This is a genomic window from Winogradskyella sp. ECml5-4 (assembly GCF_036903175.1).
Lineage (GTDB): Bacteria > Bacteroidota > Bacteroidia > Flavobacteriales > Flavobacteriaceae > Winogradskyella > Winogradskyella damuponensis.
This window is the reverse complement of the sequence record NZ_JAYJLF010000010.1, coordinates 115343-173013: the sequence shown is the minus strand read 5'-3', so window position 1 is coordinate 173013 and position 57671 is coordinate 115343. Positions and strand designations below refer to the sequence as shown.

The window sequence follows — 57671 nt, the reverse complement described above, 5'->3', positions numbered from 1 at the left end:
ATTAGCTGTAATCCAAAATCATCCATTCTTACTATTAATGCTACAATACCATAAACACCAACGGTAGCTATTAATGCTACAATAGATACAACTATGATTTGAGTTGTTATTGGTTCTCCTACTACAGATCCTAAGGCTATAATAACAATTTCAACAGATAGGATAAAATCAGTTACAATTGCAGATTTTATCTTCGTTTTTTCTAAATCTAACAATTCTTGTTCTGTAAAGTTTCCTTTAAATTCTTTAGTCACTTCCTTAGGGTGAGGTACAAAAAATTCATAGATTTTTTCAGCCCCTTCATAAGACAAGTATAACCCTCCTAGCACTAAAATAACAATAACAGACCAAGGTAAAAACGCACTTAATAGAAACGCTAAAGGTAAAATTATTAATTTATTTAAAAATGAGCCTTTTGTAATTGCCCATAGTACTGGAATTTCACGAGAAGATACAAACCCTGATGCTTTTTCTGCATTTACGGCTAAATCATCCCCCAAAATACCTGCTGTTTTCTTCGTTGTTATCTTGGTCATCGCAGCGACATCATCCATCAAAGTCGCTATATCATCTAGTAATGCAAAAAATCCTGAAGCCATTAATTATAAATTCTATTTAGAAAATGTGTTGAGTTAAACTATACTAGATTTTGTTAATAATGAAAGTATTATATATAATGCAATTATAAGTGGTATTGCTGCAAAATGAAGTAAAATTAATAACACCACACTTAAAATTAGAAAAATATAACGAATAGCATTGTCTTTAAATCCCCAATTTTTAAATTTTAAAGCAAATAACTTTATGTTAGAATTTAATAGATAACAACTAAGCAGAGTTAATGCTATTAAAAACCATTTATTAATAATTATTGAATTTATTAAATCGCTATTCTGGTATTCTAAAATTAAGGGTAATGACAATATTACTAACGTATTGGCTGGCACAGGCAAGCCTTTAAAATAACTTTGTTGATCCTCGTCTAAATTAAATTTTGCTAAACGATAAGCAGAAGCTAAAGCAATAAACAAACCTATTAATGGCAAAACAGACATTTTAAATCCTTGCCAATGAAACACTGAATTCCAGCTATCGCTATGAGTTGAAAAATTTGGAGCATCTATGGCTAATGAAATAAGTTTAAACATGATAACTCCTGGTACAACTCCACTCGTTACCAAATCGGCAAGCGAATCTAACTGAATACCTAGTGGACTTTGTACATTTAGCTTTCTTGCTAAAAGTCCGTCAAAGAAATCAAAAAATATACCTAAAAACACAAAGAATGCTGCGGCAACAAAGTTACCATTCACTGCAAATATTAAAGCAATACATCCTGAAAACAAATTCAGAAGTGTTACTATATTGGGAATATGTTGTTTTAATCTCATAAACTTAATTTTTGTAAAAATATAAAAGTATTTGAGTCTATTTCAAATTGCAATATAAAGAATGCAATAAAAACGACGTTTAACAGTTAAATAGGAAGAAGTGATTTAAACTTTTTATTTTACCTATAAAATTTATCATTTTTGTTCTCTGTATCGTAGGATATCTAACTAAAAATGACTTTGTGAGATAAAAAAAACCTTCATTACAAACAAAAAGTTTAAACTACTTCAGAAAAATAATGTGCATCTTTGTAAAAAATTATTGCTGTTGAAAAATTACTATGTAATTCTCTTAACACTTACTACGCTTATAGCCTCGGCACAAACTACAAGAAAATATTCTAATGAATTTATGAATATTGGTGTTGATGCTGCTGCTTTAGGTATGAGTAATGCTGTTGTATCACAAACTGCTGATGTTAATTCTGGATATTGGAATCCTGCAGGATTGGTACATCTTGAAGACAGTCAACTTTCCTTAATGCATTCTAGCTATTTTGCAAACATTGCCAATTATAATTATATCGCTTATGCGATGCCTTTAGATAACGAAAGTGCATTAGGTATTTCATTAATTAGATTTGGAGTTGATGACATTTTAGACACCACGCAATTAATAGACGATCAAGGCAATATTAATTACGATAGAATAAGTACCTTCTCTACGGCAGATTATGGTTTAACCTTTTCATATGCTAGAAAATTACCTTTAGATGGTTTAAACTTTGGAGTTAATGCTAAAATAATCCGACGAATTATTGGTGACTTTGCGTCTTCTTGGGGATTTGGATTAGATGCAGGCATTCAATTTGAAGGTAACAATAATTGGAAGTTTGGTTTTATGGCAAGAGATATTACAACCACTTATAATGCTTGGTCAATTGACGAAGATAAGTTTGAACAAATAAGCGGTGCTATTGAAGGAGAAAATCAAGAACTTCCTGAAACCACTGAAATAACAATACCTAAGTTACAGTTAGGAATGTCTAAAAAATGGATTTTTCATTATGATTATTCTTTATTAGCAGCTGTAAACCTAAACATGCGTTTTGCCCAAAACAACGATATTATTTCAACATCTTTTGCGAGTATAAATCCTGCTTTGGGATTTGAGTTTGGTTATACAGATTTAGTCTTTTTAAGGGCTGGAGTTGGTAATTTTCAGAATGAAATTCAGATTGATAATTCTGAACAAATTTCATTTCAACCTAACTTTGGTGTTGGTTTTAAACATAGAGGCATTCAAATCGATTATGCTTTTACTGATATTGGTGACCAAAGTGCAGCTTTATACTCTAATGTATTTTCTTTAAAAATAGACTTTAGCATCTTTAGATAATCATTATTATGAAATTGAAACTGTTCGTTTTTGCTTTCCTATTTACATTTTTCTCAAACTTTGCACAGCAACGGCAATTATCACCTGATGCTCAGATAACGGTATTAACTATTGGTCCTGGCAACTCTTTAAATGATGCTTTTGGTCACAATGGCTTTAGAGTAAAAGATCGAAATTTAGGTATTGATGTAGTTTATGGCTATGGTGCTTACGACTTTGAAGCTCCTAACTTTTATTTGAAATTCGCTCAAGGAAAACTCAATTACCTGATAAGCAAACATTACTTTAAAGATTTTTATTTTGCCTATAAAGAAGATAATCGCACCATAGACGAACAAATCTTAAACCTATCTACTGAAGAAAAACAAAAACTATTTAATTATTTAGAAAACAATTATAAACCTGAAAACAGACGTTATTTATACGATTTCTTTTATGACAATTGTGCGACACGAATTAGAGATATCACTCTAAAAGTTTCTGAACGTAAAATTGATTTTAAGCTACCTGAAAATTTTAAACCAAAAACCTTTAGAACCCTTATTCACGATCATGTAGGTTTAAATACTTGGGGAAGTTTTGGGATAGACATTGCTTTGGGTTCCGTTATTGACAGAACAGCCACTGTTAACGAGCATATGTTTTTACCACAATATATTCATACCTTTTTTGAAACTGCAACACTAAACAACACTGAAAATTTAGTAAAAAGCTCTTCTACTCTGTATGAAAAAAAGGAAACAGATTCATCTTTAAATATTCTGTTTAGCCCTTTAATTATAATAGGATTAATTAGCCTTTGTATTTTATTTTTCACCTATAAAGATTATAAAAATAATACTCGAAGCAATTGGTTAGATATTACCATATTTGGGACTACAGGTGCCATAGGTGTTATTATACTATTTTTATGGTTCTTAACAGACCACTCTGCAACAGCTCAAAACTATAATTTGCTATGGGCTTTTCCACTTAATATTATTGTAATAGGACAATTATTAAAACCTAAAATTAAAAATTGGGTTAAGCGCTACCTTAAGTTTTTAATTATCATGTTAGCACTTATGACTTTTCATTGGTTGGGTGGCGTTCAAGTATTTGCTATTGGTTTAATTCCGTTACTTGTGGCGTTATTAGTAAGGTATGTCTTTTTAATACAATTCTTTAATAAGAATTAATTCCCACTAAAACTACTGTCCTCTGTAGTACAAAATAGTACTTAGCGTTTTTATAGTAATACTAAAATCTAAAAAAACACTTCTGTGTTTAATATAATATAAGTCGTATTGAAGCTTGGTAAGACTATCGTCTACTGAAGAGCCATACCTTGTACTAACCTGTGCCCAACCAGTTAACCCTGGTTTTATCATATGACGTGTTTCGTAAAATGGTATTATACGAGACAACTCGCTAACAAAAAAAGGACGTTCTGGCCTAGGTCCAATAATACTCATATCTCCTTTTAGTACATTATAAAATTGAGGCACCTCATCTAAACGAGAGCGTCTTAAAAACATCCCAAAGGATGTAATTCTTTTATCGTTTTTTTGAGCCCACTTTACTCCATCTTTCTCGGCATTAACAACCATGGTTCTAAGCTTAACAATATTAAACGGTTTTCCGTTTATACCAACACGCTCTTGAACATAAAATAAAGGTCCTTTATTCCCCATTAAATTACCTATTAAAATAATAGGTAACAATAGTACGCCTACTATAAGGCCTATTAATGAAAACGTAACATCAAAGGCACGATGAAAAAAGATATAGAGCTTATTTTCATTACTTCGACTAAAAGGAAAATACTTATAGAAATCCTTACCAACAAACTGAATAGGTACTTTTTGAAGTAGCTCTTCATAAACTTGAGAATAATCTCTTATTTTAAAACCACGTTCTAGTAATAGCATTAAATCATGATAAACCTCAGCCATTATAGCTTCGGTATTAAAGCTTGCTACAAGAATTTCGGATATTCGTTCTTTATCAATTGTTTCTAAAAATTCTGTGGCTGCAAACTCTTTTAACCCTGTAAACTTCACTGAATCAGCACTGGAAGCTTCACTATTTATAAAACCAACTATTCTATAATTTGGATCTGATGTATCTAATGCTTTAATTAGGCCATCTATATTAGATACTTCTCCAACAAGAAGGACTCGTTTATAAAAACGAGGAGATTCAATTAAATTTATATAAACGAGTCGCCATAAAAGTATAGATACAACAATAGTTAAATAGAGATAAACAATTTGCATACGCTCTATCGGCAAGAATGGTGACAAAACAGGTGTTAACAAATAAAATAAGACTACCGTTGAGGCCGTTATTACAATATTTTTAAAGGTGGTATCTAGTCTACTTGCCTTTTGTAAATCGTATAACTCAAAGATGGTAGCAAAAATAGAGACATAAACACCTAATAGAATTAACGCTACACTATTCTCTGCACTTACAACAATATATTCAAAGTCAAAGTAAAGACTCAAGCAATATACACCTAAGTATACCATAACCAAATCCAAAATTCTCAGTAGAATTTTACGCTCAGAAACTTCGAAATGAATACCTTTTTTTTTAGACATTGTTGGGAAAAACTGTGGTGTAAATATAATAAGTACAAATGATTTTTAACATAATTTTAGGACAAAAGGGCTTCCCATTTGGGTTTAATTACACTCCAATCAAAATTTTCTACTTTAAGGCGCGCATTATTAACTAGTTCGCTTCTATTCTTTTCGTCTAATTTTATAATAGCATCAACCATAGCATCAACATTGTTAGGCTCTACAAGCAACCCATCAACATTATTTGTAATTAAAAAAGGTAAGCCACCAACATTTGTAGAAACTATTGGCAAACCTAAAGCCATAGCCTCAATGACACTTACAGGAGTATTATCAAAATTAGTTGTATTAATAAAAATATTAGAATCTTTAGAAAGCGCTAACCATTCTACTTTAGACAATTTTCCCGTAAAATTTACTTGTAGTTGTTTTGATTCTGCTAAATCCTTTACTTTTTTTAATGAGCCATCTACCTCTGGTCCAACCATAGTTAATTGGGCATTATAATTCTTTTCTAATAATTTTTCTAAAACTAAAATAGCGAGTTCTGGATTGTATATTGAAGAAAAAGATCTTACCCATAATAATTTTATACAATCAATACTTCTACTATAAAAATCATAATTATCTATTTCTATATTGTTTGGAATATATAATACATCTTTGTAGTTATAGGATTCAAAAACTGATTTTAAAAAGTGAGAAGGTGCTACTAACTTATAAGCATTGTCAAAAATAAGGTGACTTAATTTTGAACTGTGTTTTAATCTATTTTCTAGATTTCCTCCATGAAGAATAGTTACATATTTAATCTTATAAAACCGACATAACTGACTAATCACAAGTGCATAATAAAAATTAACTGTACTATAAGTATCAATTAGCACAAAATCAGTAGTCCTTCTATTAGATATGACTAGTCTAATCATATCTAATAAACGTAAAATCTTATTAGATTTATTTGATGCAACTTTTATCGAAAAAGTATCCTTTAGATGCTCACTTAGCGTATCAATAGTCGTTGCTGTACTACTATTGTTGGATAGTGCGTTTCCTATATAAAGAAGGTTTTTCATTAGTTACATTTAAAAGTGCTAAGGCATATATGAAAGCTGGAGCTGCTATACGCATTGATGAATGATTTACTGTGGCAAACCAAAAACATAAGAATGCATAAAAATAATAGTTCTGTTTATGTTTAGACCTAAAATCTAGTGGTTTTATAATTAAAATCAACAAAATAATTACACCCAACATTCCATGTTCCGCCAAGATCCTACTTACCTCATTATGAGAGGTAACTCCTTGTCCCTCTTCTTCAATTCGTTGATCTTTTGCTCTACTCGATCCTATTCCAAAAAATGGATTTGAAATAAAACCTTCTATCTCTTTTTTAAACAATGCTCCACGACCTGTTGAAATATCAGCTTTTTCTCTTCCTCGATGATCTTTATTAGCATATCTTAAATCAATAAATCCATCTGTTTGGTTTGAACTAATAACCCAAGTAATTGCTAAAGTTGAACAAAACACAAAAAATATAGCTATGATATTATTTCTTTTTTTTCTCGACACCACAGAATAATAAATAACTAAAAATGCTAAAATAGTAATCACCCCCGTTATTACACCTCCTCTACTAAATGTAACAAAGGCACGAAAACCAATTGCAGAAAAAAGAACTATATTCAATAATTTTAATCTATTCGTAGGAGACTTGGTAAACAATCGAGCAGCAAAAACAAACATCCCAATTCCTAAAATTGTTGCTACTTGATTAGCGCCCCAACCACCAGATGTAGCTCTATTAGACCCTGTATTTGATAACACTTCTTTTACGCTAGGATTATAAAAAAAGATATAAATTGTATGTGATACAATTGGCAAAGCCATGTATAGAAGGAGTTTATGAACCTCCTTAATACTTACTTTTTTATCATAACAATATAAGGCTGCTATACCCAAACACACTGGTCCACTAAGAACAAAAGCAATATTAGTTCTAAAATTTGCATCAAAGCTTAAAGTCGTAGAAGCAACAAAAATTGAAGGAACAAGAAGCAGTAAATAAAAAAAATAAGGATAACTGTTTCCTGATACCCCATTATAAAACATTCCTACTAAAGAAAATAAAATTATGATATATTTAACTCCCTCATAAGAAATGGTCCCCCCCGTCATTCTTAAAAGCACCTCAGCCCCCACAAAGTAAGAACATGCACATAAAACCTCTATAGTTTTCTTACTAATTGGAGCAACAATTATTCGATATAGAAAGTAGCTAAATGCAGCTAAAAAATATAATTTAGAAAGACTCTCATTAAAATAAATAAGCATTCCAATAATAGCGTGTATAATTAAAACACTTGTATATGTAATATTAGTTTTCAACTATATAAAAAATCTGATTATATTTAATGCTTAAAATTCCAACTTTTGTTAATTCTAAATAAGCTAACACAACTTAAGAAAATATCTTTTTATAATCGTCTAAAGGAAACTTATAATTATAGCTTTTAGCAATTAAGAATACTACAAAGTGAATAATAAAAACAGGAAAGATAGGGCGTAAAATTTTTAATGAAGAATCATAGACTTTGTTTGAGTAATTGTTAATAAGAAAAGGCACATTATCAGGGTTTAAATAATTTTTATTAATACTTTTAACGTAAATATCTTTAGAACCATTATAAAAATTATAGCTTACTTTACCTCCACTTCTTTGTAATTTATAAAATTCTGTTACCGACAAAGGCTTTTCCCCTTCACAGTAAAACAAAGAACAATAAGAGACGTCAATCATAACCCATTTATTTAATTCTTTGATAAAAACTTCATTAAACGAATGTCCTCCATAATCTCTATTAAATGGAGCACGAGTTACCCCCCATTCTCTAACTTTAATATCGTTAATAACACAAAAATTATTAAATATTTGCACCATATCACTACACACTCCTCCATTTCCGGCTAACATAATTTTTAAAGCTTCTTCTGAAGGAACACTCAATCCTCTTCCTCCTTTAATATTGTTAACTAACCAACAACTTATTTTTTTTACTAATTCTATATCTGAATTTGGTTTATTACTTTCTAATATTATGTTATTTACATCACTAAAATACTTTGGAATATCATCTTTACTATTTATAAAATTATAAGAACAACTACTTATTTCATTTTCATTAGAGTTTTCAGACAACAGTCTAAATCTAACTAAATACAAGAAGGGATGACGCTTTAGCGTCCAAAGTATTTTTTTTAAAATCATAAAAGATTAACAAGAATCATAAATAAAAGTTAAAAATAGTATTTTTTTTATTTACTCCTAATAAATCAAGGTATTACAAAAGAAAAAACTATTTTGAATAAAAAAAACATACCCAAAAAAACGAATTAAATTATCAATTCATTTTTTACCCTAGAATTGTAATAATCAAATGTAAACTTTTCGATAATTTCTCGTTCAAAATTTAACATATCTTGGTAATCTTTTTCATTTAAATGCATAATACTTAGCAGTTTTATTATTATTTCTTCAACTGAAACAATATCTAATAAAAATCCATTTTTTCCATCACTAATATAATTTGAAATCCCTGAAACATTAGATACAATTGGCAGGCATCCAAAATTTAGAGCTTCAGCAATTACTTTTGGAAACCCCTCTGATGCAGAAGGCAAAACAATAACATGAGATTTTATATAGACATCATGCACACGTTCCCTTGACAAAAATCCATGAAAATAGAAATTCAATTTTGATTCATTTGCTTTGTCTTTATAAATAGCCATATCTTTTCCGTGACCTACAACATGAATATCACCTATTTTAAATTTATCCTTTTCTTTTAAATTTTTAAAGGCATCTATTAGTAACCCGATTCCTTTCGCTTCTTCTAATCTTCCAACAAAACAAAAATTGACAGCTTCATTCGTAAATACTTTATCTTTTACTACACTTTTTCCTTTTTCTATATCAATATTACTTAAACATGGGTTTTCAAACGTTAGGCATTGGTTAGGTTGATTAGGCCATGTACCATTAATTGTAACTCGCCTTTTTTGATTCTCTAATAACCATTTTTGAAACCTATAAGCTAGAGGTGCATTTTTTTGATTCCAATTCCCAGCATATTTAAACCAACCTTTTTTAAAACTACAAAACATCAAATACGGAATAACATAAACTCCAATACCGGTTGGTGCTCTAAACTGAAAATAATCGCTTTGCTTTAATGTTTTAGTTATGACGCTTAAAATTTTAGGGGCTTGCCATAGTACTAAAAATTTATCCATAATACTTTGACCACCTACTGCTTTAATTGGAATCAATTTAATCAAATCTGAAGTATAAGGTAATGCACTTGGTGGAGCTTTAGTAGGATGTAACATTGCGATATGAAAAATCTCATCAAACTCACTTAAAAGGTGATTTAACTCTGTAACCGTAGAGCCTAGACCAACAATAGTTCCGTCTGGTAGCTTGTAGTGTTCTGTATGTGAAATTATGGTTAATGTGCTCATTAATTAGTTACTAATCTTTTATATAACATCAAAATAGGTTTTTAATTTCAGAAGCCAACTTTTTAGTAAAAAGTTCTGATCCTATTCTATTCATGTGCCTTGCATTATAAAAATAGTCTTTATTATAGCATATATCATCTTTTGTAAAATCAAAAAATTTTAAATTATAAATTTCTGCAAATCTTATGTAAGTATTCTTTATATCATCTAAATTAACAATAAATTCTTGCCCCTCAATATATATTGGAGCATACACTAATATAACGTCAATATCATTTTCTTTACACTCTTTAAGATAATTATTAAATCTTTGTTTGAGATTCTTATCAATTGTAATTCTATAGCTCTTCATTCCCTTTTTCGCTTTTTTGAAATCAGCATTCCAAGTTCTGTCTTGACCTTGATACCCCCTTACTCTTTGTTCTTTATTATTTTGAGTTTGAAAGCTCATTTTAAATGCTGTTGCAATAGCGTCAGTTTTACCATAATATCTTAACATTGGTAATTTATAATCTAAATAAGTATATGATGTATAACTAGACGTAAACTCCTCAAAATAATCATTACCAAGCATATAAGGCAAAATTTGCTCTGAATTATAAAAATCTCCTTTTTGTAATGTTGTGGCATCAACAGAGTGAATAATCATTTTAGGCTTCTTATTATTTTTTAGAGCTAATTGGTGTCTCAGTAGTTGCATATTAATTGTATGGCCATCAACACCAAGATTGTAAACAGATACTTGTAATGTGTCTTCTAAAATTTTAGGATCAAAATGCACCCATGCACGAGAACTTCCATAAATTAATATATCTGCGTTTAAATTGCCTTCTATAATAGCATTCCAAATGGGGAATTCTGAATGAGCAAATATATTTGATTTTCTAAGATTGTTAGACAAATAACTATCAATACCATAAGCCAATACTATAATTGGAATCGTAAAAACAACTATTTTCAAAATAAACTTCTTCATCAAAATTGAAAATATATAAATTCTTGACTAGACTCCGCAAAAACGAAAATTAAAATCACAATTAAATAATAAAAGCATATTTTAAATGATTTATGATTTGTGAATAGCGACTCGATAGCATACTTATCTAACCTTCCAAACCATTCAACAACTATAAAAAATAAAATCAATATCAGTGTTGGTATAGCTCGTGAGCCATTTTTAAAATAAGGTATTGAAAAAAAAGAGCTTGAAAAAATCTCTGATATATAACTAAATGCATGACCCATCGTTTCTGCTCTAAAGAATATCCATGCAAAAACGGTCAATCCAAACGTTATTAACATGAAAATAAACTCTTTAAAACTCGGTATTTTTTTACCTTCCGCTATTGTATTCAAGTGGTTCCTATTCTTTTTTATGAGCAATATTGGTAAAAAGTAAAGTGCATTTAAGGTTCCCCAAACTACAAAGGTCCAGTTTGCACCATGCCAAAAACCACTTACTATAAAAATAATAAATACATTTTTAATGGTATGAATTAATTTACCTCTACTTCCACCTAAAGGGATGTATACATAATCTCTAAACCATGTAGACAAAGATATATGCCATCTCCTCCAAAACTCAGCTATATCTCTTGAAAAGTAAGGAAAAGCGAAGTTTTGTTTTAAATTAAAACCAAATAAACGTGAAACACCAATAGCAATATCTGAATAGCCTGAAAAATCACCATAAATTTGAAATGAAAAAAACACAGCTCCTAAAACTAAAGTACTTCCACTTAAATCTGTAGAATTATCAAAAATATAATTGGCATATTTAGCACAATTATCTGCAATAACTACTTTTTTAAACAAACCCCAAAGTATCTGTTTTAAACCGTTTACGGCACTAGCATACTCAAATTTTCTGCTTTTATAAAACTGAGGCAACAAACTAGTAGCTCTCTCTATTGGACCAGCAACTAACTGTGGAAAAAAACTTACAAAAGCTGAAAACGCAATAAAATCTTTCGTTGGTTCTAATTTATTTTTATAAACATCTATAGTGTAACTTAGAGTTTGAAACGTATAAAAGCTAATACCAACAGGTAAAATGATATTCAATGAATGAGCTTTAATTTCTTTCCCAAAAAGTGTAAAAGCAGAAACAAAATTATCTAAAAAAAAATTATAATATTTAAAAAAACCAAGAAACCCTATATTAACTAATATACTTGTCCAAAGTAAAAATCGTCTTTTCGTTATGACGCTTTCTTTTTTCAAGGCTCTACCTATACTATAATCCACTAACGTACTAAAAAGAATAAGTGATAAGAAACGCCAATCCCACCATCCGTAAAAAACATAACTTGAAACAACAAGTAGTACATTCTGAAGTTTCAAGTTTTTATTCGTCACAAACCAATATAGTATAAATACTATAGGCAAAAAAATAGCGAAGTCTAGTGAGTTAAAAAACATTATTTAAATTCCTTAATTTTTTTTAAGTTGAAATATATTACATAAGAGACTCATATCGTTTAATGATATGTGACCAGTCATGTTTATTTGCCCACATTATAGATTCTGTTTTAAATATAGCCGAATCTTGAAGAATTCGAGAAATTCCATCAATAAATGCACTTGTATCATTAACATCTATTAAGATTCCGGAACTACCATTTTTGATAGCATCTTCAATACCACAACCTCTAGCTCCTATCGCAGGAATTCCCATAGCATTGGCTTCTAAAATAGCTATTCCAAAGCCTTCAACGTCTCCTGTAACACTTTCTGAACTCAACATCACAAAAATATCAGTAGCCTCTAGTGATTGTTTTAATTTATCATCATCAACACTTCCATGAAAAGTAACATAAGATTTCACACCTAAAGATTTGGCAATTTTGATAAAGTTATTTGCTTCAGTTGGAATTCCTACACAATGGTAGTGCAATTTTGGAAACTTTTTAATGAGCTCTGGTAATTGTTTAATGACATTTAATTGGCCTTTTCTCGAACTTACACGGCCAACCGTTGTTAAAGCTGGCTCACCTTTTAATTCAATTTTTTCTTTTGAATTTTCCCATTCTGAAATTGTAATTCCATTAGGTATCACAACATTCGAAGCATTCAAATGTGTAATCAAACTATTAGTATAATTTGAAACTGCTACAATTTTATCAAAACGTTTTAGTGAAAAATCGATTGATTTCTTTAAAATACTTGATTTAAAATTAACTTCAGTTCCATGAACCACAGCAATTGTTTTTATTTTAATAAAGAATCTACAAAAGGCAACATTCCACAGTGAAAATTTTCCCGTTGCTATACAATGTGTAGCGTTTCTCATACATTTAAAAGTAAGCAATACTCGCTTTAAATACATCACAAATCGAAGATTATACAACGTTATACGTTCCACAGAAAAAGGTAGAGTTGTATCAAAACTAGCTTCCTCTGCTCCTGTTTTGGAGCGTTGGTCTGCAATAACAATAACGTTATGACCACTGTTATTTAAATGCAATGCTAAATTATAAGCATGATTTCCTATACCGCCTGGCTGCGGTGGGAACTCAGACGTAACAATTAATATATTTGACTTTAAAGCTCTCATGTTAATGACTCAATTAAAGCTCCCTCTTTTAATTTTTTACTAGATAAATGCCACGATGTCCATACTTGAAATAATACAATAGGTAAAATTAAAATTGTCACCAGCAATCCAACGAGTATTAAAGGTTTGTTTTTTTTGAATTGATATGGGAATATCGAAATTGGGACAGTTCTTAATAATGCCAATCTAGCCGAATTATTACCATAATATTTTCTAAAATAGTATAATACACTTGGTATTGGTCTTGGTGATAAAAATTTAGATGGTCTAAAGGCATCCCAACTTCCCATTTCTCTTAAACCACCTGTACCTGCTTTTATATCTACACAGGACGCTAATGGATTGGATACGCTTTTTAATCCTTCAAGATAAAGTCGCATTCCAAATTCACCATCTCCCATGCGTTGTTTTTCAAACTGACGATCAAATAAACCAACATGCTTAAAAACCTTTTTATGAAGCATCGCATTACCTGTTGCAAATTGTGATGCTATTGCAAAAAACGAACGAGATTTTGGTATTTGCTGTCCTTCAGGATAAAAAACACCTGCTGAAATTTTAGCGTTAAAAAAATCGATACATTTAAGGTGCATCCTAATCCAATTTGGTTGAATACGTACATCATCCTCGGATAACGCTATCCATTCACCTTGACTTTGCTTAACCGCTATATTTCTTGCTAGCCATAATGCTTTTTTCTTTTGATTGATAATTTTAAGATTAAGATTAAAATCGTTGTAAAACGCTTTATTAAAATTATCAGATTGATCTATCACAATAACTTCAAAATTAGAATAATCTTGCCCTTCCAAGTCTTTCAAAACAGCTTTTAAATAATCATACCTATTTAGTGTTGGAATAACAACACTAACCTTTGGTTTTGCTTCAATTAACTGAGACCGAAATGTTTCCCAATCTTTATAAGCAATAGATTTAATGGGTCGTTTTAGCTGATTTACATTTCTAGTATTAAACCATGCTTTACATTCTTTAAATGGATTATGAAATAAAAAAATTCGTAATAAAAACACATAAAACACCCAAGCTGAGTGAAAATTTTTTCTAATAAAACGATACTCATCTTTGAGTGGTAATTTAGTGAAATGCGTATAAGTTTCAGCATTCCCTATATATCCAAATTGAATGGCCTGCCATGATAAATCGTATGCTTTTGCTTCTTCAGATTGGTATTGATTATCTAACTCTAACTGATTAGTAATAACCGTTGGTAATTTCTCTGCTTTAGGGAATACGGACTGACCTGCTTTTGTTAAGCGTTGAAAATAATGTGTTGGTTGTAAGTATTTTAAAAAACGAAATAGCATTAAAAAGATTTTGGAATGCAATATATATTAGGCGGCAACGGTTTATTTCTATTATACGATTTCAAATTTCCATCTAATACTTGGTAATTATTTTCAATAAAAAAGTCTACTATTTTTATATCATCATTTATTTCTACGATAAAGATAGGTTGAAATTCTCTTAACAGATCTATGCTCCCTTTTAAAATATCTAATTCAATCCCATCGACATCAATTTTTACTAAATCACATTTTTTTAGTTTCTGATTTTTAATATAATCATCAAGTTTAATCATTCTTATAGTTCCTAATGATTGTGAGATATTTGATTCTATAACATTTGAAGTTGTTGAATTTTCAAAAAATAAATTTACAGACTTGTTTTCGTTACCAACGGCAAAATTTTCTAGCAGAATAATTTTATTTAAATTATTTATTTCAATTGATTTTAATAACGAATTATAAACATTTTTATTGGGTTCAAAGGAAATAACCTTTCCCGTTTTACAAATAGACTTTGCCCACACTAGACTTAAGTAGCCAAAATTAGCTCCAATATCTAAAATTAAAATATTGTTTAAATCGTTATATTTCTTTTCTAAAAGCTCTATCGAGTTTCTAAGTAAAGTGTTTTCGACACCTTTAGAATAGGCTTTGGAAGCATCTTTTATAGAAGCTACAAATTTAAAATTCACCTCATAATCTAAATAAGCTCTACTTATATTAACTGTACTTTCTCTAAAAACTCCGTTTCGCCTAAAAAGTAAATCTCTAAACAATTTTAATGCCTTGGTTTTTCCGACCTTATGTCTTACCGATTTAGGTATCTTATTATATAAATATACAAGCATTCTTTAATGTTTCATAAACTTTTATAAAAACGGTATTAAATAGATTGTGGAAGCGGACTACTTTGTGCAATACCCTTTAAATAATCAGGATAAAAAGTATCTTCTGGTAGTAACAGCAAGTGACATTTTCCTCTTGATGCAATTGCTTTTCCTGAGGCAATAACTTTTTCCGTTTTAAGGTACCAAGCTTTATAATTATTTTCAATGCACCATTTTATCATTAAGTCCCCTGCAGCTTCCATTCCTAAGCCATCGACTTTATGCATTTCAATAAAAAAAGTACATTTAGATTCCTTTGCTAACTTAGTAGCTGCTTTCATTACTAATGTCTCTGCACCTTCTACGTCAATTTTCACTAAATCAGGTTTTAATTCATAAAAGTCATACATATAATCTAAAGTGATTGTATTAACCTCCATAAATGAATTCATTGCAGAAGCTGTTTCTGCATGTGAAGCATACATACTTCCTGCTGCTCCAGAACCTACTGTATAGAACTTTACAGTATCGTCTAATTTATCTCCAACAAAAGCAGCCATATATTGCGCTCTACTTCCTAAACGATTATTGATAACATTCATTGCCGCATGCTGCAATGCAACAGGATTTGGATCTACAAGTATAATCTGTTTATTGGGATCTTGAATTAAAGCTAATAAAGCTGTATAGCCTATATTACAACCAATATCATAAATATTGTTATGATGTTTAGCCAGATGAAACCACCATGCATCATCTTGATCAACTTTGGTTCTAACTGTACCTGGTAAAACGCTTAAAGGTACGCTACATAAGTTAGTTTTAACAAAATTTGACTGTTTCGGTTTTATAAAATGATAAAGCCCTTTAATTGCTTTCTTGAAATTCATTAATGGATTGATTTTAATATAAAATAGATATGCAAGTTAAATATAAAGATTAGAATTGAATAAATTTTTCTTATGAACTTATCTTATGTTTATTAATCTTTAAAATAAACACTTATGTCATTGCTAAAATATTTACTTATGACTTTTCGACCTAGACTATTGACATGAAAATTATCAAAAAAATACTTCGTATTATTCAGTTTAGCACTATGATTAATTACTTCATAACCCGATTCAGTAGTTACAACTAATTCATTTTTAATTGGAGAAATATAACAAACCAGTTTTATACCTTCTTTATTACATAATTTCTTTATCTTTTTAAGTGCCAAATTTTCAAATTTCAACTTTATACATTTTCGATTTTCAATTATTTTAGATGTAATATTTTCAATTGGATATGTATAATTACCCTTCTCATCAAATCGGTTATGTTTATTAGGCTGAAATACACTTAATAACGAAGGGTAAAAAACTTCTGCATTATAGTAAGAAACACCAACCATTGGAATATATTGGCTAATGGCAAGGATACGAGCATCTGTACTAGAAAAACTTTGAAAATAATTTAGAACATAAGGCTTGTTAACATAGGGTAAAAATCTATAATCATTAGCACTAATACTCTGTGTTTGTTCATCTATTGACGTAGCACTTGGAGCAATGACACAAATTTTTGTTTTTTTTCCAATTTCTAAAAAATGTTTAAGCATTAAATATTGGTTCGATATCGATGTATCATCTATAGAAAGGTTAATACCTTTAGTTCCCGCAAGTGAATCAATAACTTTAGTATCTAAGGTTGTTAAACCTGTGCTAGCACCAATTACGATATAATCGAAATTAGTTTCAGTAACTTCATTAACCAAAAACGATGGTTTATAAAAACTACTTTGTCTTAATGACCAAAGACTAAAATAAGACATTAAATTTGCTATAACAACAAGACTAACAACCAATACTCCAAGTTTTTTAATAAAAACATACATAGTTAAAACTGAAAATAAATAAAGTCAGATGGATTTTTAAACACTCCCATAAATACAATTAACAAGGCTATAAAAATTACAGAAAAATGATTCAAGCGGACTTCATGTTGATTTCTCTGTAAAGTTATAAATTCAAAAATAAGCATAACCAATACTGAAATTAGTATTATGGTACTAAATAAAATCATCTTAGAGCTTTTATAAAACAATTCTAACCCCCAACCATTAAACTCTATGATATTTAATATATAATTATAAGCTAAAGCAACACTATCTGCTCTAAAAAACACCCAAGCAAAGGTCACCATTATAAAAGTTAACATTATATTGGGCAATTGTCTCCATATAACCTGAGTTTCTGACACATAAGTTCTGTTTCTTTTTGCAAGTAACAAAGGCATAAATAAAAATCCGTGAATTAGTCCCCAAACTATAAAAGTCCAATTAGCACCATGCCAAAATCCGCTAATCAAAAAAACAATTATCACATTTTGTATTTGTTGATATCGCGAACCTCTTGATCCTCCCAAAGGGATATATAAATAGTCTCGAAACCAAGTAGAAAGTGACATATGCCAACGTCTCCAAAATTCTGCAATATCTCTTGAAAAATATGGGAATAAAAAGTTGGTTTTTAGCGAAAACCCAAACACACGCGCTACACCAATAGCAATATCCGAATAGCCTGAAAAATCACCATAAATCTGAAATCCAAATAAAATAGCTCCTAGCAATAATTCTAAAGATGAATAATTTGCAGATGAATCAAATATCTGGTTCACAAAAAAAGCGCAATTATCTGCAACTACAACTTTTTTAAATAATCCCCAAATGATAAGGTATATTCCACTCATGGCAAAATCACTATTAAATATACGTGCTTTTTGAAATTGAGGTAATAAGTTTTTTGCACGCTCTATAGGACCAGCTACTAACTGAGGAAAAAATGCAACATATGCCATAAACTGAATTAAATTAGAGGTAGGATCCATTTTTTTACGATAGACATCAATCGTGTAGCTTAAGGTCTGAAAGGTGTAGAAGGAAATCCCAACAGGTAAAATAATATCAATTGAATTAGCTTGCATAGTTACTCCTAAACTTTTCCAAACTGTAATCCAACTATCTACAAAAAAATTATAATACTTAAAGCCTCCTAAGAGCCCTAAATTTAAAATGACACTTATAGACAACAACAACTTTCTTTTAAAATCTTGTTGATTTTGTTTTAAGAGGTTAGCTACAATATAATCTACCAAGCTACTTAAAGCTATTAAACTTAGAAAGCGCCAATCCCACCAAGCATAAAAGATATAACTAGCAATTAAAATTAATAGATTTTGGAGCTGTAATGATTTCTTAAACAGAAACCAATACAGTATAAATACTATAATTAAGAACAAAGCAAAATCTAACGAATTGAATAACATATAGTTTCTTAAATTTAAATAGCAGTAGATTTCAATTGTTATAGTTCATAATATCTATACGTTATAATTCTAATAGATTTTATTTGAAGTTAACGAATGTTACTTTAGGAAATGTTAAATAGATTTTAATTCCTAAAGACCTATATAATTGAGTATACTTTTTTTCATTACCCCAAATCCCTTCCTTTTCCTTTTCTCTAATGTACTTTGTTGCATTAACGTTTTTTAAATCATTTAACAACTCTAAAAGTTTCTCACAAAATTTACTATTCTCATCAAAAGTCTCATCGTATCTTATATAAACACATAGAAATTGCTTCTGTTTTAAAAAGGATTGGAATTGAATAACGGAATTGAAAAACTCCTTTACAGTTTCATCAGAAATTAATGAATCACTTGTAATATTATATAAAAAATAAACATCTTTTTTTATTAATTTTAAAAACTTAGAGATACGTCTAATAAATTTAGTTTTATCTTTTTCACTACTTATCAAATTTTTCTCATGCATAAACTCCGCATAAGGAAACTTTTCAGAAACGATATATCCTCTTTCGTTTTTATATAATTTAGTTAAAAAACCACTAAAATTATTTCCTATATTATCACACACAAATTTTACCCCTTTAATAGAATCTGTATTTAACCAGTCAAAAGGTAAACTTCTTTTTCTAATATTTAATTTTTGTAATGTGTAAGCTGGATGGCAATCACACCCTATTGGAATAATTTCTTTACTACAAAAATATTTCTTTTCAAAAAGTATAGATTTCTTGAAACGTGTTTTTGGAATGTATAGTATTGGAATTTTCATACAGCATTGTTAATATATTTCATTTAGATAGAAACTAGTAAATTGTTTTTGTTGTTTTTCTACGTTAAAATTATTTACAACACGATCAATTGCATTTTTTGAGATTATTTCTTTTTCATCGTCTGACAACTTAATGACTTCAAGTATTCTCTTTGCAAGTAATTTACTGTCTCTTTTTGGAACTATCCATCCTGTTTTTTTGTGTTTTATATTTTCGTTAAGAGCACCTGCATCAGTAACAACACACAATAGTCCTAAAGCTTGCGCTTCCAAAACAGCATTACAAAATCCTTCTTGAATACTAGGCTGCACATAAATATCGGCTGAATTTAATTTTAATAATGTTGCTTCATGAGATAATTTACCTTGAAGAAAAACTCTTTTTTGAAGATTATTTTGATGTATTTGAAACGTATAACGCTCAATCTCTATTGGAGTTCCAGAACCAATTATATGGTATTCGAAATCAACACCTTCTTCCTCTAGTGTTACCATTGCATTTAACGCATGATCTAATCCCTTTACCCAATTCAATCTTGCAACAGTAACTATTTTAAGTTTGCTTATATCCTTTTTAAGTTTTTCGTCCTTAATTATTTTAGTCAAATTAACAGCAGGAGTAATAATCGAATAATCCACACTTCTATTAAGCCCTAACCTATAAGCCTTTTGTAATAAATCATTGGAAATACTATGCACTTTATCTACGTGTTTCCAAACCAAATTATAACAATTTTGATGTTTAACTGGATAGACATTTATATCAAACCCTCTAAAACTAACAGCCATTTTAGCTTGTATAGCTTTGGCTATAAGCTCACGTTCTAATGCTTGGGTTGTAAAACCAAAATGTAACCAATCTAATTTTTGCCTTAACAAATGCGAATTAAAGTATATCTTTTTAACAATACGTGCAGCATTTGTTTGTTCTTGGCATTCTAATTTGATATAATTTATTACTGGCTTTAAATGAAATAGTAATTTAAAAAACACAAAAATCATTGATATGGCTTGAAGAATTCCATTTTTATAAATTTTTGGTGCTTTTACAACAGGACATAAATTAAAATCTATTCCAACGGTTTGTGAAAATAATACAACATGAAATCCATTATCTTGAAGTCCTTTTATTTTTGAAGTAAAAAAAGTCTCAGAATATCCTGGAGTTGAAGAAAGGACTAGTCCTATTTTCATTGTGTCATTCTTATTATAAGTATTACTTAGCATTTATAAAAATCATTAAAACGCTGTTTAAACATTTTCCTATTGTGCTGTTCTATTACTTTTTGTAATGCATTTGCTGCCATTGATTCTACTTCTTTTACAGACATAACACTAAAATCCTTTATTTTTTCTGCTAGATCATTTACATTCCTATTTTTATACAATAATCCTGTTTTGTTATGAATAACCAATTCTGGCATACCAACAGCATTTGTGCTAATTACAGGTAATCCAAGTGCCATTGCTTCAATAACCACATTGGCAAGACCTTCGGAAACACTAGGTAAAACTAAAACATCTGCTTTTTGCATTTCCTTCAATACCTCTTTATATTCCATTTTAGATGTTAGAGTCACATTATCCTTTATATTTAAATCATAAACGTTATAAATAATCTCCTCTGAATCTGAAGCTCCTATAATTGTATAAGACGCTTTTATATTGTTATCAAGTACTATCTTTAAGGCTTCTAAAGCGTAATTATAACCTTTTTTCCAATGTTGCCTACCAACTGAAAGTATCTTTAAATTTTGTTTTTTTATATAGTTCGTTTTTTTAAATTGCTCAAAAGTATGTATATCAACACCAGAATAAATGACTTTAATTTTTTCTTCGGCTGCTCCATAAATCATTGCTTGCTTTTTTATATGGTGAGTAACTGCATGAAACTGATTTACTTTTGGAAAGGTTTTTTGATATAATGCTTTAAGGTCAAGGTCAGCAAGCGGTGTAATATTTATTAATCGCCCTCTTAAACTCACCATAGTTTTAAAATAGGAGGTATCTAATATTTCTTCAAACAAATAGATATGAGAAGCCCATTGAATATGCACTACATCAACTCTATTAGAAATAAACTTTGACCAAATTAAAAATTGCTTAAGTTTAGTTTTTATTGGTTTATTTGAATGTCGTATTAATGCTATAAAGTGTAAACATTTTTTAGGGTGTACGAAAAAAAAAGTTAACAACTTTAAAGCAAACTGAACCAAAAATAATAGCTTATTACTTGCATCTGTTGGCAAATAATAAATGCCGTTTTTTTTAAGCATAAATAGCATTGAGGATGTTCCAGAGACTAAAACGTTATGTTCTTCACTAACGACCTCTGCCAATCTTAAAACAAAAGTTGTTGGTTGTAAATTACCATTGTAGATTGCTATATTCATTAAATTGTTAAATCATATTTTTTTTGCAAATACACATTGATGTAAACCGTAACCTAATTTACCCAAGATTTTTTCTCTTGTGTTTTTTAAACCAATTTTATTAAAAAAACCTGTAAGAAATCTATTATTTATAAGTTTAAAGTAACCTAATTTTCCAAAATTAAGGATTATACTATCATAGTCTATGACACTAAATTTCTTGCTCACCAATCCTTTTAAATCACTAGGAGTCAAGACTTTTTCAATGGGTTGTCGAGACCAATTACCGCCCTCCATGTGATCAAACACCTTTTTATTAGGAGTTGTTAAAATAAGATATCCGCCTGGTTTTAGTATATTGTAGCAAACTTCTAAATATGCATCCTGCTCTTCAATATGCTCAATAACTTCTTGCGAAATTACCACGTCGTAAGCAGTGTATTCTAAAGGATACTCTAAGGCATTACCATGCATATAATTTACATGAGGATATAATTCATTAGCATGTGAGACAGCCTCTTTTGAAAGCTCAATAGCATCAGCGTTACCAAACTCTCCAATAAAGGCTGTAAATCTTCCATCCCCACTTCCAAGCTCTATAATTCTAGGTTCTTTTATTTCACGCTTAACTGTAACAAAGTAATCTAAAATTTTAACTGCTCGTCTTAATTTTAAATTGTTAAGCACCTTTCTCTCTGACCAATACTTGTCATAAAACTCTATTTGATTTTTAATATTCATAATCAAAATTACTATTCAAAATTTCGCATAAAGTTATTAAACTTATCAACCATAATATCATTTGTATGATGTTGTTTTATATAATTTATAGCATTTACTGACATTGTATTTAATTGCTGTTTATTATTAATAATAGTTTCAAGTTTTTGTATAAGATTTTTCTTTACATCCTCTATTTCTATTAGAAATCCATTTTCCCCATCTGTAATCATCTCAAGATTACCACCAATTCTTGTTACTATCATTGGTGTCCCCATCGAGAGCGATTCTAATAAAAACATAGAGTTACCTTCACTATATTTTGATAATAACACCCCAATATCTAAAGCATTATAAAACTCATACAGTTTTTCATTTGGCAACCAACCTAAAAAATGAACTTGTGAAGCAAGTTTCTCTTTTGCATAATTAATCATTTCATCATAATAATGATGATTTGGTGTCGTTTCAATTTTTAAACTTCCTGCAATTAACAAATGAACATTTAATCCTTTATTTTTTAAATAATGGATAGCTTCAAACAATTCTAAAAGAGACTTTTCTTCACTTAATCGTCCTGCATAACCTATAACAAAATCGTTTGGCAATAAATTAAATTGCTTACGATATTGCCTTGAGAGGTCCTCACTTATTCTGTCTGAGAAATCACTTAAATTGACTGAATTATAAATCGTTTCAGCAGGAAATTTTAATTTAGGGGTAAGTGATTTAAGCTCATTTATTGGTGATTTTGTATTCGCTAGAAATCCGCTAGAATTTTTTAATAAAAAATCGATATTTTCCTTTCCTAACCGCAACTTTAAATCTGTACTTCTAAAAAAATAAATATGTTTAGCCTTAGGGTAAACTTTACATAACTTTTTAAATAATTCAAAATGCATAAATGTTATAACAACATCAGGTTTTTCTTTTCTTATAAGTCGCTTTATACCTTCATAATAAACAATACGATCTTCTAAGCTATAACCAAAAATACGTTTCTTAAATTTAAGTGGTACATAATGCAAAAGCTTTTCAAAAAAACGATTCCAGAATGTTGGATTTATATGAAGGTACTTATTATGGTTATAATCTTTTTGTCTTAAACTTTCGTCATATTTACTAATTACCTTGTATCTTATGGAACTTGTATCATTGATCGATAGCGTTTCGATAATTCTTGGTACACCAGGACTATTTTTATTTGGTGGAACAGTGTGCCTTGATCCTGACACTAAATAGACTACTTTAGTTTTATTCATCAATAAAATTAATTGCTTTTAATGCTTTTATAAAAACTTCGTTATAAGATTTATAAGAGTGATTTTCAATATACGATGTATAAGCTTCCTTTGAAAATTTAACATGACGTTCCTGGTCCAAACTTAAACTCAACATCGCTTCTGCAAGTTCATCAACATAAGGGTTTGTTTTTATTAGAATGCCGTTTTCATCTTCTTTAACCACTTCTGAATTACCTCCCGAATCTGTAGCAATTATTGGCTTCCCTAATGACAATGCTTCTATCAAACACAAAGGCATTCCTTCTTCAGAAAGTTTATTGTCTGTAGGCAAAACTAATACATCAACTTGAGATAAACGTTTAATTAAATCCTCATTTTTAAAAAAACCTGCAAACTTTATTGGAATACTGTTAGACTTAGCAAAATCATGGCACTTTAAGAGATAATCTGTTTTAACATCATGTATCCCTCTTGTACCTGCCGCACCAAATACAATAAGCTCTACATTGTTATTTTTATTATAAACCTTTTGAAATGCATATAATAAATTAAGCACCCCTTTTTCTACACATATTCTCCCTGAAAATGCAAAAACAAAACTATTCGCACTGAATGATCTGTTTTTATAATATTCTTTTGCTTCCTCTATGGTTAATTTAGGAATAATAGCATTAGGAATACCAAAGTACCTCGTTGATTCTAATTGATTTTTAAATGAGCTATTAGCCTTTCCTAGAGCCACTTTATTAACTGCAAATATCGCTTTACTATTTGTTATAAGTTGTTTCCATTGCTGTTCATCATATTTGGTATGCAATGACGTGCCATGATGATAAAAAACAACCTCTCGTTTTGGAAAAAACAGCTTAATCATACTGACCAAACCAACACTAACATGCACTATTATTTTATCATATTTATTAAAAAACAAAAAACGACATACCGAAACAAAGTATTGTAACTGTTCATCTGAACTTGTAATAAATTTATGTTTTCTCTTTTTATATGGGTACAATAACTTTATCATTAGTAAGACAAAAGTGTCAACTACATTTGGTTTTGTATGCAAAAAAACATCTTTATTATAAACAACCGAATTAAGCTTAGGGTTGTAATTTGAAAGCACCTTAAACTTACTATATTTTAATGATTCAACTGTTTCATAGATCACCTTAGCTGGAGCCGCCCCTTCTGGAGACGGGACAGAATTGAGGGAACCATAAATTATTAAAACATCATTTTTCATTATCCAAAAATAAAGATTTTAATGCTAGATAATAAACTCCTATTGATCTTTTTTGGCATTAATATTTTCAAAAAAACATCAAATAATTTATTAAAATATCACTTTCTAATTACGCAAAACAGACCTTTTTATGTTGGATAATAATTTCCTGTAATATTTTTTTGGATTCAAGTTTTTCTGATTACCATTTTTAATTATAACAAAAAAAGCTTTCACATATCTTCGCTGACGGATTAGTTGAAACTCATTATAACCTTTCCATGATCTTTCCCACAAATGCACTGCGTAAGATGATTCAGTAACATATTTAAGATAGTCGTTATCCTGCTTTCTTTGATTTGGGTTTGGGTTTGGGTATGCATAAAAATATTTCACATCTAACACTAGAAGATCCTGATACTGCTTAGCAATAAGGGCTTCGGATTTATATATTGTTTTAAATACTGATGTAAATATTTTTGGTATAATTAATTTCTTGTAGTTAATTGGCTTTGAAACATCAACTTCATTATAATGTTTTAGGCAATTAAAAATATATGGATGATTTTTTTGCGCACCAATAACACCACAACTTATATATCGCACCGATTCTAAACCAACAAAACATTTATAATTTAATAGTTCTGAAAAATCTTTAAGCACAAGCATATCTGTATCCAAATACACGCCTCCATACTCTAAAATCACTTTTAGTCTTACATAATCTGATACAAAGGCCCATTTTTTATCTTTTAATGCTTGTTGTACAAAAGGGTGATTTAAGTCTGAGTTTGATTCATTCCATAAAATAATTTCATAATTAGGTAAATTAACCTTCCATGACTCTATACACTTCTTAATTGTTTCTGACATGGGCTGAGTACCAAACCAGCAATAATGTATTTTTCTTGGAATCATTTCTACTATATTGAAATCTTATGGTTACGCAAATGCTTTTTTAAAATATTCCCTTTTTTTAATAAGAGGTAAATACGACTAAACAACATCAATTTAAGTTTTAGAAATAAATTTTTATTATTTAACCTTTTAATCAAAAATTTAATAATTTTTTGAGCATTACTATTATGTGTATTATCAACACTTCTAAAAAACTGCTTAATTAAGAGCTTATAATAAAAATAGATAAGATCTAAATCCTCTAATTCTAAAGCCCGATCAAAATTAGACTTACTAATAAAAAATAAATTTTCTTTATAAACCTTATTATACTTTTGACTTGTTTCCGTTTTAGACTTAGTATGACTTCTATAATAAAACAAAGGTGTATTTATAACGATATAATCTTTTGGGTTTAATAAAAAGAAAAAACGCGTAAAAAGTTCTGTTTCTTGTCCTCTTATTATAGTTTCATTAAATGGTTTATTTTCTAAAAAAACTCTTCTAAACAAAATAGAAGGAGTATAAATTTCAAATTTCCATAAAGCATACTCTTTATATAAATTAACATCTGTTTTTAATATAATTTCATTTATTATATTTAAATTTTCATCTGTCGAGTACCCACTACAAATAACTATTTTTTTTTCTTTTGTAAATACAGCTAAACGTTCTGAAAGATAATTCTCTTCCATTATATCATCATCATCAAACCATTGAACAAACTCACCTTTACTATGCTCAAACCCAAAATTTCGAGCTGCATTACCTCCTTGGGGCCTATCTTTTGGCCTTTTAATATATTTAAATCGGCTATCTTTTTTACAATAACTGGTTAGCAATGCCTCTGTATGATCAACACTACCATCATCCACCACAATACATTCCCAATTAGTGTAGTCTTGAGCTAAGACGCTATCTAATGTTTCAGATATTAAATTAGCACGATTGAAAGTTGGAATAACTATTGAAACTAAATAATCTATATTCATCTTAAGGGGCGATTATAATTTTATATATCGTACAATTTTATTGCTTCATCAATTTCAGAAATTAAGCTATTAATATTCATCTCTTTTGCCCTTAGCCTATCCTTCTTTCTAATAATATTGCTTTTAAAAATCTCTAAGTCCATTTTCTTAAGGTTTAAAAACTCTAAAACTTTATCAAAGTCATCATTTAAGTCTTCAAGTTTAATACTTAGTCTACGAGAACTATTTAACTTGTTTAAATCATTAGCTATTCTAGTATTAATATGATAATAATACCAAGCACATTTTTTTACATTAGACATTTTAGCCCATTCTTCTACTGAAAAAGCATTAACTAAATCACCCCTCAATCTATATTTTGCCCAATCCCAAATGCTATAATTTGGATATTCATTATCTTGATACCAATTACGCAAAACCATAGATTTTATACATGATTTAGGTTCTCTAACTAAATGAATAAATTTTGAATTAGGAAAATAATTAGATAAGAATGGTATAAAGTTCCATAACCTTTGATCTGAATGCACAATGACCTGACTTTCGGCAGCATTCCATATCTTAGTATTTAAAATCGCTTTGAGCTCTTTGTAAATTACGTCTTTATTTTTGTTATATTCTAGATGTGTACTTAGTCTAATTAACTGATAAACATCTTCATGAAAAGCTTTACAATTAGGATGTTGATTAAATATTTTTGTTATTGAAACGGTCCCACTTCTCCCTGTTCCTAAAACAAACACAATAGGTTTTAACCGGTTTTGATTGTAAGACGGAAGAAAACTTTCTATCTGACTTTTATTTAATAAACTTCCATTAACTCCAGAAAAAGCTTTATTACTATTTAAATTACTATAATGATTTAAATTACGCTTATCTATAGTTATTGCCTTTGCTGGACCTACTATTTCCAAAGGCGCAACATCCCTATTAACAACAGTACCAATTTCAATTATTGCCCCATCACCTATGGTTACCCCAAAACTTATGGAAGCATTCATACCTATAAAGACATTTTCACCAATTATAACTGGCTTATAAACTGGAATATTATCATGAGGTAAAGATTTACCTTCATAATTATTATTAACAGTGAAAATTGTTACATTTTTAGAGATATGAGTGTTATTACCTATAATTAAACCGCCTTCTGTTTTAAAATAAGCATTATCCTCAATATGAACATTATTACCAATAATAATTTTATCTGGACTAGAAAAAAAATGATTAACTCCATTCAAATGAAAATGTGCACCAATACTTTGAAACTTTTGAATAGTTATTTCTTTGTTTTTATTTTGAATTATTTCCTCTCTCTCTTTGTAATAACCATAAATTTTATTGAATATTGGCAATACAATTCTTGCTATATATTTTTTCATATCAATCCCATCTATAATCAATATAAAATGACCTTTTCTTCCCTGGTAACTTTCCTGTACCATAAAAATCACCTTTCTCTACGTTAATTATTCCTGCCTCTTTTTCAAATTGCAGAGCAGACATACCGTCTATAGTTAGTATATTATAATAATAAGCCCCTTGACTAACGGGCCATTTATGAATTGTTAAAAGCGCTTCTGCTTTACTAGAGGAATAATTAACATTAACAACATCACTTCTACATGAAAACAAAAAATTATTAAACATATCTGTAAAACCTAATGACAAAGTTAAATTACGTTCGTCTGGATTTAGTAGTTCAACTTTTATAAGAACTTTTTGTCCTACTAAAACGGTTTGTATTTCATTTCCTTCGCTATTACAGAATGTGATTTTTTTTATACCTACCTTAATACTATCATTAAAATAATTAATTTGACCAATACTAATATTTGATAGATATCTTGCAACACCATCTTCCACATTACCCGTAAAATCTACTGTACCATCTTTAAGAACAATTAATCGGCTACAGAGACTTTGGATAGCCCCCATATCATGACTAACGAATATTACAGTTCTACCTTCTCCTCTCGAAATATCCTGCATTTTCCCTATAGCTTTTTTTTGGAATTCGGCATCTCCAACAGCTAAAACCTCGTCAATAACCAAAATGTCTGGTTCTAAAAATGCAGCTACAGCAAATGCTAACCTTACTCGCATTCCACTACTATAACGTTTAACAGGAGTATCTATGTACATTTGGCAACCTGAAAATTCTATTATATCTAGCTCTTTCTTTTTGATTTCAGACTTAGTCATACCTAAAATAGCACCGTTTAGATAAATATTTTCACGTCCAGTTAATTCAGGGTGAAACCCTGTACCAACCTCCAATAAACTAGCGATGCGACCTTTGGTCTTTATTTCTCCTGTTGTTGGACTTGTAACTCGAGAAAGAATTTTTAATAAAGTAGATTTACCTGCACCATTTTTACCAATAACTCCTAATACCTCTCCTCGTTCTACTTCAAAATTAATCGCTTCTAAAGCCCAAACATAATCACTTTTTTTAGTTGCACTTCTATCATTTACGGATCCAACTTTTAAAAACGGATCCTCTTTACCCCTAATTATATGCCACCAACGGTTTAAATCATGACTTATCGTCCCTGTACCAACAACTCCTAAACGATATTGCTTGCTTATATTCTCAGCTTTTAAAATAATATCAGACATGTTTATACGGTATCAATGAAAGATTTTTCTGTTTTGTTAAAGATAATTAAACCTATTAAAAACAACATAATGCTAATTATTAAAGTATAAAAGAAACCAAACCAACTAAAAGACCCCGTGTCTAATAATATATATCTAAACCCTTCAATAATTTGGGTAAGCGGATTATACTCTACTAACAATGTTACTTTTTCTGGAAATTTTGCTTTAGCTTCAGAAACCGGATATGGAACAGCTGACAAATACATTAGCAACTGTACTGCAAAGCCAACTAAAATGGTTAAATCTTTATATTTTGTAGTCATGGAAGAAATAATCATCCCTAACCCCAAGCCTAATAAAGCCATCATTAAGACATATATAGGAAATAAAACTAATTTAGAATTTAATCCTAGATCAACACCATTAAATGCATAATAACAATAAAAAGCTATAAATATTAATAATTGAATCCCAAATTTTAAGAGGTTAGAAATAGTAACAGACAAAGGCACAATAACTCTAGGGAAATAAACTTTACCAAAAATAGCCTGATTACTATTAAAGGTTTCTGAAGTTTTTGTAAGACACTCTTTGAAATAATTCCAAGCTGTTATTCCTGCTAAATTAAATAGAAATGGAGGCATTCCTCCTGTACTAATATTTCCTAAATTATTAAATATTAAAGTAAAAATAACGGATGTAAACAAAGGTTGAATTAGATACCAAAGCGGACCTAAAATAGTTTGCTTATAAACTGTTACAATATCCCGTTTAACAAACAGTAGTAATAAATCTTTATAGCGCCAAATTTCTTTAAAATTAAGATCTATAAGTTTATGCTTAGAAGATATAGTATAAAGCCAAGGACTATCTTTCATTTATTCTTTCATTTATTCTTTCATTTTTAAAATCCCCCAAAATGCACCTTGCTGCTTAAACTGATTTTTATACTTCGCCTGCAATTTAGTCATGATATTAGTGTAAGTAGAATAAACCACAACTTTATTAGACTTTTGTTTAGATAAATACAAATTCATTAATTGCCTATTAAAAAGTGCTTTTTTATTTTTAAAAACAGTTATATCAACATTAGATGTATCTTTATAAAAAAACCTACTAACCCCAAATTCTCCCAACGCATCAAACTTACTATCAGTATCGTAACCTAATTCAGTAAGTTTTGAGGTTATGAATGAGTGATTAACATCCTGCAAAATATTACAATTATTTTCAATAGCATAATTAACTGAAGATTCTCTTTCTATATTATTAGTAGCTACAAAACGATACCAATCTACTAACAACACCTTTCCAAAGCCAAATAATGGTCGAGGACCTTCTGATGTTGGCATTGCCATACCAGAACCTAAAACAATGCTAACATTATTAATTGAAGTCGACTTATCGGGATTAAAATTAGCTTCTGTAATCGTGTTATTGGTTATTGACCCCACTTCAAATCCTGGTCCCCAAGCCGTATTACTTTCAATTTGAAGACCAACAAACCAAGGCGCAATAATTATGGCATATAAAATGTATTTATACTTTAAATCCTTAAGGAATAAAAAACCATAAGCACACACAATCAATAATGGAATAACGGTTGTAATCATATACTTATACATAGGCACAACCCCTAATACAAAATAAGGTAAAATAGACATTATCAACAATGCTAAAGGAAATAGCAATCGTTCTTTAACACAATGTATAACGCCAAACATAAATAACATTATTAAAGCTGGCGTTATAAAAGTAATCGCCGTTGCCCCAATAGATAATAAAGAAGTTTCTTTTCCCTCTAGATATTTAGAACCATCAACAAACACGTTATAAATATCTACAATTGAATATCCCGAAATCAGTATCCACAATAATACTGAAGTTATAAAAAACGGAAAAATAATTAAACTTTTTTTTAATTTATTAATTAAAATTAAAGTCTTGAAATTTGAAGAATTTGAAAAAACAAAATGTCCCAATAACACAAATATATAAAAACCACTAATCCATCTAAAACTAACTCCAAAACCAAATAATAAAATGGAAATTATTAAGCTAAATTTATTGTTTGTTTTCAGGTATTTAATAAAAAATATATGAGAACACAAAACAAAAGCAAAGGATATATTAGTTGGATTAATAATTAAACTACTAAATAACATTTCTGGAATTAGAAAAGGTAATATCAATAAAAACCAAGCTATTTTGGTCTTTTTAAAATCAAAAAATTCATTAATAATTTTTACAACAAAAAGAAACACTAATAAACCTGAAACAAAGGTAAAAAGAAGACCACATTTTCTTAAAGTTGTTTCGTCTTGTGTTAACATTAACGACAATACAGTATCAAACATTGAATGATACGGTGAATATGGTGGTTGAAACGACGCGTCTCGTCCAAATACATGATATAAAACAGTTTGAGCATCATCACCTTCAATGTAATTAAAATTTAATGCTGTAACCCCTAAAACAAAAAATAGCAAACAGTAAAATACATATACGTTTTTAATGCTCATAAAATGCAGATATTTGCTGTGATATATATATTATTTCTTCAGAAGTTAATTTATAATACAATGGCAATCTCAATAATCGATTAGAGTATTCTTCTGTCATATAAAGTTTTCTACCATCATGTTTCAACTTAAAATACTCACTTTTGTGTAGACTTAAATAATGAAACACAGCATGAACACCTTTTTCTTTAAGAAAACTGATCAACTTCGTGCGTTCTTCGTTTGTGTTACATAAGATATAGAACATATGAGCATTATTTGTACTGTATTTGGGAGTTATAGGTAACCTAAACTGTTTTTTTTCTGCTAAGGTTTTCAATTCCGATTCATATTGAGACCAAATTGAAATACGTTGCTCTTGTATTTCTGTAATATTTTCAAGTTGAGCCCATAAAAAAGCGGCAATGATTTCAGAAGGCAAAAAAGAAGATCCAATATCTACCCATCCATATTTATTAATTTCACCTCTAAAGAAAGCCGACCTATTAGTTCCTTTTTCCCAAATTATTTCTGAGCGTTCTATAAATTGTTCATCATTAATAGCAAGTAAACCGCCTTCCCCAGAAATGATGTTTTTTGTTTCGTGAAAAGAAAACGTTGCTAAATGTCCTATACTCCCTAAAGCTCTATCTTTATAATATGAATCTATAGCTTGTGCTGCATCTTCAATAACAAAAATATTATGTTTATTAGCAATACTTAAAATAGCATCCATATCGCAAGCACATCCTGCATAATGCACAACAACAATTGCTTTTGTTTTAAAAGTAATCAGAGATTCTATTTTAGTTTCATCTATGTTAGGATGATCTAATTTAGAATCTGCAAAAACAATTTTAGCACCTCTCAAGACAAATGCATTAGCCGTTGACACAAATGTGTAAGACGGCATAATAACCTCATCGCCTTCTTTAATATTTAATAGCAATGCGCACATTTCTAGTGCGTCAGTACAAGACGTGGTAAGTAATGCTTTTTTTATCCCATACGTTTCCTCAAAAAAATTCTGACATTTTTGAGTAAAAATTCCATTCCCAGAAATTTTACCAGAAGCCACCGCTTCCTCTATATAAGTTGTTTCTTTTCCTGTTAAAAATGGTTTGTTAAATGGTATCATTAGCGTATAAATCTTGAAGGATTACCAACGTATAATCCGTTTTTATCTATGTTTTTTATTACCACTGTCCCCCCCCCAGTTTGGACATCATTAGTAACCTTAATATTATCTATAACTGTAGTATTTACACCTATATTACAACGTTTACCAACAGATACAAAACCAGCGATTACAACTCTAGGCGACAAAAATGTGTGTGCACCTATTTTAGAATCATGTGCAATAGCACATGACAAATTAACTACCACATTATCTTCAATAGTAACATTATAATCTAAAAATGTACCTGGCAGCATAAATACACCTTTACCAATGTCACATGAGACGTCTACATAGCATGATGAATGTATAAGGTTTGCAAATTCTATTTTATTATGCAATTCAACATATAACTTTTCTCTAAAAGCCATATGTTTATAACCTATACCACATATAATAACATCAAAAACCTTCTCTTTATATTTAATTTCAATATCTGAAATACGTCCAATAACTTTAATTGTACCTACAAAGCTATTAAGTACAGTAAAATCATCAAAAAAACCGACAACTTCAAATTGTTTGTCATTTCTTGCGTGATATGCTATTAACTGTCCTAAATCACCAGAACCAATGATGGCAAGTTTTTTCATTAATTAATCAAAATTAGTTAATTCTCTAATTGAGAATAACGGTCTTCCTTTGGACTCTTTATAAATTTTACCAATATACAATGCTGCTATTCCCATAAAAAACAATTGAACTCCAGTAGCTATAATTAATGCTCCAATTATTGAAGGCCATCCAGATTGAAAGTCGACTAAGTAAATTTTTAAAAATACAATACTTAGTAATGTTAATATCCCTATGATAATAAAAACAGCACCTAATTTAACTGCTAACTTAAGTGGTAATTCAGAAAAATCAAAAATAGCATTAAAAGCCAATTCCATCTTTTTTCCAAAATTGAACTTGCTAGTACCTGCATAGCGTTCACGTTGTTCAATTGTAATCGTAGATTGCTTCATTCCAACATGAACAAATATTCCTTCGATAAATCTATTTTGTTCTTGATACTCTAAAAATTTATCAGCAAATTTCCTGTTAAATATTCTCATAACAGCCAAACCTTTTGGCAAATTAAGTCCTGTAAATTGTATTAAAACACCCCAAAATATTTTCGAAAACATTCTATTTAAAAATGTATCTTTTTTTTCTTTCCGAACTCCAAAAACTAAGTCATAACCTTTTTCTATCTCAGTAATAAATCGACCTATTTCTTTAGGTGGGTCTTGCAAATCTGGGTCCATATATATTAAATAATCTCCAGTAGCATGAGTTATTCCTGCTGTTAACGCGGCTTGCTTACCATGATTGTAAGAGAGCTCAATAAGCTTTAGATTTGTATTCTTTGTAGCGTAATCTTTAATAATCTGAATAGTTTCATCTTCGCTACCATCATCGATAAAAACAATTTCGTAATTTATGTTAAGTAACTTTAATTCTTCTGTCATTTCAAATATAAATCTTGAAATAACGTCTTCTTCAAAATAAACGGGAACTACAAACGATATTTTTTTATTCACAGGTATTGTTTTGGATGCAATGTTCTAATGTTTCAATACGGTATTTAGACATTAGATATGTACCATCTCTATCTATAAGTTTAACTTTAAACCCTAATTGTAATGCTGGTATAATATCTAACTTTAATGAATCTCCAATATATAAAATTTCATTTGGTTTTAGCCCTATTTTTTGCACTGCACGCTCAAAAAACTCAATGTTTGGTTTTGAAACTCCCTCTTCCTCTGAAATTATAATATGCTTAAAATTAATTTCAGGCAATTTTTCTTTTAATAAACACCTCAAACTAGCATTAAAGTTAGAAAGCACACCTAAATCAAAATTCTTGAAATTTGTAAGCTGCATTACATCATCAAAAACCTCCCAAGGTAAATATTTACAAGCATTAAAAATGTGATCTAGCAATTCAGGTGTCTCTACAATCCCTAATGCGCGTAATAATTCTTTATTAAATTCTGAATAAAACTCCTGTGAAGTTACATCTGGAAACTTAATAAATTCACTTAAAATCTTATGCTTATTTTTTAATTCTTGAATAGGAAAATTATAACCTTCTTTTTTAAGCACATTGGAGTAATTATGCCACAAAGATGGTTTGTGTATCAATGTATTTGCAGCATCAAATAATATGTATTTGACTGTACTCATTAATAAATATAATATGTTGCAGATTTATCTTTAGCTTCAATAAAATCATTGGTGTTTTTATAAATAACATCCATTAAAACTCTAGTCGCTATACCATATTCTATTTTGGGCTGTGATGGTATTTGTTTATACAGCCATTCTTGAAGTGTATAAGTGACATCCTTAAACCCAAAATTAGAACGTATGGAGTTAGTTCCAGAAATTCTACAATTAATTTCAAAAGGTACAATCTTACCACTTTTGGTTACTATAGCTTGTAAGTTAGCAGAGCCTTTAATATTAGATACACTTATAATATCTGATAGTATTTTTTTTAACTCTAAATCATACGTTGAAACAACTTTACAACGTGTTGTTGTACCATTTTCTAAGATACGTTCAAACGTAATAAACCCATGTAATTCTTGTGATTTATTGACATAAAATGCTGTAGTGATTTCTACTCCTTTATGAAGTTCCTGAATCATGTACTCATTATCTAAGAACATTTTATATTCTTTAGGGTTAATTTGAATCCCCCTAGAGCCTCTCCCTTGTCTTGGTTTTAAAATAAAATTGGAATATTCATTATTATACTGACTTGGTAAAAAAGAACTAGCGAAAGGAATATTATACTTTTTCAAATATAAAAACGTCTTGTATTTATCTAAATAATTCTCAGCAGTATTAATTTCAGAAACAGCTATTTCACAAGAAATCTCATCTTGATACTTAGATAAATAATACACTTCAAAATCTGTTGATGGTATTATTAAGTCAATCTGTTCTTTGTCAACAATAGCTTTAATCTCCTCAATATAATCTTCTTCATTATATGCGAAAGGCACTTTGTAAAACACATCACATAAATGATTGCCAGCTGAAAAATTTTCAATATTAGTCCCTATAATTTTAATATTGTAGTTAGTCGCATTAATATTTCTTATAATACCTTGACCAACGTTTCCTCCAATTCCAGTAACTATAATTCTTTTTTCATCCATTCAATTACATTTTTCACTTCAATCTTAAACTCTTTTTTAGGTTTAAGCTTTAATTTACTATTGGTTTGAGTATTATCATAAAAGTAAGATTTTGAATTATCTTCACCTTGAAATTTAATATTTATATTTTCCAAAAAATCTTTAACCGTATTAGCAACTACAATATTAGAAATTGACATTGAATTTACTGCTAAAAAAACATCATTTTTAGGATAATAAGATGCAGCTATTAAGTAATCTGCAACATCATTTACATGGATGTAATTTTGTTGTCTTTTACCATTCCCATACAACTTGATTTGATTATTTTTTAATGCAGATTTAATTATTAACGGCAAAAATGTGGTAGGCTTCATGTTAACGCCATACATAGATGAAATTCGAACAATGGCATAATCTTTATGTTTTTTTACTATATCCTCTCCCAACCGTTTTGATTCTCCATACAATGTTTTTGGCGACAAAATACTTTCCTCATTAACTTTTTTTTCTGATGATTTATAAACAGAAACACTAGAGCAATATACTATTTTAGAATTTTTGAATTGTTTACAAATATCTGCGACCAATTGTTGATTTACTTCAAATAGTTTTTGCTTGATAACTTTCTCAGTAGGTTTTGGTACAAAAGCACTTACAATGTAAACAACATCAATGTCCGTTTTCAAATTTTTCAATTTTGAAATTGGGATATGATTTATACCTTCGTACAAATTATTTGTGTTTTTATGAAACACACCTAAAGTTTCTAAATTTTTATCTGCTATTTTTTTAGACAAAATATTACCTAAAAAACTATTAGAACCTATGACAATGTGTTTTGAAGCTTTCATTAATATTGTTAAAGTTATCACTTACCTTTTATTGGTAAATTTTAAATGTAGCTATTTTATTTTCCCAAATCATTTCACCTATAATTTCCCATGGTGAATTTATATTATCAGTTAAGGAGTTAATAATCCATTTTTTAGGTAAACTAATTTCCTTTTTAAGTAGTTTAAAATTAATATTATCTAATTCAATCCCATTTTTATGTGCCCAAAAAATAATATAGCGCTCAAGACCTTTTTGTAATTCTATATTATTTATAGTCCTTCCTCCTTTATTTACTCTAAAGTTAAAATTCACCCAAGCGCCTCCTCTCACATAGCAGTCTGGCATACCATTCTCATCATAAAACGGAAGCAATTTATTTTTGTACGAAACCGTATATATCTTATTGTACCGTTCATAATGTCCATCCATAAAAACACCATGTTGCGTAACACCTAATAACTTTGAAGATGCTTTTTTAATATTACCATGAATAGTATTAGCAAAATCATTAGAAAAAGGTTGTTTAAAATTCACTAACATTTGTAGTACTATAATAGTAAAAACAAATATGCTAATTGTCACAATTTTAAAATCTCTTACCTTAAAATTACGAGTCAGCCTAATTTTGTCTTTTTCATTTTTTTGTGGCGCAGGTAAAAACCCGCAATTTTCAGCAGTACAACGCTCTACATTTCTATTAACAGCAATATAATTATATATTTTTCTTGCTATGAAAGAAATACCTGGGATATACATTATCACCCCCAAAGGAAAACTAATTGGCATCAATAAAAATGCTCTTTTGTATGTATCTAATCCTACAAATACATTTCCTTTTTTATCTATAGAACACATATTATTAAGCAACTCATCCTCTGAAAAATTTTTCAACTGTTCATTAGAGTTTATACTTTGTTGTACAGAAATAAAATGCAGTTTTTTAAACACATCACAATAAGACAATATGATGCGAGTTTTCATACATAATGGACATTCTGCATCGTAAAATAAAGTTAACTGCCTTTTTTGTGATTGCATTTTTAATTCCAAAAACTTCCAAAACCCAACAGGAACCATAAGGATATAAATAGCAATCACGCCTAATGCAAAAAACGGAATAGGAAACTCTATTAAAATTCCTAAATGAAGCCCTACTCCAATAATTAAAAATGGAATTCTTAATTTTTTTATCCAAAATAAAAAAGGAAATGCAATTTCAAATGCAAATGTGAGATAGCCTAATGTTTTAATTATAAACTCTTGGTTTAACAACCATTGATTATTACTAATAACCATCTGAGGTAACGATGCAGGGTACCACATACCTAATCCTCCCGTCCATATTTTTGATCCTATTTTAAAAAAAACAGAATCTAGATACACTAAACCTACTCCAACAAATAATATAATCCAATAATTTAATACAGAAGTTGTTTCCTTTGGACTATGTATATGGTTTAAATTAGAATATTTTAATTTTTGAAATAAACGATCTAAAGAATATGATTTAGAAACCGAGAGAAATAGAAGCATAAAACCAACTCCTGTGTAAGTATAGTCCATGTGGTACTCAAAAGCACTAATAGAGGAAATATAAATTAGTATAAAAATATAATTCAAAAGCGACATTACTCTAGTAAATGCGCCAACCATGAGCATGAACAACACTATCATCCAAATTACAAATGGAATTTCCGCACTTAAAGCACTAGGCTGTATAAATGGAATAGGGTCAAAATAAAGCTGCCTATATCTAAAAATACGTACAACCTCTAATAATAAAACGAATGAAAAAAAAACTCTAAAGACACCAAGACCTTTAGAGGATATTTTTTTGTCATATAATTTACGCATAAAGCTCATGAAGCAATATTAATAAATTTATAACAATTTCTTATAAATGTTTGACATTAAACATTAATGTTCATCGAACCATTTATATGTAATTTTTAAACCTTCTCTTACAGTATATTTTGGTTTATAACCTAATAAATTTTGAGCCTTTGAAATATCAGCTAAAGAATCTCTTACATCTCCCTGTCTATTAGGCCCATAAACAGCCTTTAACTCAGAATTTGCTGCAATACGCAATGATTCCCATAAATAATTTATAGTAATACGCTCACCACAAGCTACATTAAAGACCTCATTCTTCGCTTCTTTAGAGGCAAAAAATCCTTTTACATTAGCCTGAACCACATTATCTATAAAAGTAAAATCTCTTGTTTGCTCACCATCTCCATTAATTTTTGAAGGCTCATTATCTTTAAGCGCCTGCATGAATAATGGAATTACAGCAGCATAAGCACCACTAGGACTTTGCTTAGGGCCAAATACATTAAAATATCTTAAGCCAATTACATCAGTATCGTAAGTTGTTCCAAACACATCAGCATACAATTCATTTACGTATTTTGTAACAGCATAAGGAGACAAAGGTTTACCTATAGTATCTTCTACTTTAGGCAATGCTTTACTATCTCCATAAGTTGAACTAGACGCTGCATAGACCATACGTTTTACGGTAGGACTATCCTTTAATGCAATCATCATATTTAAAAATCCAGAAATATTAACTTCATTCGTTGTTGCTGGATCATTAATAGAGCGAGGCACAGAACCTAAAGCTGCTTGATGAGAGACATAATCAATCCCATCCATTGCTTTTTTACAGGTTTCTAAATCTCTGATATCTCCTTCTATAAGTTCAAAGGCAGGATTATCCATAAACTCAGTTAAATTTTCACGATGCCCATTAGAAAAGTTATCTAAAACTCTTACTTTTTTAGCATTATACTTTAATAAGTATTCTGTTAGGTTAGAGCCAATAAAGCCTCCACCTCCCGTGATTAAAAAACTTAATTCGGATAGGTCTACTGTGTGATGTGGGTTTGAATACATTATAATCTTGCGTCTACGGCGTCTAAAGGAAGTAATGATTTTACATCGAAAACAACACCTGTTTGTGACTTTAATTTAGTAATATCTAATTCTAAGAACTCATTATGCGAAACCGCTAAAATAACAGCATCGTAATCTGAACTTAAATCTCCAAAATCAGTAATTAGGTCGAAACCATACTCATGTTTCACTTCTTCTTTAGAAGCCCAAGGATCATAAACATCTACATTTACGTGGTATGTTTCTAACTCTTCTATAATATCAATAACTCTAGAGTTTCTGATATCTGGACAATTTTCTTTGAAAGTTGTTCCTAAAACAAGGGCTTTAGATCCTTTAATCGTAGCTCCTTTTTTAATCATCATCTTAACAGTTTCGGTTGCAACGTAGCTTCCCATACTGTCATTCATCTTACGACCAGCTAAAATAATTTCTGGATTATAACCAGACTCAATAGCTTTTTGTGCCAAATAATAAGGATCTACTCCAATACAGTGACCCCCCACTAAACCTGGTGAGAATTTTAAGAAATTCCATTTCGTACCAGCAGCTTCTAACACCGCTTTAGTATCAATGTCTAATAATCTAAATATTTTAGACAATTCATTTACAAAAGCAATATTGATATCTCGTTGAGAGTTTTCAATAACTTTAGCCGCTTCAGCTACTTTTATCGAAGGAGCTAAATGCGTACCTGCTGTAATTACTTTTAAGTATAAATCGTTAACTTTCTTTGCTATTTCTGGTGTAGAACCAGAAGTCACTTTTAAAATTTTAGTTACTGTATGTTGTTTATCTCCTGGGTTTATACGTTCTGGCGAATAACCAGCAAAAAAATCTTTGTTATAAGTTAAACCTGAAACCTCAGCTAAAATAGGGACACAAATATCTTCTGTTGCACCAGGATAAACTGTTGATTCGTATATAACAATATCATTTTTAGACATCGCACGACCTACAGTTTCACTAGCCTTTATTAAAGGTGTAAATACAGGCTTATTTAATGCATCTGTTGGAGTTGGCACTGTAATAATATATACATTTGTAGCAGCTAATGCCTCAACGTTATCTGTAATATATAAACCTTTACTAGAGTTTAAGTCTGTAGTTAAAACCGATTTTAAATTCTCGTTGTCAACTTCTAATGTTTTATCTAAACCAGTATTTAATTCACTGATGCGTTGTTTATTAATATCGAAACCAACTACAAAGAATTTCTTTGCAAACTCTACGGCAAGAGGCAAACCAACATAACCTAATCCTATAATTGCAATCTTATCTTCTGAATGTGTCATTTGTTTAAAGTAGATTTTAAAATGAATGCCAAATCTAAGTAAAAACTATAATTAAGAACATACTTTTTATTGATTTTCACTTTATCTACCCAAATAATCGTTCTATTGTAGTTATCTGGGTCTTTTTGACGCTCTAATACACGTTCTTCATTCTTATATTTTAAAGTGGCTGGACCAGTAATTCCCGGTTTTACCATTAAAATAATTCGATCTTCACCTTTTAACTCATCGGCAAAACCCTGCAAATCAGGTCTTGGACCAACAAAACTCATATCACCTATTAGTACATTAAATAATTGAGGCAACTCGTTTAATTTAGTACGTCTTAGGTATTTTCCAATAGCACTAGCACTCTGATCTAAATGACCTAATTGATGCTTACCTTCTTTTAGGGTTCTAATTTTATAAATTTTAAATAATTTACCGTGTTGCCCCACACGTTTCTGTGAAAACACACCAAATTCCTTAGTATCTATAGTAGCGATAATAAAAAGTACAAGAATAGGAATGATTAATAAAGGCAAAAACAATAGCACTAAAACTAAATCAAAAATACGTTTGACTAGAAGTTGAGTTTTAGTGATCAAAATACTTAATAATTAAAACGATTTATATTTTCTTCAAGAAATTCTTAATCTTTTTTAGAAGTGAAGAATCGTCTTTTTCATGATATGTATTTCCATAAACACCGTAGCCATAACCATAACCGTAGCCATAACCATAGCCGTAATTATGATTGTTTTTATGTCTATAAAAATTAAGCACAAAACTTACATTTTTAAGTTCGCCTGATCGATGTTTTGCATTTACCAGTTGCAGCATTCCTTTTTTAGTATAATCCAATCTCACCATAAAAATAGTGGCATCAGCATATTGGGTTAATTCTAATGCATCTGTAACTAAGCCTAATGGTGGAGTATCTAAAATAATCATATCATATTCTTCTTTAAGCACCGTAATCATTTCTTTCATTCTATCACTCATCAGTAATTCCGACGGATTAGGAGGAATTGGACCTGAAGGACATATACTTAAATTTTCAATATGCGTCTCGGTTATAACCTCATCTAGAGAACTATCACCAATAAGGTAATTAACAACACCTTTGTCATTTGTCACACTAAAATCATCAAATATTTTTGGCTTACGTAAATCTAATCCTAACAGAATGGTCTTTTTTCCTGAAAGGGCATAAACCGTTGCTATATTAATTGATGTAAATGTTTTCCCTTCACCACTAACTGAAGATGTTATCATTAAGGTATTAGCCTTTGTTTCAGAAACAGAATCTTTAAAAATAAACTGCAAACTCGACCTAATCGCCCTAAACGACTCAGCTACAGCAGACTTAGGCTTCTCATAAGCCACTAAGTTATTCTTGTATCGGTACTTTCCTATTAATCCTAAAATCGGAATTTTGGAAATCCTTGATACTTCATCAGAACCATGAATCGTATTATCTAAAAGATATACTACAAAAATTAAAAACATAGGAATAAAAAACCCCATCATTAAAGCCATCATGTAATTTAGTGACTTATTTGGCCCTATTAATCCTCCACCTATATCTTTAGCCTCATCAATAATTGTAAGATCAGAAATATTAGCAGCTTTCACTATGGCTGCTTCACTTCTTTTCGTCATATAAATATCATAGGCTTCCTGGCTAATATCTAATTTTCTTTGAATTCTTAAAAATTGTTGTTCATCTTCAGGTAAATCACTTAATTTAGCTTCTAAATTTGCAATATTTCTATTAATTGTGGATAATTGAATAGATATTGTCTTCTTAGTAGCGTCTATAGTTTCAAGTAATACATTTTTTTCCGAATCTATACGTCGGTCTATTTCTTTAAAAAGTCCTGAACCTTCTTTTGTTGTATATTCAAGATTTTGTCGTTCAGCAGCTAATTGTACAATTTTAGAAACACTATTAAGAATATTACCTTCATCTACACCTGCACTTGTTGGTGCTGCAATTTTAGTATAATCCGTCTTTGTATTTAAATATATCTCAAGATTATTTAGGTAATTGAGCTTAGATTGTTCCTCTTGTTTTTCTACATCAAACCGTCTCAACTGTTCAGAAATTTGGGAAATTTCGCTAGTTACATCAAAAACCTTGTTTTCCTTCCTAAATTTGTTCATCTCATTGGTAACATCTTTTAGGTCAGAGTTCACAGATGCAAGACTACTATCTATAAATTTAATGGTATTGGTTGCATACAAGTTTTTTCTTTCCAACTCTGTTCTACTTAGAATAGCAGACGTTGCATTAATATAGTCTACAATCTTAGCTTTATTATTTCCCGACAGTTGCAATTTCAATATTGAAGATGATGTTTGTGAAAAAGGCTCAATTATAATTTTAGATTTATAACTGTTAACTATGGCATCAAAATTAAGAAACTTAAGAAAAAACTCTGATCCTGGCTTAATGTTTTGAGATGGCTTAATAACAACTTGGCCGTTAAGAAATGGCAATTCAATCGTGTCCCCATTATCATAGGTTTTAGAAAACGTGCCCTCTGGAATATTAATTCTAGATATAGATTTATCACTATACTTTTGAGCAGATGCGCTCGTGCCTTCAAATTCGGTAAACACCTCAAATTGAGTCGCATTTACAAACCGAATTCCTACAGGATAATCTACTATTTGATTTTTCGATTTATCTATTATAAATTCAAATGGGGATTTTTTATAAATATCCTCCTTTCTATACTTCCCTTCAACCAAATACTCCATATAATATTGGAGGGAATCTACTACTTTCTCATTGTGACTTCTTGTTTTTATTGCGGTAAGTATCTTTCCTACTTTACCAGAAACCCCTCCCCAATTAAAGGAGATACTCGTGTTTGCTGTAAAGAATGGATTTTGATCATTATCTACAGAAATCAAAGAATCCAACTTATATACGTTTTGCTTTCTTACGTTTATAAAATATGCTACAAGTAAAGCTGTACCAACACAGAGCAGTAAAAATTTCCAAAGATTTAAAACTTTAAAAAGATACCCTCTAAAGTCAAAACTTATACTTTGTGATTCAATATCATCTAACTCTTCGTAATCTCTCATAGTAATTTATAATCTTGAATAAAGTAAGATTCCAGTTGTTAGTAGCGAAAGAATTGAAGCTATTGTAGTAATACTAGAAACCGCCGTTTCACCTGTACCAATTGACTTTTGTTTCAATGGCTGAACATATATAATATCATTAGGTTGAATGTAGTAATATGGAGATTTCATTACATTGACATCTGTTAAATCTAAACTATGTATTTTTTGACCTTGGGGATATTGCCTAATTATTTTGACATCTTTTTTATTCCCTGTTATCGGTATTTCACCAACATTTGCGATAGCTTCAAAAATATTAACGCGTTCAGTAAACAAAACGTTGCTACCCGGTCTTCCAACTTCACCATTTGCTGTATATCTTAATCCGGCTAATTTAACAGTTACAAATATATTTGCTGTTTCTTTAAACTGCTCATCGAGCAACTTTTTCTCAATTATTTTTTCAATCTCTTCAGTTGTAAACCCTAATACATTCAAATACCCTAGAGTTGGTATCCTTATATTACCATGTACATCTACTGTAAAACCATCAAAAAAAGCACGTTCTGCACTACTAGCATTCAAATTTCCTTCACCTGTAGGATTTAAAATCGTCACAGTTTCTTGATCTAGAGCCTTAACCCTTATATTTAAAATGTCATTAACTTGAACTCTATAAGGCTTCTGAACTTCACTCAAGTTATTTGGAATAGTATCATTAATTGAACTCCCTTTGTCTTGTAAATAAATAGTGTCCTTATGAGGAATACAGGACGAAACAATAACACAACTCAACACAATAATTAAAAGCTTAATACGCTTCATATGTACAATAAATCTTTAAAGACAAATATAATGTATCAATAGTAATATCAAAACTATTAGTATTCTTTTTGGTTTATTTCCGTTCTTTGTAAAAAAAACAGTTTGAATTACCTCAACGTCGAAAACATTTCTAAGTCTTTTGGAGAGCTTGTACTTTTCAAGGATTTATCATTTAGTATTCATAAAGATCAGAAAATTGCTTTTGTAGCTAAAAACGGAAGTGGAAAAACTTCTATTCTCAATATTTTAGCTGGAAAAGATTCTCCAGACGATGGTCAAATCGTCATTAGAAAAGGATTACGATTAGCATTTTTAGATCAAGAACCCGATTTAGATCCTAAGCTTACACTTGAAGAAACCATTTTCGCTTCAGACATCCCCATTTTAAAAATCATTGAAGCCTATGAGCACGCCCTAAAAAATCCTGAAGATGCTGATGCTTACCAAAAAGCTTTTGAAGCTATGGATAGATTTAATGCTTGGGAATTTGAAACCCAATACCAACAAACGTTATCGCAATTAAAGCTAGACGATTTATCTATGAAAGTAAGCACACTTTCTGGTGGTCAAAAAAAACGTTTAGCACTAGCTCAAGCGCTATTAAGCAAACCGGATATTTTAATTCTTGATGAGCCAACCAACCATCTCGATTTAGAAATGATTGAATGGTTAGAAGACTATTTCGCAAAAACACAACAAACCTTGTTCATGGTTACGCACGACCGTTATTTTCTAGAACGTGTCTGTAATGAAATTATAGAATTAGACCATGGCGAATTACATACTTATAAAGGAAATTACTCTTACTATTTAGAGAAAAAAGAAGCCCGAATAGAAAACCAAGCCACCGAAGTTGGCAAAGCCAAACAGCTCTTCAAAAAAGAATTAGATTGGATGCGTCGTCAACCCAAAGCACGTACCACAAAATCAAAAAGTAGAATTGACGATTTCCATGAAATAAAATCTAAAGCACACCAACGTCGTAATGACCACCAAGTGCAATTAGAAATTCACATGGAACGCCTTGGAAGTAAAATTATAGAATTTCATAAAGTATCTAAAGCGTTTAAAAATAAGACTATATTAAAAGATTTTGAATACACTTTCAAAAAAGGGGAACGCATAGGCATTATTGGAAAAAACGGAACAGGAAAATCGACATTCCTAAACCTTTTAACACAGAGTTTACAACCAGATGCCGGTAAAGTAGTTATTGGAGAAACTGTTAAAATTGGCTATTATACTCAAGGAGGAATAAAAGCAAAACCTAATCAAAAAGTCATTGATGTCATTAAAGAATTTGGGGAATACATCCCACTATCTAAAGGCAGACAGATTAGTGCTCAACAATTATTAGAACGTTTTTTATTCGACAGAAAAAAACAATGGGATTTTGTAGAGAAACTTAGTGGTGGCGAACAAAAACGACTGTACTTATGTACTGTTTTAATTCAGAACCCAAATGTGTTAATTTTAGATGAGCCTACCAACGACCTAGATATTGTAACTCTCAATGTCCTTGAAGATTTCCTAATGGATTTTCCGGGTGTATTATTAGTGGTGTCTCACGACCGTTACTTTATGGACAAAATTGTAGATCATATGTTTGTGTTTAGAGGTGAAGGTGTTGTTGATGATTTCCCTGGTAATTATTCCGATTTTAGAGCTTATGACAGCAGCCAACCAAAGCAAATTGAAACGGTAGAAAAAGTTGATAATACAAAAGCTGAAAAGCAAAATGAAGCAAACAAACTAGACTACAACGAACAAAAAGAATACAAAAATTTAACGTCTAAAATTAGAGCATTAGAATTAGATAAAACAGAATTAGAAGCCCAATTCCTTAACCCTGAATTAACCCAAGATCAAATCAGTAAACTTTCCGAAAAATTACAAGTAATTATTGATACCATTGAAGAAAAAGAAATGCGTTGGTTTGAATTAGCCGAAAAATTGGAAGGTTAATAACAAATCTACAAGTGGTAAAGAAATTCTAAAACTCGGAAATCTAAAACGTGTACCAAATAAAAGCATATATACAATTCCTTTCAAAAGCTACCAATCAACATGGAGTCCACTCCCCTTTTGTCTATAGCTTTGTAACCAAATGCCTTTATGACAAAACTAGTTATGAAGCCTATACAAAACTCAAACATTATAAAAAGGATTTAAAGAACTCTAATACAACTCTTAATATCACAGACTTAGGTGCAGGTTCAAAAACCTTAGATGCCAAGCAACGAAAAGTTAGTGATATGGCAAAAACCTCTAGTAGTTCTAAAAAAGATGCTCGGTTATTATTTAGACTTTCTAAGTATTTCGGTTTTAAAAAAGTTTTAGAATTAGGAACGTCTTTAGGCATGGGAACTTATGCTATAGCATTAGCAAATAATACTTCGCAAATAATTACAATTGAAGGCTGCTCAAATACATCTAATTTCGCTCAATCTATGCTAAAAAAACAGGGCGTTAATAATGTTGAATATAAAATTGGAAATTTCATTGACAAAATTCCTGTTTTAAACGATAACAACTTCGATTTTATCTTCTTCGATGGGCATCATAATAAAGAAGCTACCATTCAATATTTTGAAGCTTTAATACCAAAAACTCATAATGATTCTGTTTTTGTTTTTGATGATATTTATTGGTCTAAAGGCATGACTGAAGCCTGGGATTACATAAAAAACCACAACGCTGTAACGGTCACTGTAGATTGCTTCCATATGGGGTTTGTTTTCTTTAGAAAAGAACAAGCAGAAGAACATTTTAAAATTAGATTGTAACAAGTCTACAACTTTAACGTCTTATGTAATGAACCGATTTTTAAATTCCTTTATCTTGCAGAAGATTTAAGTAATAATATCTTTTATATATGAGTGGCAACGTCATCGAAATTAGAAACATCATTAGAGATTTTAAATTAGGACAAGAAGTTGTTCATGTACTAAAAGGTATTGATTTAGACATAAAGCGTGGCGAATATGTAGCCATAATGGGACCTTCTGGATCCGGTAAATCTACACTAATGAATTTATTAGGTTGTCTAGATACACCAACTGCTGGTTCATACAACTTAAACGGGAATGATGTGAGTCAAATGTCAGATGACGAACTTGCTGATATTAGAAACACCGAAATAGGCTTTGTATTTCAAACCTTTAACTTACTACCAAGAACAACAGCTTTAGATAATGTAGCTTTACCTATGGTATACGCAGGAGCTTCAAAAAAGGAACGTATAAAACGCGCTACAGAAGTACTTACAGATGTTGGTTTAGCAGACCGAATGGACCACAAACCTAACCAGCTTTCCGGAGGACAACGACAGCGTGTCGCTGTTGGCAGAGCTTTAGTCAACAAACCTTCTATTATCTTAGCAGATGAGCCAACGGGTAACCTAGATTCTAAAACAGGTACTGAAATCATGGCACTTTTCGATGAAATTCACGCTGCTGGTAATACAGTAATCATGGTAACTCACGAAGAAGACATTGCAGCACATGCTAAACGTGTTATTCGTTTACGAGATGGTGTTATTGAGAGTGATACGTTTAATCAGTAGGCAGTGTTCAGTAAGCAGTGCTCAGTAGGCAGTGCTCAGTTAGCAGTGTTCAGTAAGCAGTTACTCTTAGCCTTTAGCCCAAATTCGTCATGTCTAACCAAAAACTCTATTCTCTATAATCTATAATCTTGACTCTTGCATCCTGTCTCTTTCCTATCGACCAATCACCAACAACCAACAACTCACAACTCTCGGATCTATCCTCTTTATTCTATTTCCTTCACTCTTCATCCTCAAATCTCAAAACTTTACACTTCACACTTTACAAATAAAGCATATAATTTTTAACTCATAATTCTCAACATTTAACACATAACTCTTAACTTTGTTTACATGAAAGTATATACAAAAACAGGAGACAAAGGAACAACCGCACTTTTCGGTGGCACACGCGTTCCTAAACATCATATAAGAATAGAAAGTTACGGCACCATTGATGAGCTCAATTCGCACATTGGTTTAATCAGAGACCAAGACATTGACCAATTGTATAAAAACACATTAATGCATATTCAAGATCGGTTATTTACAGTTGGGGCTATTTTAGCCACAGATCCAGAAAAAGCAACTCTAAAAAACGGTAAGGCTCGCTTAAATATTCCAAAAATAGCAACCGAAGACATTGAGAAATTAGAAAAAGAAATGGACCTTATGGAAGACAGCCTTCCTCCAATGACGCATTTTGTTTTACCAGGCGGACATCAAACCGTGTCATTCTGTCACATAGCACGCACAGTGTGCCGTAGAGCTGAGCGTTTGGCCTCACACCTCAATGATTTAGAACCGTTTCAACCTGAAACATTGATGTATATTAATAGACTATCTGACTACCTTTTTGTGTTGGCACGGAAGTTGTCACATGACTTACAAGCTGAAGAGATAAAATGGATTCCTAATAAAGAATCATAACTTATTTATCAAAATCAGAATAGGATTACAAATCACAATAGCTAATCCGAAACCAAAAGTTGAAGATTATACGTTCTTTTATTACTGATGAAACATTTATAAGTGCCATTTGAATTATTCAAACCACATAAATATAAATGTTCAGCGAGACCGATAAATTAATTTATATAAGCTAAGAGCTAATTAATGCAATTTTTTCTTGGATTGTTCAACTAAAAAATTATTTTTGCAAAAAATAAAATCACAACGCAATTATGTATTGGACATTAGAATTAGCATCTTATTTAAGTGATGCACCTTGGCCAGCGACCAAAGACGAGCTTATTGACTACGCAATTAGAACAGGAGCACCTTTAGAAGTTGTTGAAAATTTACAAGCGATAGAAGACGAAGGCGATTCTTACGACTCTATTGAAGAAATTTGGCCAGATTATCCTACTGACGAAGATTACCTCTGGAATGAGGATGAATATTAACATATAAAATTATCACAAAAAAGTCTCTTGCGTTATTATAACTGAGAGACTTTTTTTATTTTCGGTTGGTTTTTTTAATTCCTAAAAATTAAAACTAAACCGGAAATTGTAAAACTCACAACTAACCACTGTCTCCAATAGGAGACTATAGGCGTGTTTAAAACAAACGAACTGAAATTAACAAAAAAAGATTGACACCAATCAATCCGTTACAAATATTATAATATGACATTTTTAGATAAAGTACTTAAAGTTTTTGTTGGAGACAAATCCAAACAAGACGTAAGTTCAATTAAACCTATTGTTGAAAAAATAAAAACTTTCGAAAAAGCTTTAGAGGCTTTATCACACGATGAACTGAGGGCAAAAACAGCTGAATTTAAAGCCATAATTGCTGAAGCTAGAAAACCTCTTCAAACAAAAAAAGACGAACTTTTAGAAAAAGCGCAAGTCACTGAAGATATTGACGAGCGCGAAGACATCTATTTGGAAGTCGATAAAATAGACGACCAAATATACGATGTAACAGAAGAAGTCTTAAACGATATTCTTCCTGAAGCATTTGCTGTCGTTAAAGAAACAGCTAAACGTTTTGTTCATAATACACAGATTCCAGTGACGGCAAATGCTTTTGACCGTGAAATTTCTGGTAGTCACGATTATGTAACTTTAGAAGGCGATCAAGCCATTTGGGCGAATTCTTGGGATGCTGCAGGTAAGCCAATTACTTGGGACATGATTCACTATGATGTTCAGCTTATTGGTGGTATTGCTATGCACCAAGGTAAAATTGCCGAGATGCAAACTGGTGAAGGTAAAACGCTTGTAGCTACGCTTCCGGTATATTTAAATGCTTTAGCAGGTAAAGGAGTACACTTAGTAACGGTTAACGATTACTTAGCAAAACGTGATAGCGCGTGGATGGCACCAATATTCCAGTTTCATGGAATGAGTATTGATTGTATTGATTACCACCAACCCAACTCTGATGCACGTCGTAAAGCATACAACGCAGATATTACTTACGGAACTAATAATGAATTTGGTTTTGATTACTTACGTGATAACATGGCACATTCGCCAGACGATTTAGTACAACGTCCGCATCATTATGCTATTGTCGATGAGGTCGATTCAGTATTAGTCGATGATGCACGTACACCATTAATTATTTCAGGCCCTGTACCTCGAGGAGAAGAACACGAATTTGATGCTCTAAAACCTAAAGTACAACAAATAGAAGAAGTTCAACGTAAATACTTAGTTGGTGTTTTAGCCGAAGCAAAGAAATTAATTGCAGCAGGAGATACTAAAGAAGGTGGTTTCTTATTATTAAGAGCTTATAGAGGTATTCCTAAAAACAAAGCCTTAATTAAATACTTAAGTGAAGAAGGAATTAAGCAATTACTTCAAAAAACGGAAAACTTCTACATGCAAGATAATAATAGAGAAATGCCTAAAGTAGATGCAGAACTCTATTATGTGATTGATGAAAAAAATAATCAAGTTGAGTTATCAGATAAAGGAGTCGAGTTCTTATCTGGTAAAGATGATCCTGATTTCTTTGTAATGCCAGAAATGGGTACAGAAATTGCTAAGATCGAAGCCATGGGCTTATCTTCTGAAGAAGAAGCAAGCCTTAAAGAAGATTTATTTAGAGACTTCGGTATCAAATCAGAACGTATCCATACCTTAAACCAACTTTTAAAAGCTTACGCTTTATTTGAAAAAGACAATCAATATGTTGTTATGGACAACAAAGTTATGATTGTCGATGAGCAAACAGGTCGTATTATGGATGGTCGTCGTTATTCAGACGGACTGCACCAAGCGATTGAAGCTAAAGAAAATGTAAAGATTGAGGCTGCTACGCAAACTTTTGCAACAGTAACGCTTCAAAATTACTTTAGAATGTATCGTAAACTGTCTGGTATGACAGGTACTGCAGTTACAGAAGCAGGCGAACTTTGGGAAATTTACAAATTAGATGTTGTAGAAATTCCAACAAACAGACCAATCGCTAGAGATGATAGAGACGATTTAGTATACAAAACGAAACGTGAAAAATACAATGCCGTTATTGATGAAGTTGTAAAACTAGCAAATGCAGGTCGTCCTGTTCTTATTGGTACAACTAACGTTGAAATTTCTGAGCTTTTAGGTAAAATGTTAAGTATTCGTAAAATTGAGCATAACGTCTTAAACGCGAAACAACATAAAAAAGAAGCTGAAATTGTAGCACAAGCGGGTAATGCAGGACAAGTAACCATTGCTACCAATATGGCTGGTCGTGGTACCGATATTAAGTTAAGCGAAGAAGTTAAAAAAGCCGGAGGTTTAGCTATTGTAGGTACTGAGCGTCACGATTCGCGTCGTGTAGACAGACAGTTACGTGGTAGAGCTGGTCGTCAAGGAGATCCAGGAAGTTCACAGTTCTATGTGTCTTTAGAAGATAACCTAATGCGTTTATTTGGTTCTGAACGTATCGCTAAGATGATGGACAGAATGGGCTTAAAAGAAGGAGAAGTGATACAACATAGTATGATTTCTAAATCTATTGAGCGTGCACAGAAAAAAGTGGAAGAGAATAACTTTGGAGTGCGTAAGCGTTTATTAGAATATGATGATGTTATGAACGCGCAACGTGAAGTGATTTACAAGCGTCGTCGTAATGCCTTACATGGTGAACGATTAAGAGTCGATTTAGCAAATATGATTTTTGACACGTCTGAAGGTATCGCTGAAACTAATAAAAACGCTAACGATTTTAAGAATTTTGAATTCGAATTAATTCGTTATTTCTCTATGGAGTCTCCTATTTCTGAAGCTGAATTCGGAAAAATGAACGCCACTGATATCGCTGGAACTATTTATAAAGCTGCTTTTAAACACTACAGAGAAAAAATGCAACGTGCTGCTGATTTAGCATTTCCTGTAATTGAAAATGTATACAACACGCAACGCGATAAGTTTAAACGTATCGTTGTGCCTTTTACAGATGGTGTTAAAAACTTACAAGTGGTTACCGACTTAGAAAAAGCATACGAAACCAAAGGGACACAGTTAATTAATGACTTTGAAAAGAACATTACATTAGCCATTGTTGATGATGCTTGGAAAGTACATTTACGTAAAATGGATGAACTTAAGCAATCTGTACAGTTAGCAGTTCACGAGCAAAAGGATCCTTTATTAATTTATAAATTTGAATCTTTTGAGCTGTTTAAAGCTATGATTGACCAAGTTAATAAAGATGTGATTTCCTTCTTATTTAAAGGTGAAATTCCACAAGAAACAGCTAACACCATTCAAGAAGCAAAACAACGTAAACAAGAAAAATTAGAAACTCAAAAAGACGAGATTCAAAATTTAGATGAGCGTTCTTCACAAAGCAGACAAGCTGGTGAAGGTGCTTCTCGCCAACAACAAGTGGTAGAAACTATTGTTAGAGAACAACCTAAAATTGGTCGTAATGATAAAGTAACCATTAAGCATGTGATGAGCGGTGAAGCAAAAGAGGTAAAATACAAACAAGCCATTCCTTTAATTGAAAAAGGAGAATGGGTTCTTGTTGAATAACACCAATTCCTGCGGAAGCAGAAATCTTATTTATAGAATTAAAAATCCTGATGCAACCCATCAGGATTTTTTTTTAGAACCAAGTAGATTTAATTATCTCTGGCAATCTTCCAAACCCCATTGATCTAAGCTTCTTAAAATATGCTCTAACGATTTTCCCCTAGCACTTAATCTGTATTCCACTTTAGGCGGAACTACAGGATAAACTTTTCTAGAAATAAGACCATCTTTTTCTAAATCTCTAACTGTTTGTGTAAACATTTTATTTGAAATTCCTGGAATTTTCTTTTGTAACACTCCAGACCGTAAACCACCTTCTAATAAATGAAATAAAACTAAAGGTTTCCATTTTGTTCCTATTAAATTCATTGTATAATTCAATGGACAACTATTATCTTTATTCAAAATTGATATCTTATACTTTTGATTGTCATTATTTTACTCGTTCAAGTAACTATACCACTTTTTGGTAAGTTATTGCCAATTATACAAATATAGATTAATTTTACATTCTAAAATATAACTGATGACTACTAATAAAAATTATCCTAAATCATTTTCGCATATCGGAATAACAGTTCCAAACATAAAAGAAGCCGTAACATTCTATTCTGAAGTAATGGGTTGGTACATAATTATGGAACCATCAACCGTTAAAAAAGAAAAGGAAACGGCTATTGGTCAAATGTGTATTGATGTTTTCGGAAACGATTGGACAGAATTTGAAATTGCGCATTTAGCCACTTCTGACGGTATTGGAATAGAATTATTCTCTTTCCCAAATGGAATTAAAGAGGCGCCAGAATTTAATCCGTTTAACACAGGATTGTTTCATTTTTGTATACAAGACCCAAACATCGAAGATCTTATTGAGAAAATTTTGGCTTACGGCGGAAAGCAAAGAATGCCAATTAGATCATATTATCCTAATGATAAACCTTTCAAAATGTGCTATGTTGAAGATCCCTTTGGAATTGTATTTGAAATCTATACACATAGTTATGAGCTAACTTATTCTTCGGGTGCTTATGCAAAATAAAAATATAAACACATACAAAAGCGTTAACAGATTTGGCTTTTCCTGTATGCGACACTAGTCTTACTTAATTTACATGTACCAAATTTAAACACTTAACCTCACAATAAACGCAGCACAACAAACAATCAAAATACACCATACACAGACCTTTAAACGTCATAAAACCCCTTCCCTATACAATAGATTAGCGCTATAAATTCAGATATTTTTATTATTAACGAGATCCTACTGCATTCTAAAAACAAAGAATGCAAAGTAAGGGTTATAGCGTGGTTATAGCATGCTTATAACAAACTTATAGCACCATTCTATCAGGTTACAACAGGAGCAAATTAGACCTAAACATCACCAAAACTCTTAATAGATCTTTAATAACAACACACATCATATAGCGTTACCTACCTACTTACCAAAATCCTCGTGAATTTTATATTTGGTTTTTATTCACTAACTTACAGACCTACAACACGCTAATAACCAAACAGATAAACACAGATATCAGCACCAAATTAAACGTAAGATTGAGAAACCATTAAAACCATTAGATATGAAAATCAACAAAAAAAGTATTCCAATTGCAATGGAAGGCCCAGGAACTGTAATGCGAACCCAAGATAACTTTGGAGGAATGACTGTATGTTTTAACGAATTACCTAAAGGAACGGATTTCACCCCCTTACTTAATGGATTAGATAATAATAGTTGCCACTGTCCGCATTGGGGTTATGTGTTGAGCGGAAAACTACTTGTAAAATATGACGACGGAAAAGAAGAAATACTTTCTGATGGTGATGTTTATTATCTACCAAACGGACACACAGCAATAGTTCAAGAAGATGTAAAGCTAATTGAGTTCAGCCCTTCCAAAGAATTTAATGACGTCATGACACACGTTGGAAAAAAGATGGCTGAATTAGGTGGCTAATAAAACCGTCTTACAATACATTACATAGCCATTAAAAGTTTATTATCAATGAGAAGTAGACTATATGATCAATAAACGATGAAAGCCTATTATTTGTAATTGTTTTTTTATCAAAATCTATCAGAAAACTTCTGATGTAAAAACACGCTCAATATAACACATCATTTTTTTATTATATATTTACTTCTAATACCTACTTATGAATTTGAAAATAAAATAATTATGAAACCCAGACTACCTTACCTTATCACACTATTACTTGCTATTACTATTAGCGCCTGTTCTCCTGAAGAAAATGCCAGCATTGCACCAGAAGACACAAATGAATTTATATATAGTAATATAAGCTACCCTTTAACTTCTGCCATAATTAACAACGACAATAATGCTAACAGCCTTGGAATTCGTTTGTTTAACAAAACGAGTTCGCAAATCACTAGCAATGTAGATCTAGACGATATTGCCTATGTGTATTTTAACTTAGGTACTGAAAGCATACAGAATACCACTTATAATAACATTGAAAATTATGCCATTTCAATTAATGGATCTATTGTAGATAGCGAATTTAATCCTGAAACCATACTTCTGTCTAACAATGATCCAGATTCTGATGTCTATGCACAATCTGGCTCTGTTACCGTTACTAATTTTACAGCATACAATATTGTTTTCACCTTTACTTTTACTAGAACCGATGGACAAGTAATTACTGGACGTTATGATGGTAATTATTTAGCACCAAATGGCATCAATTAAACGTGAAATTAAAGACACTATCAACCTAACCGAAACACATATTGCGCCTAGTTTACCACACCCAATTCGATTACAAGAATATAGTGTTGGTCTTTTTAAGTCTGCATTAACGAAGTCAGCATTAAAGAAAGTACTTAAGAAAAACCACATAACGGTTAATGAGCACATAGCGACTTCGGCAACTCTCATAAATGGAGGTGAACACATCACCATTTCTATTCCGAAAGATATAAACCCAACTCACACACTCATTTTTCCGCTCACAGTGTTGTTTGAAGATGATTATTTAGCAGCACTACACAAACCTGCTGGTATTTTGGTGAGTGGTAATACGTTTAAAACCATGTCTAATGCCTTAGCCCAGAACATAAAGCGAAGTACACGTTATGATGCTGCAAGACCTCAGCCTGTGCATCGCTTAGATTTTGCAACTACGGGAATTTTATTAGTGGGAAAAACAAGCTCAAGCATTAGAGCTTTAAACCAAATTTTTGAAGCTAAAACCATTCATAAAACCTACTATGCTGTGACTATTGGAGATATGGAAGCAGAAGGTACAATTACATCTAACATTGATGATAAACCGTCACAGTCTCATTATAAAGTCTTAGAATCTGTAGCGTCTAAAAGATTTGGTACACTAAATCTAGTAAGTCTAAAACCATTGACAGGCAAACGACATCAGTTGCGCAAACACCTTTATAGCATTAACCATCCCATACTTGGAGATAAAGACTATGGTATTGCAGATTTAATTTTGAAAGGCAAAGGCTTGTACTTACACGCTTATTCTTTAAGTTTTAATCATCCTTTTACAAATGAAACAATGCATTTAAAAGATGATTTCCCTAAACGCTTTAAAAAATTGTTTCCTTCTAAAATAGCAGAAATTATGGCTAATAATACTAGTCTCCATTACTGAGATAAAACCATCTTGTCTATTTTAATGCGCTCTATAAGTATGCTTATTTCATAAAAAAACTTAATACATA

The 57671-nt window shown here is 30.7% G+C and carries 52 protein-coding genes (1 of these 52 cut by a window edge); 12 read left to right on the top strand and 40 right to left on the bottom strand.

The window, feature by feature from the left end; translation table 11 throughout:
- Positions 1-599, bottom strand: partial view of a DUF808 domain-containing protein gene (locus VDP25_RS12315; RefSeq protein WP_334470208.1) — the 5' portion only. 283 nt of this gene lie to the left of the window's left edge; 599 of the gene's 882 nt are visible here — the first part of the coding sequence; it begins with the start codon at positions 597-599; its stop codon lies beyond the left edge, outside the window.
- Between the two features lie 33 nt (positions 600-632).
- Positions 633-1391, bottom strand: a complete 759-nt coding sequence (locus VDP25_RS12310) for a CDP-alcohol phosphatidyltransferase family protein (RefSeq protein ID WP_334470206.1) — start codon at positions 1389-1391, stop codon at positions 633-635.
- Positions 1392-1659: 268 nt separating this feature from the next.
- Here VDP25_RS12310 and VDP25_RS12305 point away from each other — a divergent pair, with 268 nt between their 5' ends.
- Positions 1660-2730, top strand: a complete 1071-nt coding sequence (locus VDP25_RS12305) for a PorV/PorQ family protein (RefSeq protein ID WP_334470204.1) — start codon at positions 1660-1662, stop codon at positions 2728-2730.
- 8 nt (positions 2731-2738) lie between these two features.
- Positions 2739-3908 (top strand): lipoprotein N-acyltransferase Lnb domain-containing protein, encoded by a 1170-nt coding sequence (locus VDP25_RS12300; RefSeq protein WP_334470202.1) that lies wholly within the window; start codon positions 2739-2741, stop codon positions 3906-3908.
- Positions 3909-3920: 12 nt separating this feature from the next.
- On the opposite strand, the gene VDP25_RS12295 is transcribed toward VDP25_RS12300, so the two are convergent.
- From VDP25_RS12295 to VDP25_RS12115, 37 genes are all read right to left on the bottom strand, one after another.
- Positions 3921-5315 carry a sugar transferase gene (locus VDP25_RS12295; protein ID WP_334470200.1) on the bottom strand — a complete coding sequence of 465 codons (1395 nt, stop codon included), beginning with the start codon at positions 5313-5315 and terminating at the stop codon, positions 3921-3923.
- A gap of 56 nt (positions 5316-5371) precedes the next feature.
- On the bottom strand, positions 5372-6373 hold the full coding sequence (locus tag VDP25_RS12290) for a glycosyltransferase family 4 protein (RefSeq protein WP_334470198.1): 1002 nt from the start codon (positions 6371-6373) through the stop codon (positions 5372-5374).
- Positions 6330-7688, bottom strand: coding sequence for an O-antigen ligase family protein (locus VDP25_RS12285; RefSeq protein WP_334470196.1), 1359 nt, complete (start codon positions 7686-7688; stop codon positions 6330-6332). Before VDP25_RS12285 ends, VDP25_RS12290 begins: the two co-directional genes overlap by 44 nt.
- A gap of 73 nt (positions 7689-7761) precedes the next feature.
- Positions 7762-8568, bottom strand: coding sequence for a transglutaminase domain-containing protein (locus VDP25_RS12280; RefSeq protein ID WP_334470194.1), 807 nt, complete (start codon positions 8566-8568; stop codon positions 7762-7764).
- Positions 8569-8693: 125 nt separating this feature from the next.
- Entirely contained in the window at positions 8694-9824 is a 1131-nt protein-coding gene (locus VDP25_RS12275) for a glycosyltransferase (protein ID WP_334470192.1), read from the bottom strand.
- A 28-nt stretch (positions 9825-9852) separates the two neighbouring features.
- Positions 9853-10800, bottom strand: a complete 948-nt coding sequence (locus VDP25_RS12270; protein ID WP_334470190.1) for a hypothetical protein — start codon at positions 10798-10800, stop codon at positions 9853-9855.
- Positions 10800-12245, bottom strand: coding sequence for an MBOAT family O-acyltransferase (locus VDP25_RS12265; RefSeq protein WP_334470188.1), 1446 nt, complete (start codon positions 12243-12245; stop codon positions 10800-10802). Before VDP25_RS12265 ends, VDP25_RS12270 begins: the two co-directional genes overlap by 1 nt.
- Before the next feature lie 37 nt (positions 12246-12282).
- A complete protein-coding gene (locus VDP25_RS12260) occupies positions 12283-13380 on the bottom strand; it encodes a glycosyltransferase family 4 protein (protein ID WP_334470186.1) in 1098 nt (365 codons plus the stop codon).
- A complete protein-coding gene (locus VDP25_RS12255; RefSeq protein ID WP_334470184.1) occupies positions 13377-14705 on the bottom strand; it encodes a glycosyltransferase family 2 protein in 1329 nt (442 codons plus the stop codon). The genes VDP25_RS12260 and VDP25_RS12255 overlap by 4 nt, the downstream gene beginning before the upstream one ends.
- A complete protein-coding gene (locus VDP25_RS12250) occupies positions 14705-15535 on the bottom strand; it encodes an FkbM family methyltransferase (RefSeq protein WP_334470182.1) in 831 nt (276 codons plus the stop codon). The genes VDP25_RS12255 and VDP25_RS12250 overlap by 1 nt, the downstream gene beginning before the upstream one ends.
- A 35-nt stretch (positions 15536-15570) precedes the next feature.
- On the bottom strand, positions 15571-16404 hold the full coding sequence (locus VDP25_RS12245; protein ID WP_334470180.1) for an FkbM family methyltransferase: 834 nt from the start codon (positions 16402-16404) through the stop codon (positions 15571-15573).
- A 92-nt stretch (positions 16405-16496) separates the two neighbouring features.
- On the bottom strand, positions 16497-17393 hold the full coding sequence (locus tag VDP25_RS12240) for a hypothetical protein (RefSeq protein WP_334470178.1): 897 nt from the start codon (positions 17391-17393) through the stop codon (positions 16497-16499).
- A 2-nt stretch (positions 17394-17395) separates the two neighbouring features.
- Positions 17396-18823: an MBOAT family O-acyltransferase gene (locus tag VDP25_RS12235; RefSeq protein ID WP_334470176.1), complete on the bottom strand. Its 1428-nt coding sequence runs from the start codon at positions 18821-18823 to the stop codon at positions 17396-17398.
- Positions 18824-18902: 79 nt separating this feature from the next.
- Entirely contained in the window at positions 18903-19637 is a 735-nt protein-coding gene (locus VDP25_RS12230; protein ID WP_334470175.1) for a DUF1796 family putative cysteine peptidase, read from the bottom strand.
- A 9-nt stretch (positions 19638-19646) separates the two neighbouring features.
- Entirely contained in the window at positions 19647-20831 is a 1185-nt protein-coding gene (locus tag VDP25_RS12225) for a glycosyltransferase family 4 protein (protein WP_334470173.1), read from the bottom strand.
- Between the two features lie 26 nt (positions 20832-20857).
- On the bottom strand, positions 20858-21913 hold the full coding sequence (locus tag VDP25_RS12220; RefSeq protein WP_334470171.1) for a glycosyltransferase family 4 protein: 1056 nt from the start codon (positions 21911-21913) through the stop codon (positions 20858-20860).
- Between the two features lie 129 nt (positions 21914-22042).
- A complete protein-coding gene (locus tag VDP25_RS12215; protein WP_334470169.1) occupies positions 22043-22750 on the bottom strand; it encodes a class I SAM-dependent methyltransferase in 708 nt (235 codons plus the stop codon).
- 11 nt (positions 22751-22761) lie between these two features.
- A complete protein-coding gene (locus VDP25_RS12210; protein WP_334470167.1) occupies positions 22762-23991 on the bottom strand; it encodes a glycosyltransferase family 4 protein in 1230 nt (409 codons plus the stop codon).
- The gene (locus VDP25_RS12205; protein ID WP_334470165.1) at positions 23984-25219 is read right to left on the bottom strand and encodes a glycosyltransferase family 4 protein; all 1236 of its coding nucleotides are present in this window, start codon (positions 25217-25219) and stop codon (positions 23984-23986) included. Before VDP25_RS12205 ends, VDP25_RS12210 begins: the two co-directional genes overlap by 8 nt.
- Positions 25220-25324: 105 nt before the next feature.
- The gene (locus VDP25_RS12200; RefSeq protein WP_334470163.1) at positions 25325-26116 is read right to left on the bottom strand and encodes a glycosyltransferase; all 792 of its coding nucleotides are present in this window, start codon (positions 26114-26116) and stop codon (positions 25325-25327) included.
- Between the two features lie 5 nt (positions 26117-26121).
- Positions 26122-27087 carry a glycosyltransferase family 2 protein gene (locus VDP25_RS12195; protein WP_334470161.1) on the bottom strand — a complete coding sequence of 322 codons (966 nt, stop codon included), beginning with the start codon at positions 27085-27087 and terminating at the stop codon, positions 26122-26124.
- A gap of 20 nt (positions 27088-27107) precedes the next feature.
- A complete protein-coding gene (locus VDP25_RS12190; RefSeq protein WP_334470159.1) occupies positions 27108-28469 on the bottom strand; it encodes a sulfotransferase in 1362 nt (453 codons plus the stop codon).
- 1 nt (position 28470) lies between these two features.
- The gene (locus tag VDP25_RS12185; protein ID WP_334470157.1) at positions 28471-29709 is read right to left on the bottom strand and encodes an ABC transporter ATP-binding protein; all 1239 of its coding nucleotides are present in this window, start codon (positions 29707-29709) and stop codon (positions 28471-28473) included.
- 2 nt (positions 29710-29711) lie between these two features.
- Entirely contained in the window at positions 29712-30569 is an 858-nt protein-coding gene (locus tag VDP25_RS12180) for an ABC transporter permease (protein ID WP_334470155.1), read from the bottom strand.
- A 12-nt stretch (positions 30570-30581) separates the two neighbouring features.
- Positions 30582-32213: a hypothetical protein gene (locus VDP25_RS12175; protein WP_334470153.1), complete on the bottom strand. Its 1632-nt coding sequence runs from the start codon at positions 32211-32213 to the stop codon at positions 30582-30584.
- The gene (rffA, locus tag VDP25_RS12170; RefSeq protein ID WP_334470151.1) at positions 32203-33330 is read right to left on the bottom strand and encodes a dTDP-4-amino-4,6-dideoxygalactose transaminase; all 1128 of its coding nucleotides are present in this window, start codon (positions 33328-33330) and stop codon (positions 32203-32205) included. The genes VDP25_RS12175 and rffA overlap by 11 nt, the downstream gene beginning before the upstream one ends.
- Positions 33330-33962, bottom strand: coding sequence for an acetyltransferase (locus VDP25_RS12165; RefSeq protein WP_334470149.1), 633 nt, complete (start codon positions 33960-33962; stop codon positions 33330-33332). The genes rffA and VDP25_RS12165 overlap by 1 nt, the downstream gene beginning before the upstream one ends.
- Positions 33963-33965: 3 nt before the next feature.
- Entirely contained in the window at positions 33966-34895 is a 930-nt protein-coding gene (locus VDP25_RS12160) for a glycosyltransferase family 2 protein (RefSeq protein WP_334470147.1), read from the bottom strand.
- Positions 34888-35544 carry an HAD family hydrolase gene (locus VDP25_RS12155; protein ID WP_334470145.1) on the bottom strand — a complete coding sequence of 219 codons (657 nt, stop codon included), beginning with the start codon at positions 35542-35544 and terminating at the stop codon, positions 34888-34890. Before VDP25_RS12155 ends, VDP25_RS12160 begins: the two co-directional genes overlap by 8 nt.
- Positions 35544-36527 (bottom strand): ATP-grasp domain-containing protein, encoded by a 984-nt coding sequence (locus VDP25_RS12150; protein WP_334470143.1) that lies wholly within the window; start codon positions 36525-36527, stop codon positions 35544-35546. The genes VDP25_RS12155 and VDP25_RS12150 overlap by 1 nt, the downstream gene beginning before the upstream one ends.
- Complete coding sequence (locus VDP25_RS12145) at positions 36506-37360, bottom strand: NAD-dependent epimerase/dehydratase family protein (RefSeq protein ID WP_334470141.1); 855 nt, start codon at positions 37358-37360, stop codon at positions 36506-36508. The genes VDP25_RS12150 and VDP25_RS12145 overlap by 22 nt, the downstream gene beginning before the upstream one ends.
- A 28-nt stretch (positions 37361-37388) precedes the next feature.
- Complete coding sequence (locus VDP25_RS12140; protein ID WP_334470139.1) at positions 37389-39197, bottom strand: DCC1-like thiol-disulfide oxidoreductase family protein; 1809 nt, start codon at positions 39195-39197, stop codon at positions 37389-37391.
- Between the two features lie 63 nt (positions 39198-39260).
- Positions 39261-40244, bottom strand: coding sequence for an SDR family oxidoreductase (locus tag VDP25_RS12135; protein WP_334470137.1), 984 nt, complete (start codon positions 40242-40244; stop codon positions 39261-39263).
- The gene (locus tag VDP25_RS12130; protein WP_334470135.1) at positions 40244-41539 is read right to left on the bottom strand and encodes a nucleotide sugar dehydrogenase; all 1296 of its coding nucleotides are present in this window, start codon (positions 41537-41539) and stop codon (positions 40244-40246) included. The genes VDP25_RS12135 and VDP25_RS12130 overlap by 1 nt, the downstream gene beginning before the upstream one ends.
- Positions 41536-42126, bottom strand: coding sequence for a sugar transferase (locus VDP25_RS12125; protein WP_334470133.1), 591 nt, complete (start codon positions 42124-42126; stop codon positions 41536-41538). Before VDP25_RS12125 ends, VDP25_RS12130 begins: the two co-directional genes overlap by 4 nt.
- A gap of 22 nt (positions 42127-42148) precedes the next feature.
- The gene (locus tag VDP25_RS12120; RefSeq protein WP_334470131.1) at positions 42149-44620 is read right to left on the bottom strand and encodes a polysaccharide biosynthesis tyrosine autokinase; all 2472 of its coding nucleotides are present in this window, start codon (positions 44618-44620) and stop codon (positions 42149-42151) included.
- 6 nt (positions 44621-44626) lie between these two features.
- Positions 44627-45427, bottom strand: coding sequence for a polysaccharide biosynthesis/export family protein (locus tag VDP25_RS12115; protein WP_334470129.1), 801 nt, complete (start codon positions 45425-45427; stop codon positions 44627-44629).
- A 102-nt stretch (positions 45428-45529) separates the two neighbouring features.
- Between VDP25_RS12115 and VDP25_RS12110 the strand changes: the two genes are divergently transcribed.
- The 6 genes from VDP25_RS12110 (at position 45530) to secA (ending at position 53956) form a co-directional block, all read left to right on the top strand.
- Positions 45530-47392, top strand: coding sequence for an ABC-F family ATP-binding cassette domain-containing protein (locus VDP25_RS12110; RefSeq protein WP_334470127.1), 1863 nt, complete (start codon positions 45530-45532; stop codon positions 47390-47392).
- A 50-nt stretch (positions 47393-47442) separates the two neighbouring features.
- The gene (locus tag VDP25_RS12105) at positions 47443-48213 is read left to right on the top strand and encodes an O-methyltransferase (RefSeq protein WP_334470124.1); all 771 of its coding nucleotides are present in this window, start codon (positions 47443-47445) and stop codon (positions 48211-48213) included.
- Positions 48214-48302: 89 nt separating this feature from the next.
- Complete coding sequence (locus VDP25_RS12100) at positions 48303-48992, top strand: ABC transporter ATP-binding protein (RefSeq protein ID WP_334470122.1); 690 nt, start codon at positions 48303-48305, stop codon at positions 48990-48992.
- A 333-nt stretch (positions 48993-49325) separates the two neighbouring features.
- Complete coding sequence (locus VDP25_RS12095; RefSeq protein ID WP_334470120.1) at positions 49326-49901, top strand: cob(I)yrinic acid a,c-diamide adenosyltransferase; 576 nt, start codon at positions 49326-49328, stop codon at positions 49899-49901.
- Positions 49902-50155: 254 nt separating this feature from the next.
- Positions 50156-50377 carry a DUF2795 domain-containing protein gene (locus VDP25_RS12090; RefSeq protein ID WP_008272287.1) on the top strand — a complete coding sequence of 74 codons (222 nt, stop codon included), beginning with the start codon at positions 50156-50158 and terminating at the stop codon, positions 50375-50377.
- Positions 50378-50602: 225 nt separating this feature from the next.
- On the top strand, positions 50603-53956 hold the full coding sequence (gene secA, locus VDP25_RS12085; protein ID WP_334470095.1) for a preprotein translocase subunit SecA: 3354 nt from the start codon (positions 50603-50605) through the stop codon (positions 53954-53956).
- 93 nt (positions 53957-54049) lie between these two features.
- On the opposite strand, the gene VDP25_RS12080 is transcribed toward secA, so the two are convergent.
- Positions 54050-54325 (bottom strand): winged helix-turn-helix transcriptional regulator, encoded by a 276-nt coding sequence (locus VDP25_RS12080; RefSeq protein ID WP_334470093.1) that lies wholly within the window; start codon positions 54323-54325, stop codon positions 54050-54052.
- A 157-nt stretch (positions 54326-54482) separates the two neighbouring features.
- Here VDP25_RS12080 and VDP25_RS12075 point away from each other — a divergent pair, with 157 nt between their 5' ends.
- The 4 genes from VDP25_RS12075 (at position 54483) to VDP25_RS12060 (ending at position 57601) form a co-directional block, all read left to right on the top strand.
- Positions 54483-54995, top strand: coding sequence for a VOC family protein (locus VDP25_RS12075; protein ID WP_334470091.1), 513 nt, complete (start codon positions 54483-54485; stop codon positions 54993-54995).
- 547 nt (positions 54996-55542) lie between these two features.
- The gene (locus VDP25_RS12070) at positions 55543-55920 is read left to right on the top strand and encodes a hypothetical protein (protein ID WP_334470089.1); all 378 of its coding nucleotides are present in this window, start codon (positions 55543-55545) and stop codon (positions 55918-55920) included.
- Between the two features lie 222 nt (positions 55921-56142).
- Positions 56143-56679: a hypothetical protein gene (locus VDP25_RS12065; RefSeq protein ID WP_334470087.1), complete on the top strand. Its 537-nt coding sequence runs from the start codon at positions 56143-56145 to the stop codon at positions 56677-56679.
- On the top strand, positions 56666-57601 hold the full coding sequence (locus VDP25_RS12060; protein ID WP_334470085.1) for an RluA family pseudouridine synthase: 936 nt from the start codon (positions 56666-56668) through the stop codon (positions 57599-57601). The genes VDP25_RS12065 and VDP25_RS12060 overlap by 14 nt, the downstream gene beginning before the upstream one ends.
- Positions 57602-57671: the final 70 nt, after the last annotated feature.

What these genes read in the sequence shown, in the direction of transcription:
- VDP25_RS12310 (WP_334470206.1), bottom strand. Translation starts at nt 1,391, where the DNA reads ATGAGATTAAAACAACATATTCCCAATATAGTAACACTTCTGAATTTG.
- VDP25_RS12300 (WP_334470202.1), top strand. Translation starts at nt 2,739, where the DNA reads ATGAAATTGAAACTGTTCGTTTTTGCTTTCCTATTTACATTTTTCTCA.
- VDP25_RS12295 (WP_334470200.1), bottom strand. Translation starts at nt 5,315, where the DNA reads ATGTCTAAAAAAAAAGGTATTCATTTCGAAGTTTCTGAGCGTAAAATT.
- VDP25_RS12290 (WP_334470198.1), bottom strand. Translation starts at nt 6,373, where the DNA reads ATGAAAAACCTTCTTTATATAGGAAACGCACTATCCAACAATAGTAGT.
- VDP25_RS12280 (WP_334470194.1), bottom strand. Translation starts at nt 8,568, where the DNA reads ATGATTTTAAAAAAAATACTTTGGACGCTAAAGCGTCATCCCTTCTTG.
- VDP25_RS12275 (WP_334470192.1), bottom strand. Translation starts at nt 9,824, where the DNA reads ATGAGCACATTAACCATAATTTCACATACAGAACACTACAAGCTACCA.
- VDP25_RS12270 (WP_334470190.1), bottom strand. Translation starts at nt 10,800, where the DNA reads ATGAAGAAGTTTATTTTGAAAATAGTTGTTTTTACGATTCCAATTATA.
- VDP25_RS12265 (WP_334470188.1), bottom strand. Translation starts at nt 12,245, where the DNA reads ATGTTTTTTAACTCACTAGACTTCGCTATTTTTTTGCCTATAGTATTT.
- VDP25_RS12260 (WP_334470186.1), bottom strand. Translation starts at nt 13,380, where the DNA reads ATGAGAGCTTTAAAGTCAAATATATTAATTGTTACGTCTGAGTTCCCA.
- VDP25_RS12255 (WP_334470184.1), bottom strand. Translation starts at nt 14,705, where the DNA reads ATGCTATTTCGTTTTTTAAAATACTTACAACCAACACATTATTTTCAA.
- VDP25_RS12250 (WP_334470182.1), bottom strand. Translation starts at nt 15,535, where the DNA reads ATGCTTGTATATTTATATAATAAGATACCTAAATCGGTAAGACATAAG.
- VDP25_RS12245 (WP_334470180.1), bottom strand. Translation starts at nt 16,404, where the DNA reads ATGAATTTCAAGAAAGCAATTAAAGGGCTTTATCATTTTATAAAACCG.
- VDP25_RS12240 (WP_334470178.1), bottom strand. Translation starts at nt 17,393, where the DNA reads ATGTATGTTTTTATTAAAAAACTTGGAGTATTGGTTGTTAGTCTTGTT.
- VDP25_RS12235 (WP_334470176.1), bottom strand. Translation starts at nt 18,823, where the DNA reads ATGTTATTCAATTCGTTAGATTTTGCTTTGTTCTTAATTATAGTATTT.
- VDP25_RS12230 (WP_334470175.1), bottom strand. Translation starts at nt 19,637, where the DNA reads ATGAAAATTCCAATACTATACATTCCAAAAACACGTTTCAAGAAATCT.
- VDP25_RS12225 (WP_334470173.1), bottom strand. Translation starts at nt 20,831, where the DNA reads ATGAAAATAGGACTAGTCCTTTCTTCAACTCCAGGATATTCTGAGACT.
- VDP25_RS12220 (WP_334470171.1), bottom strand. Translation starts at nt 21,913, where the DNA reads ATGCTTAAAAAAAACGGCATTTATTATTTGCCAACAGATGCAAGTAAT.
- VDP25_RS12215 (WP_334470169.1), bottom strand. Translation starts at nt 22,750, where the DNA reads ATGAATATTAAAAATCAAATAGAGTTTTATGACAAGTATTGGTCAGAG.
- VDP25_RS12210 (WP_334470167.1), bottom strand. Translation starts at nt 23,991, where the DNA reads ATGAATAAAACTAAAGTAGTCTATTTAGTGTCAGGATCAAGGCACACT.
- VDP25_RS12205 (WP_334470165.1), bottom strand. Translation starts at nt 25,219, where the DNA reads ATGAAAAATGATGTTTTAATAATTTATGGTTCCCTCAATTCTGTCCCG.
- VDP25_RS12200 (WP_334470163.1), bottom strand. Translation starts at nt 26,116, where the DNA reads ATGATTCCAAGAAAAATACATTATTGCTGGTTTGGTACTCAGCCCATG.
- VDP25_RS12195 (WP_334470161.1), bottom strand. Translation starts at nt 27,087, where the DNA reads ATGAATATAGATTATTTAGTTTCAATAGTTATTCCAACTTTCAATCGT.
- VDP25_RS12190 (WP_334470159.1), bottom strand. Translation starts at nt 28,469, where the DNA reads ATGAAAAAATATATAGCAAGAATTGTATTGCCAATATTCAATAAAATT.
- VDP25_RS12185 (WP_334470157.1), bottom strand. Translation starts at nt 29,709, where the DNA reads ATGTCTGATATTATTTTAAAAGCTGAGAATATAAGCAAGCAATATCGT.
- VDP25_RS12180 (WP_334470155.1), bottom strand. Translation starts at nt 30,569, where the DNA reads ATGAAAGATAGTCCTTGGCTTTATACTATATCTTCTAAGCATAAACTT.
- VDP25_RS12175 (WP_334470153.1), bottom strand. Translation starts at nt 32,213, where the DNA reads ATGAGCATTAAAAACGTATATGTATTTTACTGTTTGCTATTTTTTGTT.
- rffA (WP_334470151.1), bottom strand. Translation starts at nt 33,330, where the DNA reads ATGATACCATTTAACAAACCATTTTTAACAGGAAAAGAAACAACTTAT.
- VDP25_RS12165 (WP_334470149.1), bottom strand. Translation starts at nt 33,962, where the DNA reads ATGAAAAAACTTGCCATCATTGGTTCTGGTGATTTAGGACAGTTAATA.
- VDP25_RS12155 (WP_334470145.1), bottom strand. Translation starts at nt 35,544, where the DNA reads ATGAGTACAGTCAAATACATATTATTTGATGCTGCAAATACATTGATA.
- VDP25_RS12150 (WP_334470143.1), bottom strand. Translation starts at nt 36,527, where the DNA reads ATGGATGAAAAAAGAATTATAGTTACTGGAATTGGAGGAAACGTTGGT.
- VDP25_RS12145 (WP_334470141.1), bottom strand. Translation starts at nt 37,360, where the DNA reads ATGAAAGCTTCAAAACACATTGTCATAGGTTCTAATAGTTTTTTAGGT.
- VDP25_RS12140 (WP_334470139.1), bottom strand. Translation starts at nt 39,197, where the DNA reads ATGCGTAAATTATATGACAAAAAAATATCCTCTAAAGGTCTTGGTGTC.
- VDP25_RS12135 (WP_334470137.1), bottom strand. Translation starts at nt 40,244, where the DNA reads ATGTATTCAAACCCACATCACACAGTAGACCTATCCGAATTAAGTTTT.
- VDP25_RS12130 (WP_334470135.1), bottom strand. Translation starts at nt 41,539, where the DNA reads ATGACACATTCAGAAGATAAGATTGCAATTATAGGATTAGGTTATGTT.
- VDP25_RS12120 (WP_334470131.1), bottom strand. Translation starts at nt 44,620, where the DNA reads ATGAGAGATTACGAAGAGTTAGATGATATTGAATCACAAAGTATAAGT.
- VDP25_RS12115 (WP_334470129.1), bottom strand. Translation starts at nt 45,427, where the DNA reads ATGAAGCGTATTAAGCTTTTAATTATTGTGTTGAGTTGTGTTATTGTT.
- VDP25_RS12100 (WP_334470122.1), top strand. Translation starts at nt 48,303, where the DNA reads ATGAGTGGCAACGTCATCGAAATTAGAAACATCATTAGAGATTTTAAA.
- VDP25_RS12095 (WP_334470120.1), top strand. Translation starts at nt 49,326, where the DNA reads ATGAAAGTATATACAAAAACAGGAGACAAAGGAACAACCGCACTTTTC.
- VDP25_RS12090 (WP_008272287.1), top strand. Translation starts at nt 50,156, where the DNA reads ATGTATTGGACATTAGAATTAGCATCTTATTTAAGTGATGCACCTTGG.
- secA (WP_334470095.1), top strand. Translation starts at nt 50,603, where the DNA reads ATGACATTTTTAGATAAAGTACTTAAAGTTTTTGTTGGAGACAAATCC.
- VDP25_RS12080 (WP_334470093.1), bottom strand. Translation starts at nt 54,325, where the DNA reads ATGAATTTAATAGGAACAAAATGGAAACCTTTAGTTTTATTTCATTTA.
- VDP25_RS12075 (WP_334470091.1), top strand. Translation starts at nt 54,483, where the DNA reads ATGACTACTAATAAAAATTATCCTAAATCATTTTCGCATATCGGAATA.
- VDP25_RS12070 (WP_334470089.1), top strand. Translation starts at nt 55,543, where the DNA reads ATGAAAATCAACAAAAAAAGTATTCCAATTGCAATGGAAGGCCCAGGA.
- VDP25_RS12065 (WP_334470087.1), top strand. Translation starts at nt 56,143, where the DNA reads ATGAAACCCAGACTACCTTACCTTATCACACTATTACTTGCTATTACT.
- VDP25_RS12060 (WP_334470085.1), top strand. Translation starts at nt 56,666, where the DNA reads ATGGCATCAATTAAACGTGAAATTAAAGACACTATCAACCTAACCGAA.